The organism is Paenibacillus kribbensis (assembly GCF_001705305.1).
GTDB classification, from domain to species: domain Bacteria; phylum Bacillota; class Bacilli; order Paenibacillales; family Paenibacillaceae; genus Paenibacillus; species Paenibacillus kribbensis_B.
Genome location: NZ_MCBP01000015.1, coordinates 115,343 through 173,013 on the forward strand (window position 1 = coordinate 115,343; position 57,671 = coordinate 173,013).

49 protein-coding genes and 3 pseudogenes (2 of these 52 running past the window's edge) are annotated in these 57,671 nt (G+C 44.6%); 10 read left to right on the plus strand and 42 right to left on the minus strand.

From position 1 onward, the window contains the following. From BAZ21_RS22590 to xerS, 6 genes are all read left to right on the plus strand, one after another. Nucleotides 1–772, plus strand: the 3' portion of a protein-coding gene (locus BAZ21_RS22590) for an SAVED domain-containing protein (RefSeq protein WP_068505172.1). The gene continues 743 nt to the left of window position 1, outside the view; the window shows 772 of its 1,515 coding nt (coding positions 744–1,515); its start codon lies off the left edge, out of view; its stop codon occupies nt 770–772. An 18-nt stretch (nt 773–790) separates the two neighbouring features. Then, complete coding sequence (locus BAZ21_RS22595) at nt 791–1,915, plus strand: SMODS domain-containing nucleotidyltransferase (RefSeq protein ID WP_068505173.1); 1,125 nt, start codon at nt 791–793, stop codon at nt 1,913–1,915. Then, nucleotides 1,912–3,729, plus strand: a complete 1,818-nt coding sequence (locus BAZ21_RS22600) for a ThiF family adenylyltransferase (RefSeq protein WP_068505174.1) — start codon at nt 1,912–1,914, stop codon at nt 3,727–3,729. Before BAZ21_RS22595 ends, BAZ21_RS22600 begins: the two co-directional genes overlap by 4 nt. Beyond that, nucleotides 3,729–4,226 carry a hypothetical protein gene (locus BAZ21_RS22605; protein WP_068505175.1) on the plus strand — a complete coding sequence of 166 codons (498 nt, stop codon included), beginning with the start codon at nt 3,729–3,731 and terminating at the stop codon, nt 4,224–4,226. Before BAZ21_RS22600 ends, BAZ21_RS22605 begins: the two co-directional genes overlap by 1 nt. A 13-nt stretch (nt 4,227–4,239) precedes the next feature. Then, nucleotides 4,240–4,383 (plus strand): hypothetical protein, encoded by a 144-nt coding sequence (locus tag BAZ21_RS29430; protein WP_218061436.1) that lies wholly within the window; start codon nt 4,240–4,242, stop codon nt 4,381–4,383. A 141-nt stretch (nt 4,384–4,524) separates the two neighbouring features. After that, the gene (gene xerS, locus BAZ21_RS22610; RefSeq protein WP_068505176.1) at nt 4,525–5,595 is read left to right on the plus strand and encodes a tyrosine recombinase XerS; all 1,071 of its coding nucleotides are present in this window, start codon (nt 4,525–4,527) and stop codon (nt 5,593–5,595) included. Between the two features lie 1,094 nt (nt 5,596–6,689). Here the strand turns inward: xerS and BAZ21_RS22615 are convergent. Beyond that, complete coding sequence (locus tag BAZ21_RS22615) at nt 6,690–6,914, minus strand: hypothetical protein (RefSeq protein WP_068505177.1); 225 nt, start codon at nt 6,912–6,914, stop codon at nt 6,690–6,692. A gap of 677 nt (nt 6,915–7,591) precedes the next feature. Next, nucleotides 7,592–8,485 carry an alpha/beta hydrolase gene (locus tag BAZ21_RS22620; RefSeq protein WP_068505178.1) on the minus strand — a complete coding sequence of 298 codons (894 nt, stop codon included), beginning with the start codon at nt 8,483–8,485 and terminating at the stop codon, nt 7,592–7,594. 697 nt (nt 8,486–9,182) lie between these two features. On the opposite strand from BAZ21_RS22620, the gene BAZ21_RS22625 reads away from it, so the two are divergent. Further along, the gene (locus BAZ21_RS22625; protein WP_141695019.1) at nt 9,183–9,443 is read left to right on the plus strand and encodes an amidohydrolase family protein; all 261 of its coding nucleotides are present in this window, start codon (nt 9,183–9,185) and stop codon (nt 9,441–9,443) included. Between the two features lie 19 nt (nt 9,444–9,462). Beyond that, complete coding sequence (locus BAZ21_RS22630; RefSeq protein WP_068505180.1) at nt 9,463–10,089, plus strand: hypothetical protein; 627 nt, start codon at nt 9,463–9,465, stop codon at nt 10,087–10,089. A 532-nt stretch (nt 10,090–10,621) separates the two neighbouring features. On the opposite strand, the pseudogene BAZ21_RS30405 reads toward BAZ21_RS22630, so the two are convergent. Continuing rightward, nucleotides 10,622–11,415: pseudogene (locus BAZ21_RS30405) on the minus strand (IS30 family transposase); the annotation flags it as partial. A 241-nt stretch (nt 11,416–11,656) separates the two neighbouring features. Between BAZ21_RS30405 and BAZ21_RS29435 the strand changes: the two are divergent. Then, nucleotides 11,657–11,815, plus strand: coding sequence for a hypothetical protein (locus BAZ21_RS29435; RefSeq protein WP_218061437.1), 159 nt, complete (start codon nt 11,657–11,659; stop codon nt 11,813–11,815). A 409-nt stretch (nt 11,816–12,224) separates the two neighbouring features. Here the strand turns inward: BAZ21_RS29435 and BAZ21_RS22640 are convergent, their stop codons facing one another. The 17 genes and pseudogenes from BAZ21_RS22640 to BAZ21_RS22720 form a co-directional block, all read right to left on the minus strand. After that, nucleotides 12,225–13,304 (minus strand): HAMP domain-containing sensor histidine kinase, encoded by a 1,080-nt coding sequence (locus BAZ21_RS22640; RefSeq protein WP_068505181.1) that lies wholly within the window; start codon nt 13,302–13,304, stop codon nt 12,225–12,227. Further along, nucleotides 13,301–13,972 carry a response regulator transcription factor gene (locus BAZ21_RS22645; RefSeq protein ID WP_068505182.1) on the minus strand — a complete coding sequence of 224 codons (672 nt, stop codon included), beginning with the start codon at nt 13,970–13,972 and terminating at the stop codon, nt 13,301–13,303. Before BAZ21_RS22645 ends, BAZ21_RS22640 begins: the two co-directional genes overlap by 4 nt. Nucleotides 13,973–14,291: 319 nt before the next feature. Beyond that, nucleotides 14,292–14,705, minus strand: a pseudogene (locus tag BAZ21_RS29915) (cyclodeaminase/cyclohydrolase family protein). A gap of 131 nt (nt 14,706–14,836) precedes the next feature. Next, a pseudogene (locus BAZ21_RS29920) lies at nt 14,837–15,052 on the minus strand (bifunctional 5,10-methylene-tetrahydrofolate dehydrogenase/5,10-methylene-tetrahydrofolate cyclohydrolase); the annotation flags it as partial. A 385-nt stretch (nt 15,053–15,437) separates the two neighbouring features. Beyond that, a complete protein-coding gene (locus BAZ21_RS22665; RefSeq protein WP_141695020.1) occupies nt 15,438–15,713 on the minus strand; it encodes a hypothetical protein in 276 nt (91 codons plus the stop codon). Nucleotides 15,714–15,880: 167 nt separating this feature from the next. Continuing rightward, nucleotides 15,881–16,864, minus strand: coding sequence for an amidohydrolase family protein (locus BAZ21_RS22670; RefSeq protein WP_176718198.1), 984 nt, complete (start codon nt 16,862–16,864; stop codon nt 15,881–15,883). A gap of 1,119 nt (nt 16,865–17,983) precedes the next feature. Then, on the minus strand, nt 17,984–18,124 hold the full coding sequence (locus BAZ21_RS29150) for a hypothetical protein (RefSeq protein ID WP_176718199.1): 141 nt from the start codon (nt 18,122–18,124) through the stop codon (nt 17,984–17,986). A 141-nt stretch (nt 18,125–18,265) separates the two neighbouring features. Next, the gene (gene map, locus BAZ21_RS22675) at nt 18,266–19,012 is read right to left on the minus strand and encodes a type I methionyl aminopeptidase (protein ID WP_068505188.1); all 747 of its coding nucleotides are present in this window, start codon (nt 19,010–19,012) and stop codon (nt 18,266–18,268) included. 362 nt (nt 19,013–19,374) lie between these two features. After that, the gene (locus BAZ21_RS22680) at nt 19,375–20,997 is read right to left on the minus strand and encodes an ABC transporter substrate-binding protein (protein ID WP_256022345.1); all 1,623 of its coding nucleotides are present in this window, start codon (nt 20,995–20,997) and stop codon (nt 19,375–19,377) included. 23 nt (nt 20,998–21,020) lie between these two features. Next, complete coding sequence (locus BAZ21_RS28690) at nt 21,021–21,893, minus strand: carbohydrate ABC transporter permease (protein ID WP_068505190.1); 873 nt, start codon at nt 21,891–21,893, stop codon at nt 21,021–21,023. A 15-nt stretch (nt 21,894–21,908) separates the two neighbouring features. Then, on the minus strand, nt 21,909–22,820 hold the full coding sequence (locus BAZ21_RS28695; RefSeq protein ID WP_068505191.1) for an ABC transporter permease: 912 nt from the start codon (nt 22,818–22,820) through the stop codon (nt 21,909–21,911). A gap of 321 nt (nt 22,821–23,141) precedes the next feature. Beyond that, nucleotides 23,142–25,265, minus strand: a complete 2,124-nt coding sequence (locus BAZ21_RS22695; RefSeq protein ID WP_068505192.1) for a glycoside hydrolase family 3 N-terminal domain-containing protein — start codon at nt 25,263–25,265, stop codon at nt 23,142–23,144. A 10-nt stretch (nt 25,266–25,275) separates the two neighbouring features. Next, complete coding sequence (locus BAZ21_RS22700; RefSeq protein ID WP_068505193.1) at nt 25,276–26,661, minus strand: family 4 glycosyl hydrolase; 1,386 nt, start codon at nt 26,659–26,661, stop codon at nt 25,276–25,278. Between the two features lie 5 nt (nt 26,662–26,666). Further along, nucleotides 26,667–27,578, minus strand: a complete 912-nt coding sequence (locus BAZ21_RS22705; protein ID WP_068505194.1) for an ROK family protein — start codon at nt 27,576–27,578, stop codon at nt 26,667–26,669. Between the two features lie 19 nt (nt 27,579–27,597). Next, nucleotides 27,598–28,314, minus strand: coding sequence for a 6-phosphogluconolactonase (locus BAZ21_RS22710; protein ID WP_068505195.1), 717 nt, complete (start codon nt 28,312–28,314; stop codon nt 27,598–27,600). Nucleotides 28,315–28,326: 12 nt separating this feature from the next. Beyond that, nucleotides 28,327–29,457, minus strand: a complete 1,131-nt coding sequence (locus BAZ21_RS22715) for an ROK family protein (RefSeq protein ID WP_068505196.1) — start codon at nt 29,455–29,457, stop codon at nt 28,327–28,329. A 212-nt stretch (nt 29,458–29,669) separates the two neighbouring features. Then, nucleotides 29,670–30,245 (minus strand): NAD(P)H oxidoreductase, encoded by a 576-nt coding sequence (locus BAZ21_RS22720; protein WP_068505197.1) that lies wholly within the window; start codon nt 30,243–30,245, stop codon nt 29,670–29,672. A gap of 234 nt (nt 30,246–30,479) precedes the next feature. Here BAZ21_RS22720 and BAZ21_RS22725 point away from each other — a divergent pair, with 234 nt between their 5' ends. Continuing rightward, nucleotides 30,480–30,869 (plus strand): winged helix-turn-helix transcriptional regulator, encoded by a 390-nt coding sequence (locus tag BAZ21_RS22725; protein ID WP_068505198.1) that lies wholly within the window; start codon nt 30,480–30,482, stop codon nt 30,867–30,869. A 157-nt stretch (nt 30,870–31,026) separates the two neighbouring features. On the opposite strand, the gene BAZ21_RS22730 is transcribed toward BAZ21_RS22725, so the two are convergent. From BAZ21_RS22730 to BAZ21_RS22830, 22 genes are all read right to left on the minus strand, one after another. Continuing rightward, the gene (locus BAZ21_RS22730) at nt 31,027–32,196 is read right to left on the minus strand and encodes an MFS transporter (RefSeq protein ID WP_068505199.1); all 1,170 of its coding nucleotides are present in this window, start codon (nt 32,194–32,196) and stop codon (nt 31,027–31,029) included. Between the two features lie 20 nt (nt 32,197–32,216). Then, entirely contained in the window at nt 32,217–33,299 is a 1,083-nt protein-coding gene (locus tag BAZ21_RS22735) for an NAD(P)H-dependent amine dehydrogenase family protein (RefSeq protein ID WP_068505200.1), read from the minus strand. 97 nt (nt 33,300–33,396) lie between these two features. After that, nucleotides 33,397–34,242: a MerR family transcriptional regulator gene (locus BAZ21_RS22740; protein WP_068505201.1), complete on the minus strand. Its 846-nt coding sequence runs from the start codon at nt 34,240–34,242 to the stop codon at nt 33,397–33,399. Nucleotides 34,243–34,581: 339 nt separating this feature from the next. Next, on the minus strand, nt 34,582–34,752 hold the full coding sequence (locus tag BAZ21_RS29155; protein WP_176718200.1) for a hypothetical protein: 171 nt from the start codon (nt 34,750–34,752) through the stop codon (nt 34,582–34,584). A gap of 212 nt (nt 34,753–34,964) precedes the next feature. Continuing rightward, entirely contained in the window at nt 34,965–36,647 is a 1,683-nt protein-coding gene (locus BAZ21_RS22745; RefSeq protein WP_068505202.1) for a glycoside hydrolase family 13 protein, read from the minus strand. Nucleotides 36,648–36,707: 60 nt separating this feature from the next. Then, nucleotides 36,708–37,382: a beta-phosphoglucomutase gene (pgmB, locus tag BAZ21_RS22750; RefSeq protein WP_068505231.1), complete on the minus strand. Its 675-nt coding sequence runs from the start codon at nt 37,380–37,382 to the stop codon at nt 36,708–36,710. A gap of 212 nt (nt 37,383–37,594) precedes the next feature. Further along, complete coding sequence (locus BAZ21_RS22755; RefSeq protein ID WP_068505203.1) at nt 37,595–39,802, minus strand: alpha-L-rhamnosidase-related protein; 2,208 nt, start codon at nt 39,800–39,802, stop codon at nt 37,595–37,597. A 54-nt stretch (nt 39,803–39,856) separates the two neighbouring features. Continuing rightward, a complete protein-coding gene (locus BAZ21_RS22760) occupies nt 39,857–40,699 on the minus strand; it encodes a carbohydrate ABC transporter permease (protein ID WP_068505204.1) in 843 nt (280 codons plus the stop codon). 14 nt (nt 40,700–40,713) lie between these two features. Beyond that, a complete protein-coding gene (locus BAZ21_RS22765; protein ID WP_068505205.1) occupies nt 40,714–41,610 on the minus strand; it encodes a carbohydrate ABC transporter permease in 897 nt (298 codons plus the stop codon). A 56-nt stretch (nt 41,611–41,666) separates the two neighbouring features. Continuing rightward, entirely contained in the window at nt 41,667–42,953 is a 1,287-nt protein-coding gene (locus BAZ21_RS22770; protein WP_068505206.1) for an ABC transporter substrate-binding protein, read from the minus strand. 26 nt (nt 42,954–42,979) lie between these two features. Beyond that, nucleotides 42,980–45,310 carry a glycoside hydrolase family 65 protein gene (locus tag BAZ21_RS22775; protein WP_068505207.1) on the minus strand — a complete coding sequence of 777 codons (2,331 nt, stop codon included), beginning with the start codon at nt 45,308–45,310 and terminating at the stop codon, nt 42,980–42,982. 108 nt (nt 45,311–45,418) lie between these two features. Further along, nucleotides 45,419–46,444 carry a LacI family DNA-binding transcriptional regulator gene (locus tag BAZ21_RS22780; RefSeq protein ID WP_068505208.1) on the minus strand — a complete coding sequence of 342 codons (1,026 nt, stop codon included), beginning with the start codon at nt 46,442–46,444 and terminating at the stop codon, nt 45,419–45,421. Nucleotides 46,445–46,716: 272 nt separating this feature from the next. Continuing rightward, on the minus strand, nt 46,717–47,574 hold the full coding sequence (gene phnE, locus BAZ21_RS22785; RefSeq protein WP_305953039.1) for a phosphonate ABC transporter, permease protein PhnE: 858 nt from the start codon (nt 47,572–47,574) through the stop codon (nt 46,717–46,719). Further along, nucleotides 47,528–48,313 (minus strand): phosphonate ABC transporter ATP-binding protein, encoded by a 786-nt coding sequence (gene phnC / locus BAZ21_RS22790; protein WP_068505209.1) that lies wholly within the window; start codon nt 48,311–48,313, stop codon nt 47,528–47,530. The genes phnE and phnC overlap by 47 nt, the downstream gene beginning before the upstream one ends. Nucleotides 48,314–48,336: 23 nt before the next feature. After that, entirely contained in the window at nt 48,337–49,263 is a 927-nt protein-coding gene (phnD, locus tag BAZ21_RS22795) for a phosphonate ABC transporter substrate-binding protein (protein WP_068505210.1), read from the minus strand. A gap of 40 nt (nt 49,264–49,303) precedes the next feature. Continuing rightward, nucleotides 49,304–50,050, minus strand: coding sequence for an HpcH/HpaI aldolase family protein (locus BAZ21_RS22800; RefSeq protein ID WP_068505211.1), 747 nt, complete (start codon nt 50,048–50,050; stop codon nt 49,304–49,306). A 104-nt stretch (nt 50,051–50,154) separates the two neighbouring features. Further along, a complete protein-coding gene (locus BAZ21_RS22805) occupies nt 50,155–51,294 on the minus strand; it encodes a M20 family metallopeptidase (RefSeq protein WP_068505212.1) in 1,140 nt (379 codons plus the stop codon). A 44-nt stretch (nt 51,295–51,338) separates the two neighbouring features. Beyond that, the gene (locus tag BAZ21_RS22810; RefSeq protein ID WP_068505213.1) at nt 51,339–52,556 is read right to left on the minus strand and encodes a pyridoxal phosphate-dependent aminotransferase; all 1,218 of its coding nucleotides are present in this window, start codon (nt 52,554–52,556) and stop codon (nt 51,339–51,341) included. Nucleotides 52,557–52,740: 184 nt separating this feature from the next. After that, nucleotides 52,741–53,529, minus strand: coding sequence for a DeoR/GlpR family DNA-binding transcription regulator (locus BAZ21_RS22815; RefSeq protein ID WP_068505214.1), 789 nt, complete (start codon nt 53,527–53,529; stop codon nt 52,741–52,743). Between the two features lie 519 nt (nt 53,530–54,048). Further along, complete coding sequence (locus tag BAZ21_RS22820) at nt 54,049–55,188, minus strand: M20 family metallopeptidase (protein WP_068505215.1); 1,140 nt, start codon at nt 55,186–55,188, stop codon at nt 54,049–54,051. Nucleotides 55,189–55,194: 6 nt separating this feature from the next. Next, on the minus strand, nt 55,195–56,703 hold the full coding sequence (locus BAZ21_RS22825; RefSeq protein ID WP_068505216.1) for an alkaline phosphatase family protein: 1,509 nt from the start codon (nt 56,701–56,703) through the stop codon (nt 55,195–55,197). Between the two features lie 49 nt (nt 56,704–56,752). Next, nucleotides 56,753–57,671, minus strand: partial view of an ABC transporter substrate-binding protein gene (locus tag BAZ21_RS22830; protein WP_256022354.1) — the 3' portion only. It continues 368 nt past the right edge of the window; only the last 919 of its 1,287 coding nucleotides appear in the window; its start codon lies off the right edge, out of view; it ends in the stop codon at nt 56,753–56,755.

The window sequence follows — 57,671 nt, forward strand, 5'->3', positions numbered from 1 at the left end:
AGAGGGACTATATACAGGTCTACAATTAATCATAGACGAGATTCCTGTTGGCATTCGCAGTTTCCTTTCTCATGCAGAAAAGTTGGAGGAAGAAACTAGTCACTTACTATGTCTTTGTGACCACTTCGATGGACGGCTAATTAAACTTGGAAAAACCTGGAACGACGATATTGCACAGAAGTTAAGAAAATTTACACAGGGAGTATTTTCACCAGGTAATGCCTACTTACTTCAACTCAACACACACCTTTCCATAACATTTGCTTTAGGGTTAACCTTAAATCCCAAATCAGGAGTTAGAGCATTTCCAGTTCAGCGCGGAGACGGCTTAATTGCATGGATCCCAGATGTACATTGCCAGGACCAAGGCTATTCAGCTTTCATCGAAGAGGTTTTAGATAGTACTTCAACTGAAGGAGATACGGTTGTTGCCATTAGTGTAACTCGTGATGTAAAGCCTCATGTTGAGTGGCACATTGAGAATAATCAACTCCCTGTGAAGACCTTTTATCATTTCCGTATGCCATCAGAAGGATTTAAAGCTGTCAAGGATGGTACGCATGCCTGGAAACTAGCTGAGCAAGTAATCAAAGCTTTAGACAAACGCAATCCAAATCAAAGAAAGGGTAAAGTTCACTTTTTTATTTCAGCGCCTAATGGTTTTGTTTTCTTCCTTGCTCAACAAGCTGCAAATATTCCGGAGATTGTTCTATATGAACATAACTTTTCTGGCGATGGATCATATACCCCTTCTTTTTTGCTCCCTTACTAATAAATTGGAGGTCTTAAAATGAATATTCCAACTTATTTTGCGAGATTTCTTAAAGAAATTCGGCTAACAGGTAATCAAGTGAATGATCTGATTACAGGTCACACCACTTTAAGGAATAGATTAGAAGAAGACGAGGAAATGTCGAAGATAATTGTAAGTACGTTTCTTCAGGGAAGTTATCGAAGATCAACCGCTGTTCGACCAAAAGGAGAAAGCCGCTCCGATGTAGATGTCATTGTAGTAACAAAATTGAGTATGGAGGAATACAGCAATCCAGAAGATGCTCTTCAAGTTTTTGTGCCGTTTATGGAGAAGCACTATGCTGGCAAATATAAAATTCAAGGTCGTTCAATAGGAATCTCTTTAAGTTATGTTGACCTAGATGTCGTCATTACGGCAGCACCTTCTGAAAGTGAAGAAGGAATTCTGGAGTCAAATAGTGTCACCGATGCTCGTGCACTGGAAGAGATTGAAACATGGACCTTAAAGAAGTCATGGGCAGTCCTTGGTGAAACGTTGGATTCGAGCTCTGTATGGAAGACCTATTCCAACGCAAATGAACCTGAATGGAAATCGGTTCCTCTTTGGATACCTGATCGAGAGGCTAAAGAATGGAAACAAACCGACCCTTTAGCTCAAATTAAATGGACACAAGAAAAAAATAAATCTTGCAATCGTCATTATGTTAATGTAGTCAAGACATTAAAGTGGTGGAGAAGATTGAATCATTTGCCGAAATATCCAAAGGGTTATCCTTTTGAACATTTGATAGGCTTATGTTGCCCTGATGATATCGGCAGTGTCGGACAAGGAGTAACTGAAGTCTTAGAGGCCATTGTTAACGATCACCCAACAAAGCCTTTTATGGCAGACCATGGTGTACCTTCCCATGACGTCATGGGAAGGGTTACTGATGAAGAATATGATGAGTTCTATAAGCTTATCCAAGAAGCTGCTGTAATTGCTAGGAAGGCTACAGATGCGACCACAGTAAAAGAAAGTGCAGAAGAATGGAATAAACTTTTTGGCTCTAAATTCCCTACATCAGAGGCAACAACCGACATGGACAACAGGGTAAGTGTTGGATTTTCAAAAAGAGATAATCCGACAACTCCTAATATTGTAGGTGGACGTTTCGGATGATTAATTCTGTCCCTGAACGTATAAATACTGGATGTATTCAACTTGAAATTATGGATGGGTACCAGCAGCTTGAAGAGGTATATTGGTTTGCAAGGCTTAAGAGTTGGGTTCTTCATTTTAGCTTAAAGGTATCTGGGCTAGATATAAATTCATCAATCCCCCAAACAACGCAGTGGTATATGCTTATCGATCCCCTTTATCCGAGGGGATCGATAAGCATATTTCCTGATAAAGTAAATAGTATAACCCTTACCTATAAACATATGAACGAAAACATTGAAAAGGATTACCTTCCTTGGAGGTTAGGAAAGATCTGCACTGATTGGGATACCGGTCAACTGGAATTACTGTCTGATAGTGACGAGCTCATGGATGAAGAGCAGCGCATTAATTGGCATGTCCAGCGTCTGAAAGAGTGGCTGCTTGCTGCTTCAATTGATTCATTAGCCATCCCAGGAGACTATTTCGAATTGCCTCATTCTCATTTCGAACCGAATTTTTCAGTGGTTTTTGCAGAAGAACAAAAGCATATTCAAGTATGGAACGAAACAAAAATTAGATCTGGTCATGTATCTCTTAAAGAGATACATGAATATCGTAACATCTTATTTGTGTCGGTTTTCTTTGGTGAAAAGTCAGAGGTGATCCATGCATATGATTGGGGGAAACTTATCAGAGCTGATTCAAATAAGCTATTCCACGGTGTATGGGTACTGCTTCCGTTTCAACCAATAATACAGCCTTGGTCTTATCCAAGAACCTTCAGAGAGCTGGAAACAATCTGCAAAGAACACCATTTTGATCTCTGGAACGAAATTTATGAACGTATGAATATTTTCAGATTAGAGGACCGGAATTTTTTATTAATTGGATTTCAAATCCCTAAACTTGTTGGGGGAGAAAACTCGATCGTCCACTGGATCAGTTTTGAAATCGGCAGGTTAACTAAAAATGTGAAAAAAATTAAAGGATTTAGAAAAGCAAAAGATTACTATTTTCTTCGTGATCGCTTGAATCAGTTAAAGCCTGAACGAAAATTAAAATATGTCCGTACAGAGAACTGGAGTAAGGAAGCAATTCTGAGCAGGGGGAGTTTAGATGAAAAAGTCCAGAGGGATGGAGCCGTTTTAATCGGTGCTGGTGCACTCGGTTCAGCTATTGGGGAATTACTATCCCGAACCGGTATATCAAGAATCCTGGTCTGTGATGAAGATATTCTAAAACCCGGTAACCTTTCTCGGCATACACTTGGCATAAATCATTTATATTTGAATAAGGCGGAGGCTTTATCTAACCGGATAAATCATAACAATATGCACGTCTGGTCCTCGGCTATAAATGAACCCTTTCCGAATTTGTCTGAGGATGAAGTGGATGTAATAGAGGGATATGACGTAATTATCGATACGACAGGTAGCGATGCAGTTATTGATCACCTGTACTTTTTCGACTGGACTCTACCGAAAAGATTCGTTTCTGTATCCCTTGGGTTTGGAGCAAAGAGGATGTTTATTTTCCTATCGAATAAACATCCTTTTCCTCGCAAAACTTTTTATGATCTTATCAAACTATGGATTGAGTTAGAACAAAACGAAAACAAGGATATAATCTTACCTAGAGATGGAATCGGATGTTATCATCCTTTGTTCCCAGCTCGTTCAGATGATATTTGGGTTATGGCTGGATTAGCAATAAAAGAGATGGAACCATGGTGGCTCAATCCATTCGGTCCCAACATATTCGCTGTCTATGAACAACAACAATTAAATGGCATGCCAGCAGGTGTTATATTGAAGCATCGCGAGGTGTTTTAATGCTCGTTCATAGATACAAAGATATTGAGAGTGGCCTTGAAGTTGAGTTCTGTGAGGAAATCTTAGCGTTTATATTGGCTCAGTGCAGTTCAAGTGGGTATCTAGAAACTGGAGGCATTCTGGCTGGATATTATGATGATACATTGAAAAAAGCCGTTATTGTAAAGAGCAGCGCTGCACCCAGAGACTCCAAATACACAAGAACTCGATTTTACAGAGGTGTTGAAGGTTTAAAAGAGTGGCTCGATTCGTTATGGAAAGTTGAGAAGGCATTTTACCTGGGGGAGTGGCACTTTCATCCTTTTTCCTCTAGCAAGATGAGTACCATTGATTCCAAACAAATGATCTCTATATCTTCCAATAGGTCGATGAATTGCCCTGAACCTATTTTGCTAATTATTGGGGGAGATCCTACAAGTTACTCAGTGTCCATAAGTGTTTTTATTAGAGGTAAGCCGCCAATCGATCTAAGAGATTATTCATCTGTAACCCTGTAACTATACTGAATAAATGGTTATTGAGAACAATGAGCTCGAATTGATTGAAACCCTGAATAAAGCGTCTGGCAGCGGAATAGAGGGGATTGTAGTGGCTAACATTACTGGCTTGGTGTCGAGGTACAAGAACATGATCACATTAAAAGTCGCTATTTAGCGACTTTTTGGCTTTATTGATGCAAGTTCTTATCCCGGGCCAAGGAGAAGATTATTAACGATTCGTTATATAATTACGTAAAATATTGTTTTGACGAATATTTATAGCTGAAGTATAATAATTTACGGAGGTTATACATATATGGATAAACAAATGAAAATGCATTACATGAATCGAATCGATGAAAAATTGTCTGATCTTCCGTGGTTTGTTACGGAATTTATTGATAGCAGGAAACGTAAACTTTCTCCCACAACGCTTCTGAACTATTGTCATGACTATATTATATTTTTTGATTGGTTAGTTGCAGAAAACTTTACTGCAGATAGTCGTAAAAACATTAATTTGGCCATTTTAGAGAAACTAACCATTCGTGAAGTAGAAAATTTCTTATCTTTTTTGGAGTATCAACTTGGCAATACCAAGCTAACCATCAACCGTAAATTGTCCTCGCTAAAATCCTTATTTGATTACTTACAGAACAAAGCTGAAACAAGTGACTTAAAGCCATATATCCAGCGCAACGTTATGGCCAAAATGGATTTAAACGTGGTTAAAGAAAGCCAAGAAACCATTGCCAATCGTATTGATGGGAAAATTCTTAGAGAAGACGATTTTGAGTCATTTAGGCAGTTTATAGCTCATGATTTCGGAGAAATGAATAAAAAGAATAAACGTATTTACAATTTCCATCAATTTAACCGTGAACGAGATACAGCTATTGTTTCCCTCATTTTAGGTTCTGGTCTTAGGCTCTCTGAGGTAGCAGGTATTAACATTGAAGATTTGGATATGAATAAAGCTTTGGTGCGTGTTATACGAAAAGGTAATAAAGAGCAATATGTATATTTCAGCAAGCAAGCGTTACTGGATTTAGATAATTATCTCCAGATCAGAGAATCCAGATATAAACCAGAGAAAACTGAAAGCTTTTTGTTTATTGCTGCTCTTATAGGCCGTAAAGGAAAAAGCCGTCGGCTAACACAGAGATCAATTGAGAAACTGATTGAAAAATACGCTTTAGCTTTTGGAAAGCCGGCTTTAACTGTACATTCTTTACGGCATTCATTCGCGACGAGATACCATCTGGAGAATAATGATGTACCCAGATTAAAAAATCAGTTAGGACATTCCTCAATACAAACAACTATGATCTATACACATTTAACAGATGAAGAAATGCGAAATGCGGTTAATAATATGGATAAGTGATGTAAACTTGATAGAGAACAAAAGTAATTTATAGCTACTTGTAATAATAATTTTTTTGAAAATGTGACAACAAGTTTATACCTTCCGAGGAGAATGACAACAAGTTTATGCTTTTCGAAGAGAATGACAACAAGTTTACCCCTAACGAGGAAAGTGACAACAAGTTTATACCTTTAAAGAAGGATGATACCAGAAATATGGAGCTCAAAAATATTTTTTGGCTTGTTCCAACAAAAGTCATATAGGAAAAGGGATAAACTTGTTGTCATAATCTCTAATACGGCAAACTTGTTGTCAATAAAGGAGTAAACTTGTTGTCACTGGACAACAGGACAGGACATCGATAAAGCCGCATTGCTATGCGGTTTTTTTAGACATGTTCACAAAACTCGTATTTTGACTAAATGTATAACAAAAAACATAATTCATAGTAGTCAGTATCTGTCGGATGACAAGAATATTATCTCATAATTGACAAGAACATTATCTCATTCCCCACATTTAACTATAATCGATGAATATTATTCAGTCAAAAATAAAAAATCGCCTACTAAAGGCGATTTTAAAATGCTTGTTTTTTATATCTTTAACTTTGCTACATATTAATCAACGTAAGATTGAATCCTTTTATTTTCATCACTTGGATTTTCGTAAATTTTCATTGCCACGCTTATTGGTTTAAAACTTTTCATCTTAAATAACGATTTCTTCATAGTTTTAGTACTTAGCGGACATTTAAATTCATTTAAATTAATCGTTCTCGTTACATTTGGAGCGATGATTTCAATATTTTGTTTGTGCCTTAGTATATCTGCGGTGTTTCTACATACCGCTCAGAGGAGGCTTACTGTCCCCTACCTGAGCTTCAGTACCGAATTGAAGTAAATAAGAAAGAAGACTGCGATTTGCTGTCTCATAACAACTATTTGATATGGAATTCATTTCGTTGGATGTCATATTTCTTATCCTTATAAATTATTGGAGTAACTATTGTTGTATTTTTATTGCTGGATAATCCTTTAGCATCAAAAGTGATACGGACAAAGTTTTCTCCTTCTTTTATATATTTTCTGTAATCTAATTTATAACGATAGTTATAAATTGTATTCCCCTTTTGAATAGGCAGCATCTGGGTCAGATGCTACTTTAGCAATATTGTACCCTAAACCTGTCCATGTGTTTACATAATCATCTGCCATTTGGAGAATATCTATATTAGGGAAATTCCGGACCCTCTCTGCCATGGCCTCTGCACTCTCATGAGCAGAGTTTTTGATTTCATTGAACACAATCCGCTCAGTCTCATCCAGGTCTTTCATAAAAGGACTAACATTAATAATTATTTCCTTCCCATATTTATTTCTGGAATTGCCTTCTTTTTTTGAAAATAAAAAAGGCCTATGTATGCCAAAGCATACATAGGCCTAAATTCCAGTTTAAACCAGCGTTTTCAACACCGGCTGACTATGAACACAATTAAGTGTTAAACTGCCCCCGTCCTATGAGGTTTGTTATGTGGTTAATTCATTTATACAATAGCAACAAATTAAAGTCAATTTTATTTAACAGTCACGCTATTAACAAACTGCAATTTCTTTAAGCTCATAATCGGAGCCCTAATCTTAGAATTTTCTCTTGGGGCTGGTGACACCACATACTTTTCAACTTAATGATCCAACAATCGTGTTGTACATATCCGTTACGAAGCAGTTATAACTACTTTCTAAACTCCTGTCCCACGACAGATGATGACTATTGAGTGTACAATTACCGCCAATGTGTACTCATGTTTAGATGATCAAATCGGTAATCGGAACATGTTCTTGTCCTTCTACAACATTTTTGTCCGTAGATGTACATTGATATAAAGTTCCTTACTTCGAAGGAAATATACTTAATCGCTTTTTTAAGAGGATCTTTTATTACATGTGCATATTGAACCGATCTTAGAACTGATGAAATTTGTTTAACGTCTGCTTCTTTTACTCAATATGTCCTATCCTTGTTCTGCGCTTGCGAAGGCTTCCTTCAGCTTGTCGCTCATGAGATGCCAAGCTTCTTCTGCGATGGCTAAATCTCCTTGATGGGTAAACCCGTGCGGCACTCCCTCAAATTGTTTGTGTTGCACCTTCACACCTTGCCGTTGAAGCTTTTCTGCATAGTCTCTGGCTTCTGCAGCGAGCGAATCTTTACCTGCAGTGATGATTAAGGCTTCTGGTAGCCCCTCAAGAAATTCAGCAAAGATAGGTGAAGCCAGAGGATTTTTTCCAACGTCTGGGGACTCCAGATACATGGCGTTAAACATCTTAGACACCTCTGTCGGGAGTACTTCGTCAAAGCTCGGTTTTTCCGCAGGGTCTGTGACCAAGTCAAGTGGCGGATAGTCCAATATTTGTAATACAAAGGGTAATTCATTTCCACGCTGCTGATTTAACAAGCACACAGCAGCCGCCAGATTCCCCCCTGCACTGTGTCCTCCAATCGCCATAATTGCTGCCTTGATTCCGAAGGCTTCTGGATGCTCATGAATCCATGTTGCCACGTCATAACATTCATAGACAGCCGTTGGAAACCGGTGCTCGGGAGCAAGCCGGTAATCGATATTGATGACAACACAATTTGAGCGATATGCAATCAGTTTACACCAAGGATCATCCATCCCTGCATTTCCCATTATAAAGCCACCGCCATGCATATTAATAAATACAGGTAGAGAGCCATCTGTGTTGGATTCTGGAGTATACATCAACACTCGAGTATCACCAACGGAGGTAGGAATGATCATTTCTTGACGTTGTACTGGGACACTTGAGCTTGGTTGAAGTGCTGGGCCGGTACCGACCATATTTTCGCGTATTCTATTAATCATTTCAAGTTGTTGATTATTCATTGTGGAACACTCCGTTCGATACTCATATTGTTGTTTACTTCATGTTGTTCTCGATCAGTGCTTCAGACGGTTACTAGATGTTGCCGATCGAGTTATAGATGTTATTGATATTCTGTTCATGTTTGGTAGATAATACACCCGCTGTTTTAGAAGAATCCTTTTTGGAAATACTTAATTTACGGATTTAGATCGGATTCTCTATTTAATTCGAGAATTGAATACTTGTTTTATAACATTTCTTCAACAATTTTTTATCAACTTAAAAACATTTTGTTAGTAGAATTCAATTATCAGCGATGAAGATAATAGAGCCAAGTGTTCACTTCAGGGGATGCTGCAATCAAGACAGGTTAAGCATCAATAGCCCGCGAGCAGGTTATCCACTAGAAATGAATAAATCAACTCTCGTATTTAAAATTGTGAACAAGGAGGGTGTATGAAAATCACCGGAAAATGTAAGAGTAAAAAACCAAGCAACGCTTTGACGCTTCATCTAGCATTGCATTGCATCCCGAGCTCATTGCTTCAGCTGCCAAGAAGTTTCCCAACCTGCGTATTATTGTTGATCTTATTGGGCTGTACAGTAATGACATGCGTATGATGTACGGAGGAGCAGTACCGGCACGTTCTTTACAAGAACAAAAAGCTTTATTCGATCAAGTTCTGGCTCTGTCCCAATTCCCCAACCAAAGTTGCCTTGAAATGGTCGCAAGCTTCTGAAATGTTTGACACGTCGGTCTATCCAGGCACCGAATTACAGCCGCTGCTCCGCAAGGCAATTTCCAGGTTTGGTGCAGATCGAATCATGTGGGCCAGTGATTTTTCGGTGAATCAACGTGGAGAAAACTGGTCAGAAATTCTCTATGGCATGAAAGGAAACTTCAGCCTGACTGACCAGAAACGTTCAGATTTGCTGGGCGGCACTGCACGCAAATGGTTAAATAGGTCCGTTCAATAACCTTCTAAGGAGAAAAAAAATGACTAAAACATTCAAAAAAATCGGTTTATTATTAACGACAACAACTCTTGTTTTTGGCTTAGTAGCATGTAGTTCAAATGCATCAAGCAAGGATACAAATGAGTCAACAAGAACTGAAGTTCTTTCACAATCCCACAAGGTAATTTACGAAATGAATGAAGTAACCAAGGACAATAGCAAGGAGTTGCGCCTGAATTCCCAAAAAGAAGCAGAAAAATTATACGGAGATTCAAAGGAACTTTCTGATCAAATCAAATTAACTTTATTTAATTGGTGGGGAAATTGGCAACCAGACTATGAGTCTTGGTTAAAGATTGCAGATGGCTTATATGCTGAGAACGCTGATATTACAGCTATTGGTGGCGAAAAGCAGAAGTACAGCGATTACAGAGTTGCGATGAAATCTCAACGTGACAAAGTCGATATGGAAATGGGACCAATTATGAATATTACTGTGGATGGAAATACAGCGACACTGGTTTATTATATGTACCTAACACCAAAGGATTCACCTGATAAAACATTTAGTATGATTGTAACAGAATATAATACCTTTGGAGAGGTAGATGGTAAATTAATGGTAACCGACCTGCATCTCTATACCGATGGTGGTGGTATGTACTAATTGATTTTATTGATTAGTTTTAAAATCAACTCTGAAAATAGATAAGACGATAAAACAGACTATACATTAATAATTTAATGAAAAAAGCTGAATAGAAATCACCGAATCGGCAGAGAGACTCCCTCACTGCCGATTTTGTTATTATTGTAAATAAGTCCTGATATGATTGAATCCACCAGCATATTTTTATTTCAACTATAGAAAAGAAATATCGACAATACTTGTCATTATTTTTGGGGAATAACTAATTGGAATCCAAATTAAAATGGAAGCCCACGTCAAAAAGCTTGGTATGTACACGCTAATTTGTCATAGCGAGTGGCCAAGCGCCGGTACTTCTATACTTTATGAAAGAAACACTCGACCAAGTGCCGCTCTTGATAGACATATCGGTTCCAAACCTGTACCGGTTTCTCCTAGATTCAATTCCAGCTTTCTTAATATCTCTGTAATACTCATATCTTTATTTAGAATTGACGGATTGTCAAGCCAAGTGCGACAGTTTCTCTGAAAAGGAGTCGTGAGCGGTTTTTTAACCCAAACATTTTCGCAGTCTATAATTGATGAGATCGAGTGCTTTCTTTAGGGCCTCATCCGTAACTTGAGCGAAATCCGTACCTTTGGGGAAGAACTCTCGCAGTAAGCCATTGGCGTTTTCATTGGAGCCTCGTTGCCAGGAGGAATACGGATCAGCGAAATAAACCTGTACGCCATGGGTGGCTTCCAGGCTTGCATAGCAGGCAAACTCTTTGCCACGGTCAGCTGTGGCTGTTTGGAAGACTCCAGCAGAGTACTGGGAAGCAGCTACGCCAAAGGCAATCTCCATAGATAGCGCTGTGCGATTAGGCATCTGAATTGCGGTATATAGACGCGTCTTACGTTCCACGAATGTGGCCACACAGCCTTTGCTTTTCCCACGCCCTGAGACCACGGTGTCCAATTCCCCATGTCCAAACGTCTCCCGAGAACGAACTTCTTTTGGCGCTGGGAGATGGTTTTGCCTACAGAGAACTTTCCGCGTTTTTCTGCAGGCTACTGCCGTTGCCTTTGTGTCGAAGCACCTTCAGACTCCCTCTCATAAGGTAGCCGGTATAGAGCCAGCGATAGATGGTTTTAAAAACACACCACACGTTGTCCTTCTTGCTGGAGCCGCTCTACGATTTGCTCAGGAGACTAACTGGCCTGAAGCTTTGCTTCGATGACCGCTGCTTGTTCCGTTGTCCATTTGCCTTTAGACACACAAGCTTTCCGGCGCTCTTCGTAAGCGTGCTGGGCCTGCTGCGCCTGGTACAACACCGAAGCCTGCCTACGGATTTCACGGCAAATGATGTGTGTAGCTCATGGTGGATTCTCCTTGTGTGAATGGTTGTTGTGGTGACTTCATTCTACACGAATCCGGCCATGAGCCCTTTTTTATTTATTTCCAGCAGGTGTCGCACTTCATATTAAAATCCGTAAATTAAAAAGTCTATATTGTATTATCTATCTTTTACTCTGGCGGGAAGGCCCAATTCAGTAGGAATTTTTATAGCCAAGCTATATATAAAACCTGACACACCAGACCGCAATGATATCACAGTTCGGTGGGGGCGATCTGTTTCGCCAGGTCATGAATACTGCCGTCGGCGCAGGCATCAGCCTGATCGTATTCAGTATGGCTATTTTTATGGTGGTTCGCGCCAATCGAGCGTTGAAAAAACTTCAAATTAATAAATCTAAAAAATAGAACGTCATGAATTTAAGAACTGCTTTGGCTACGATCATGCTGTAGAGAAGCCGCAGACGAGCGTCTGAAGCTATGATTAAGGGGTATAATCGCTTCTACAATAATAACCGTTTCCAGAAAAACTAGGCGACTGATCGTCTTAACAATACACGTGATCAGTCGCCTCATAAACGTGCTCTTTTTTATTGTCTACTTGACGGGCTATGACCAAAGATAGTTGCAATTTGTTCAATTTCATATAAAAAATCATCCTAACCAAAGCCCGCCAACCGTGCTGATCCCTTGATTGCCATAAATATTAAACAGCTAAAAACATATCTTCAAAACCTAAGCATCATCTCAAACAACTATAGTCAACCTTTATCCGCAAGAAAAGCGAACATCGTCGCACAAACAGAGTAACATATCCCTAGACAACTCCATTCACATCCCTCCGCATTTTTATTATGAAGGTGCTCCCCTTGCCCGGTTCGCTCTCAACAGAGATTTCGCAGCCCACAATATCTACTACTCGCTTCACTAAAGCAAGACCAAGACCGTTACCCTGGGTGGCATGAGACGGATCACCTTGATAGAATTTCTCAAAAATATGTCGCTTCACTTCCGGGCTGATACCACAGCCAGTATCCGAAACCTTCACTACAGCAAATCCTTCTTCTATTTTCATACTAACAGTCACCTTACCGTTTGGCTCGCTAAACTTTATGGCATTAGAAAAGAGATTGTTCCACACCAAAGTCAAAAGCTCCGCATCCGCTTTAACTGTTACATCCTCATCAATATCAATATCAATCTCCAGATCTTTCTTTTCCCATACATCTTCAAAAATCAGCAGGCATTCACAGAGCTGTTCTCCGAGATTGTATTTTTTTGTTTCTGGGAAAATCTGTTGATTCTCCAATTTATTTAATTTCAGAATGTTTGTAATCAAATCGGACAGCCTCCGGGATGCCTCTGTGACCGTTTTCGCGTATTCCATCCGTTTTTCTTTTTGTAGATCTGGGTTTTGCAGCATCATCGCATAGTTTTGAATCACAGCCAGGGGAGTTTTAAGTTCGTGGGAGACATTGGATATAAAATCGGTGCGCAACGTTTCAATACTGGATAGTTCTTCCGCCATTTTATTGAAATTCTTAATAATTACATCAAATTCATTTTCGCTTTTTAAGGCGTGAAGGGGCTTTATACGAGTCTTAAAATCTCCCTTCGTAATTTGAAACGTCGCTTCCAGAATTCGCTTTAAGGGGCGTTCCAACGTAATTTTCCGGCGATAACCATCTAGCAGAAAAAAAAGCAGACTTAAAAAAACTACATTAGCAAAGGTATTGGGAGCATTAGCTTGGATAAGCTCGACTGGAATATCCAATCCACCGAAAAAAAGCAGTACACTACAGCTTACTACAAAAGAAATCAACAAAAAAAACCTTAGATAGGCTCGAATCGAAAAAAGGCTGCGGTTTATTTGATAATCTTGTATTTCTTTTTTCATTTCACGACCGCCTTATAGCCAAGGCCATATACCGTAACAATTTCAAAGTCATCACAGTCAGAGAATTTTTCCCTCAGTTTTGTCATGTATACATCTACAGTCCGAGGACTGGAGGATGATTCCAAATCCCAAAATTCATCCATGAGCTGAGAACGGGTAAAGGTCTTTTTGGGATAAGAAAGCAGTTTATAAAGCAAATTAAATTCCCGTACTGTCACTGGAATCTCTTCTTCATTCAAATAAGCTGTATGTTCTTCCGCATCTAAAGTTAAACTTCCAATACTCAGCTTTTTGGAAGAGGCAATCTTAGCACGTCGTAGCAGAGCCCCGATACGCAGAATCAGCTCATCCAGATCGATAGGCTTAACCATGTAATCATCAATACCAACCCGGAAGCCCTGCTGTTTGGAAGCTAAATCGTCCCGTGCTGTCATAAAAAGAATTGGAATTTCTTGATTGACTCCCCGCACTGTCTTAGCAAATTCCATGCCGTCGACTTCTGGCATCATAATATCAGAAATGATCAGATCGAACAGTTTATTGTACATAGCGATATACGCTTCATTTGCGTTCAAACATCCAACCGCCTCAAAGCCGTTCTGATGTAGGTAAGATCGGACCGCATGATTCAGTTCCTTGTCATCCTCTACAACCAATATTTTAAACATCACTCATATCTCCTAATATCATTTTTTTATTGAAGGATTGTAAAAATGAAGCTCCACAGATAGATTGAATACAAAAAGCGGCCCATAGTTAGATTCGTGTAAAATCAAGTTACCATACCACCTACAAGAACGCTTATCACAAGCGCCGATAAATTTCTAAACCAAATAGAGAAATGGTCCTTCGCTATAGAGGCAATAGAGCCTGAAATACATACTTTTCTAAATTATTTCTCTTATTCTCTTTAAAACATCTATTTTGATACGTTGAGCCTGATTGATCAACGCTGTTCCCACATCTTGGTAGGATCTTTTCAAGCCCTCATCTTTTAAAACTCTTTAAACTTATTTCCACAGTAATCCACGCTGATTGAAGGGAAGCTTCTAACATAATAATTACAATTGCCAAGTCGGAAATTGCATTTCTGTTGACCTTATCTGTGATTTTCTCCAAAGCAACCATGCTTTCACAGTAACGGTTCATTAAATTAAACGGAACATCAGCAGACCGTTTGGCGGTTTCCTATATTGCTTTTGAACGAACAGTCTGCTCATCAACTGTAACTTTAGGCATCCCAAGTGCGGTCATGTATTCTTCAAACGATTCCTTATCTTGCATTAAGATACATTCAAACTCGTTAATTGCAACTTTCATCTTCTCAACAACAGACACCATCTCATCATGTAGGTGTTCATATTTAGTACCTGTAGTAAGACTTCCCACCATCGACCCCATTCATGCTCCAAAGGCGGCGGAGACTGCTGCTATACTTCCGCCGCCTGGCGGCGGAGAGCTTGAACTTGCTCCTCCAAAAATGAACGAAAAGTTTGATCAAAAGCCTTCATCCTATCCCCTCCTAAATTAATTTGTAATTCCATCGCTTTGATTAAATTTTCAAACAAAATAACCGTAGTTAATGTGCCAACTCCACCTGGAACTGGTCTGATTGCCTTTACCATATTTGATACCTCTGGGGCTACATCACCAGTTATTCCATTTGAGGTTTCGTTAATACCAGCATCTATGATCACTAAATCAGAGTGTACCATTTCAGGAGTTATTAATCCTATACAACCAACTGCTTATGTAGTGATTTTTATTTTATCATAAATATTTCTCAATAATGTATCGCTATTCAAATTTCGCTTTAGTCGGTCTATAGAGATAACTACGGCCCTTGATAATGAATTTTAAAAAGATGAGCTGGTGCGTTATAGAAAATCCACACCAGCTCATTCTTATTTGTGGGAGTAGTCTTTATCGGGGACTTAATCCCTCCGCATAAAAGTTACATTTACTTAAAACCGTCTGTATACAATTCCAGCTTTGTGACCATTGGTTGGTCGTGTCCAGGGATTTTTTCGAAAGTATTATACTCTGTGACCAGGAATTCATGAGGCTTCGCATTAGGCTGACCTTTTGGTTTCAAATGCATGTGATAGATGATCGCTGCCACGTTATTTTCGACTACAATGTTCTCAATCGGTCCCATATCCATGTCAAACGCGTCATGCTGGCCTGATAATCCTTGAATTTCTGTGGCTTATCGCCGATTGCCGAAATGCTCGCATCAGGTGTATAAAGTTCGTTTGACCATTTAACCCAATCATCGTATCCTAGCTTCCATTTATCCCACGCCGTCATGAGACGATCCTTGATCTTAGCCTCCAGCGCACTAACGGAAGAAGTGATGATTAGAAGTGCTGGTGGTAGGAGCGCTGGCGTTAGCGTTATTTGAAGCATCAGAGCAAGCGGACAGAGAAACAACGGCTACTAGTCCCAATAGAATGGCTGCCGTCCCTTTCTTTCCTTTTTATTTTTCTTAATATCCATAGTAAACATCTCTCTTGTTTTTAATCTTTTTTAAATTGGTATTCACAATGAAATAGTACTACTTAGCTCTTCTAAAGTTATTGGACTGGCCAATTCAGCCACTTGCGTGCAGTCCCGCCAAGTATAGCCGCACGCTCCTGATCGGACAGTTTAAAATTCCCCTTTACGCCATACAGAATCTCTGACCAGTTCTCCCCTCTCTGATTGACCGAAAAGTCACTGGCCCACATGATTCGATCCGCACCAAAGCTTGAAATTGCCTTGCGCAAAAGAGGCTGCAAATCCTCGCCCGGATAGACCGGGGTTTCGAACATTTCGGAAGTATGAGACCATTTCAGCGCAATATTAGGAAATTTAGAAAGTGCGAGCACTTTATCAAATAAGGCCATCTGTTCTTTCGAAGAACGCGCCGGGACAGCGCCGCCGAACATCGTACGCATGTCATTGCTGTAAAGTCCGATATGGTCAACAATGATGCGCAGATTAGGGAATTTCTTTGCGGCAGCAGCGATGAGCTCAGGATGGTCGGGTAGGTAGAGAAACAGCGGAAGACCGGCCTTTTCACTAGCAGCAAGGATATGATCATACTCACCGTTAGCAAAGGCTTGGGTATCTTTGAGCGTCATGCCGGGAATGATTCTTATCCCGCGTCCGGATGGCGCATCGCGGACCATTCGAATGATGGCTGCGTATTCTGGATCTGTTCTCTCTACCCTGAGAACCCACGAGAAGCGTTCGGGATGGAGTTGGGCGGCTAGCTCTGCCGTTGGGTTGACGGGGCGGATACCACCACTGGATAAATCATGGTGTGGTTGATAATCCAAACTTGGCAACCAAAATTCGTCAATCAGCACAGATTGAATCCCCAATGCATCCATCGCAGCCAGCATTTCCTCAATCCCGCCGGGCCCTATGTGGATTTGCGTGTCAACAACACCCGAAGCAGGTATTTTACGCTGCTCATTTGACTTTTTTCCGTACTCCTTAGTTTCAGCCAAAGTATCCGTAGTTTGAGCAGCGGAATTGGAAACACTGCTCCAAGTACTGAACGAAAAGACCATCGTTAGTAACAAAAGGAGAGTTACCGTCCATCTCTTTTTTGTCCCTTTTTCGCTTTTTTTTGTAAACGCCATAAAAACCTCCTTATTTTAGAATTTTGAGTTCTCGTCTACGCCAAAGGTGACCAATTTCCCCCGCAGGCTTCAGCAATCAGTTCCAGATTTGTTACCATTGGATTGTCATGGTTGGGGGGCGCCAATGACAATGATGATGGCTTCAGGGGTATAAATGCTAGCCGACCACTTGATCAACCTTCATATCTGGCTATCACTTATCCCCCGCACTCTGTACAAGAAATCTTTTCTGTAAATTCTCCTTCCATTGTTCTCCCTTTCATAACTTGTCTATATGAAATGGCAAGAACAATGGACATTAGTGCCTACAGTTTCATTTTCTTGTTTCTTTTTCAGGAGATGATTCTGCTGTTTTCAGTCTCTAATCTTCTCATCCGATGTATGTATCTTATCGGGAAAATGTTTTTAAGTTGATAAGAAATTGTTAAAGAAATGTTATAAAGAAGTTCTTGAAATTTCCAACAGGAAACCACCTCTTAGATTATTGTTTATAGCTTTTACGGATAATTGTGCAGATTACGTCAGGCGACTGAAAGGCCTCTTTACAACAGCCGATTTCGTCAGCAGATCAGGGGCAGTCGTCCCCCCACTGATGAAATTTAAAGTCTTACTCTGAAATTTCTGAGGTAAGCATAACGACATTTGCTATTTTACAACTATACAGATAAATGTCTAATCGTTAATTGGATCATGTTTGTGTTCATTACGGCAATCGGGACAAGAACTTGTACCGATAAAACAAAAAAAGTCGCTAAGATAGCGACTTTCGATGGGACCATGTTCTTGTCTCCCGATTTATAGATTGGCGACAGAAGACAACAGGCATGTTTCTTATTGTAAAAATGTATAAAGTCTTCAATACGTCTATGCGCTTCTCAATACTTCCGATGATGATCCTAAGATTATAGATCTTCCACTCTCGGCTGTGAACGATCAAGCCCGTAATTTAAGGGTTGCTCCTATCGTGAAATGGTTCAATAACCCGAATTGGTTCGTTGGGAATGGGATAATATTCTTGTCAAAATCGGTAATGAGATAATGTTTTTATCATCCGACATCTTCCTTGAGGTTTCCGCCTGGTTCCACCACGATAACATCAATTCCGAACGGTTGGTTTCTGCTTCTGTCAGCAGAAAATAAAGTATTAGACTGGATGACTTCATTCCATGCGGCTTTTCGAATTGTCATACCGTCAGACTCCATAAAATAAGTTTTAGACTGAGCCTAGAAATTGAAATAGCGACAGCCAAGGACGAGAAAATAAAGTCCTAGACTGTCGCTGTTTTATTGAACTTACGTGCTCCGTTAGCACGGATTCATTCTGATGCTCTATACTGCAGTTACGATTATTGGCTGATTCTTTGTAACTATTATGGTATGCTCATGTTGTGCCACAAAGCTATTGTCGGGTACACATAAAGTCCATCCATCCGTTTGCTCAACGACATACCCTGCACCTGTAGATAAAAAGGGCTCAATTGTAATGACCAAGCCCTCTTTCAATACCCGTTTATCGTGCTTGTTATAAACGGGTAGAATATCTTGTGGGGTCTCGTGCAGAGATTTTCCAATACCGTGGCTACACAGATTCTTAATGACATTATAGCCGCCTTTTTTAGCCTCGATTTCAATAATCCTTCCGATTTCGTTCAATTTTACTCCATGCTTAAGTGAAGAGATTACTTTCATCATTGTATTGTGTGTGTATTGACACAGACGCATTAATGATGGCTCGTATGGAGGTATCGGAAAAGAATGTCCCGCATCCGCATAATAGCCCCCCAATTCTGCAGAAACATCGATGTTTATTAAATCGCCCGGTTGAATGATTCGATTTCCCGGTATTCCGTGGGCAACGTCGTGGTTAATACTAATACATGTGTTGCCAGGGAAATTGTAAGTTGTCTTAGGTGCCGGCACAGCCCCATGCCTTTTCAAAAACTGCCCTCCAATATCATCCAGTTCCTTTGTCGTAATTCCTACACGTGCGTGACGTTTCATTTCACTAATCGTCAATGCAACGATTTTGCCAATTTCCTTCAGACCATCAATATCGTTTTGTGATCCTATTGTCATAAAAGTCCCTCCATTTTCCAGATTTATTTATTATAACACAATATTGAATATTCCATTATTCTGCCCGTCTAGCTTAATGAAGCATCGTCAGTCTAACACTTTATTTTTCAGTCTAGAACTTTATTTTCTTCTGACAGCTTCTGCTCTTTCCGCCCGGCAAACGGCCTCACGCCTAAGAAATGGCATACCGCCAGCGCACAGATTGTCCTTTCCATCGATTGTTCAGCAGATTTAAATCGGTTGGATAAACGATATCCGTCGTCATCTTTCCTGCTTTTTTTCATGCGTTTAGCAAACCCTAACTCATTTTATATAGCAAAGAGGACTCTCGGATAGGAGAGTCCTCAGTTTGTATTTTAAGCTTAATCCAGCTTCTTCACATTAACCGCGATTTGATTATTTCTCTCTTCCACCAATTTTTCATAGCCATTGGCCTGGCGGTATTGAATAAATTCATCCATCGCCTGATCGGCTTCGCTATCCGATTTGGCATCCAAAATCTTGGCGATCGTCTGCGACCAGTTCTGCTCGATCTTCTCTGCGTTTCTGGAAGATGCTTTAGATAAATATACGTCCAGGCCCGCTAATTCGAATTGCGGCACCACATAAGCTTCAGTCCATTGCTTGGCCTGCTGCAAAGCCTTCGGGAACTGCGAAAGGCCCATTTGCCGGGAGAGCGGAGCGCTATCCTGCAGCCACAGATGAGTGGTCAAGCCAATCTTCTTCTCGAAGCCCGCAGGATCGGTCTGCTTGAATTCCAGCAAATCCGAATTCAAGACAGGCTTTCCTTCAACGATAGAGTAAGTTTCGCCCTCGCGGCCAAAGTTCATTACGGTGTTGCCGTGCTCGCTGACCAGATAAGTCAGCAATTCCATCGCCTTTTGCGGATCCTTGCAATTCTTGGTAATAAAGGTCTGTGTCCAGCCTTCAATGGAATTGCCCGGCAATGCGGTTTTATTTCCTGTCGTAGAAGATGGCCCGTTAACGGCAATGTACTCTTTGTATGGGTGCTCTTTCGCCCACACGGACAACGGATCCGTCTCACCGGTCAGGTCCGAAGCGAAATAGACGAAGTAGCTGCCATTCGTTAGCCGCGCATCCTTGTCGTCTTTGGTCATCGTAATCATGTCCCGGTCTGTCAGCCCTTTCTGCCGGGCATCGACGAACACTTTAAGCCATTTCTGAAAATCTGCATCCGTATAACGGTCGTAGTATTTGCCGTCTTCCGTCAACACCGGGACTCCGATAAAATCGGCCAGCGTTCTATTGAATATCCCATTCTTCTCAGGGCTATCTCCCGTAAAAGGAGTCACCCCGATTGGAATGACTGTTTTTCCCAGTTCATCCTTCACAGCCAGCTTCTGCGCGGCTTCCAATGCCGAAATAAATCCTTCCGGCGTGGTCATATCAGGCTTGCCGAGCTGTTCATAAATATCCTTCCGCACCAGAAATCCCTGATTGGCATAGATGCCGCCTTTCTCATAATCCGATTTCGTGTTTGAGAAGTTAGGATATCCATAAATATGGCCGTCGTCCCTTGTGAAGAACTTGAGCGTTTCCGGCTTTGCTGCTTTTTCCAAAAAATAGGGATCATACTTCTTGGCCAAAACATCCAGCGGAATTGCGAATTTATCGGCATCCTTAACAAAAGGGTTGCTTCCATCCATAGTAATGATATCCGGAAGATCTCCGGAGGCCATCATCGTGTTCAGCTTGTCGTCGCTGCCGCCCAAGTAAGTGATGTTTACTCCGGTATCCTCCGTAATATACTTGGAAGACACATCATTGCCCCAGGTCTGGGCGAACCAATCGAAATTAATATACCAGTCAAGGTCAGCCGTTGCCTTGTCGTTCTTCCAGCTCGGTGTAGCTTTATCCACTTCAATCTTCGAGTCCGGCAATTTTTCACTTGTCTTCTTGCCGCCACAGGCAGTCAACGACACTGCTAATGCAACCAAAGTCAGAAGGATGATCGATTTCTTCATAATGTTCTCCCTCGCTTTTATCATTATTCTTTGACTCCTCCGACCAGCATGCCGCTAATAAAGTATTTCTGAAGGAAAGGGTAAATTAGCATAATAGGTAAGGTTGTAACGATCATTGTAGCCTGCTGCAAAGATTGTGTCGTAAACGCCTTGGATATATATACCCCCGCTTTGGCAGAGTTAGCAGCGCCTGCACTCGTTAACAGCTGATACAAATAATATTGAATCGGGTACAGTGCTTTATCCGTCACATACAGCTTTGCCACGAAGAAATCATTCCACTGGTACACTCCATGAAATAAGGCGATCGTCGCCAGTACCGGGAAAGATAGCGGGACTATAATTTTGAAGAACACCTGAAATACATTGGCCCCGTCAATCTTGGCTGATTCTTCAATAGATTCCGGCAAGCTCCTGAAGAAATTCATTAATATGACCATGTCGTAGAAGCTGAATAGCACGGGGATAATGTACACCCAGAAGTTGTTCGCCAAACCGAGCGACTTGACCACCAGAAATGATGGAATCATCCCGCCGTAGAAGAACATTGTGATGATGCCCATACGGATGAATATCTTTCTTCCCAGTAAATAAGACTTGCTCAGAGCATAGGCTGCGGCTCCTGTAATAACCAAGTGTCCGATGACACCGATTACTGTTTTGGCTGCTGTCACTCCAAATGCCCTGTAAATGGTCGTATCCTTCAATATGGTTTCATAGTTTACCAGCGTAAATTTTCTCGGGAATAGATAAATGCCCCCTTTCATCGCGTCATACCCGTTATTAAACGAGAGGGCGACGATATTGATCAAGGGAAATACGATGATGGCAATAAAAAACAGCATGAACAGCACGTTAAAAAAGTTAAATATTTTCTCTCCTCTATCCAGCTCCATATAGCTCCCTCCCTTCTAAAAAATTGAACTATCACTAAGCTTCTTGGTTAAGAAATTGGCTACCAGCAAGAGTGTGACCGATACGACGGACGAGAAGATTCCGACCGCAGTCGCGAATGAGAAGTCCCCTTGCGCCAGACCTAAATGATAAACATAAGAATCAATGACTTCACTGCGCAGCATGTTCGAAGAATTTTGCAGGACGAGAGTCTGATCCAGATTCGCTCCCAGGATCGAGCCTACACGCAGCAAAAACATCAGCACGATAATATTTTTGATGCCGGGAAGCGTGATATACCAGATTCTCTTCAAGATTTTCGCCCCGTCGACCTTCGCCGCCTCATATAACGATGGATCAATTCCCGTTATGGCAGCGAGATAAAGAATCGTTCCCCAGCCAACCTCTTTCCAAATATCCGACAGCGTCGCTATCCACCAATAAGCATTCGCATTTGACAGGAAGGAGAGCGGTTCAGATATGAGATGAGTCGACAGCAGGAAGCTGTTCACCAGTCCCGTTGAGCCGAGCCAGGATGTAATCATGCCGCCAAGAATAACCCATGACAGGAAGTGCGGTAAATAAGATACCGTTTGCGTAAATTTCTTGAATAATCCTAATCTGATTTGATTGATTAATATGGCCAGGACAATCTCAAGCGGAAAACCGATCAACAGCTTCATCAGGCTGATGCCAAGAGTGTTCGTCAGCACATTGTAGAAATCTTTGTCCCCTAAAAAGGCTTTGAAATTATCCAAACCTACAAATTCCGAGCCCGCAAAACCGGATAACGGAGAATAATCCTGAAAAGCGATGATCAATCCGAACATCGGGACAAACGAGAAAACAATCATCAATATAATGCTCGGCCAGACCATGACTTGAAGCTCCCACTGGGATAGAAACTTATGTTTAAATGTGGATTTCATCCGTATACCCCCTCTCTATTCAGGTACAGCATTGTCAGTTCATTCCGAATCATGTAAGCGCTATCCAAAATCTGCTGGCTGATTCGAAAATTTCGAACTTGTGTATAGTTCAGCCCTTTGCATAAACTTGATGCCTTATTTAGGCAAGGATTTTCGAGAACAAAACAGACATTCACCCCGACTTGGAGAAGTCAACCGGAACCCCCAAGAGAGGGAAGTCACTTTGGCATTCTCCAAGAAGGTCTATTTTTTTGAGGAAATGCAAAACTCGAATCAAAAGAACGTGATCATTTCGGATAAATGCTTCTAATTCATGACATTTTATCGATATTCTATGGTAAACATGGGATGGTCAAGATCATTGATATATATATTGAATTTTCCCGTTTCAACCGTTTGCTGCAGGCTGGTATCCAAATATTGAAGATCATCCAAGGCCAGAGTCATCTGTACGCTAACTGTCTGATGCGCTGGTACACCTACGACTTGATACTTCTTCATCTCGCGCACAGGACGTACCGCCTTTGAGACAAGATCTTCAATGTATAGGATAGTGATTTCAGAATAGTCATACCTGCTTGGATTGCTCACCTGAAAAGAGATCGTCAATTCCTGACCGGTTGTCAGATGATGACGCGAAATTTTAAAATCAGAATACTGCGCACCGGTATAAGTCAGCCCGTGCCCGAATGGGAACAGCGGCCCGATTTCACAATCCTGATACCTGCTGCTGTAGCTTGATTCATTTGCCGGACGGCCCGTGCTGTACTCATTGTAATAGATCGGCGCTTGCGCCGAATGACGCGGAAACGACATCGTTAGTTTCCCCGACGGGGTGTCTTGACCTGTAATCAGCTCAGCAATCGCACTGCCGGCCTGTGTACCCGGATACCAGCACCACAAGAGAGCGGGGATATCATCGATAATGTTCTGAAGCGCGAGTGGCCGGCCTGAGAAGCAGATGCATGCATACGGTTTGTTCGTCTGCTTGACTTCACGGATAAGCTGCTGCTGGCTGGCCTCCAGATCGATATTCACGCTGCTATGCCCTTCACCGCTTAACTCCCAGTGCTCCCCAACCGCCACGACAATATAATCGCATTGCTCTAGTTGGGCTTGAGGACAGTCCTTCAGGGATTCATAGGCTTGCAGATCGAATGAATCATCTATCCGCTTCATCCCTTCCGCTAAGGTAACTACGTCGTCAAAGCTTCCTTTGCACCGCCAATTGCCTAGCAACTGATTGCTACCGGCAAACGGGCCGACAATGATGATCTTTTTGTATTCCTTGCTTATAGGCAGCATTTGTTCATTTTTCAGCAGCACGCAGGTTTTCTTGGCGATGTCCTTTGCATGCTCCAGAAAGCGCGGATTCATTAAGACTTCATTCTCACGAGCTTCGTTTACAAAGGGATTTTCAAATAAGCCCAGTTGATTTTTAAGCTGCAAAATTTTCAGAACGGCTGCATCTATATCCTGGATCAGCGCCGGGTTCTCTTCTAGAATCTGTTCATAATGCTCAAGATACAAGGTCGAGACCATTTCGATATCAATGCCCGCTTTTAAAGCCATTTCAGCGGCTTCCTTGCCATTGCCGGCAACGCGGTGGTTTTGCAGTTCAGCGACTGCCCCCCAATCTGATATTACGATGTTGTCAAATTGATAGGTGCCTCTTAGGATTTCCTTCATCATCTGCTCACTTGCGCTTACAGGAACCCCGTTGAAAGTGTTGAATGAGCTCATAACAAATTTTGGCTTCTCTTGAAGGGCTATTTCATAGGGCTTTCCATAATAGGCATAGAATTCTCTCCAGGACATATCGACAGCGTTGTAGTCCTTTCCTCCAATGCCGGCTCCATACGCGGCAAAATGCTTCAAACAGGCCGCTACTCCCGATTCGGCAAACTCTCCGTCCTCGCCTTTCTGATAGCCTCTGATCATCGCCCGGCCAAGATTGCCGGACAGCAGATGGTCCTCGCCGAAAGATTCCATCACTCTTCCCCATCTGGAGTCGCGCACAAGGTCGACCATCGGCGAGAAATTCACATGTATGCCCGCAGCGCGCAATTCCGAAGCGGTATCCGCCGCTGCCTGCTGCACGATTCCCTCATCCCAAGTACAGGAGAGCCCCAATGGTATCGGAAAAATCGTCCTGTATCCGTGTATCGCATCGTGCATGAACAGCAGAGGAATCTTAAGCCGTGACTTCTGCAAATATTTACTTTGAATCAGGTTCGTGATCCCGGCGCTCGACACGCCGATAATACTTCCCATCGTATACAGCGTATCTCCCTCAAGCATATGATCCGGGAAGTCAGGGCCGGTCTCAACCATTTCGCTATCAATTTTGCCGACGTAATGTTCCCCGGTCGTCTGAGAGAGCTGTCCGATCTTCTCAGCGAGCGTCATCTTCTGAAGCAGTTCGATGATTTTCTTGTTGTCCATATAGCCCCCTTTATTTCCATTCCAGCTCAGGTAAAATATCTTGTTGCAATTCGCACATCTCGTCGATCATTGCACAGGCCTGATAATAAGTCGGAGCCTGAGGATCTAATAGGATCGCCTGCAGCAGCTTCGTCTTGGATTGCTCCACAAAAGCCTCGAGCAACAATTTGTGGATCGTGCCCTGAATATGAATCGTTCCGATAATCGCAGTCGGCAGTTCTACCGTCATCGGCTTCAGCGTAATACCTCTTCCGCCTACGATCGCCTGAGTCTCCACAACCATATCGTCAGGAAGTCCCTTGATCGCACCGTGGTTCGGCAAGTTGACCGCGTTCAGTTCAATTTCATCATCGAAGAAAATCGCTTCAATGATCGGAATCGCATATTCATTGCTGCAGCTAACCTTCTCCTTATCAAAAATATAGGCCTCTTCCACCCAAAGCTCCTGCGTCTGAATCTTCGAGAACAAGCCTTGATCCAGATTGTTACCGCTTGCACAGTATACGAAATCAGGGGTTCTCGAATCCTTCTCCCACAGCTTCTCGCGGATTGGATCATAGCGGTATTGCAAGGACAAGCCGGCATAGAAATCCTCCGCATAAGATACATATTCACCACAATGGTTGGTGCCTGGATAAGGGTAATATCCATAAGTGCGGTACATCGTTCTGGATAACGCAACATGATCGAATTGCGCCAGACGGTTGGCCTTCTTCTCCTTCTCATCAAATAACGGATAAAGATCCTCACCCGTTTTCTTGTTCCAGATCTTGGTAAAGAAGCCGAAGTGATTCAAGCCCCCGCCTTCCATCCCGATATCGGCGATATCCATCTCCAGAAATTGGGACAGCTGCTCGATCCCCATATCCAGTCCATGGCATAGACCGACGACTTTGATCGAGGTAAGCTTCGAGATAGCCTCAACCAATTTCGCTTCAGGATTCGTATAGTTAATGAACCAGGCATCTGGGCAGACACGTTCCATCGTGCGGGCGATTTCGAGCATCGGGCCCAGATTTCGCAGTGTATGGAACATCGAACCAGGGCCGCCGTTCTCACCGTAAATTTGCTTGCTGCCGAAGCGGCGAGGAATATGGAAGTCCTGCGACCAATAGAAGTAGCGATTCACCTCGATCGCCACGATGACGAAATCAGCCGCCTGCAGAGCTGCTTCCAAGTTGGTCGTCTGCCAAATGTTCGCTGGATGTGAGAAGGCGGTAAACATATCTGTTGCATATTTATAGGTTCTCGCCACATTCTCTTGTTCAATGTCCATCAGAGCGATCTCCAGTTCTACCTGAGTCTTCAAGCGCTCGGACAACACCATATCCTGAAGTGCGCCCAAAGCAAAGGACACGCTGCCAGCTCCGATTAACGCAACTTTCATTTTCTTCATGTTGTTCATGCTCCTTTATTGTTTTTTAACGCCATGTACCCCGCCCCAATCACTCCTGCATCAGGGCCGAATTTAGGCAAGACTACCTTGACTTTGTCGCTTAAATGCTCAAATACTTTGGTTTTAGCGCTTTCAATAATTTTATCTATCAACCATTGGTTGTTGTGAATGACCGCTCCACCAATGACAAATATATCCGGATCGATCGTCTGCATTAATGAAGCAATCGCGTTGGAGAAGTACTCAACCCAGGCATTCACGACACCTGCCGCCTTCTCGTCATGCTGCCTGTATTTCTCGAACAATAAATGCGCCGTAGCCTCGCTGCCGTACAGATTTTTGCTCTCTTTCTCCAGGGCTCTGCCGCTGCACAGAGCTTCGAGCGTGCCGGGATGCAATGTCGAATGGCTCTTGCCGTTATCAGATATAACCATGCTGCCAATCTCTCCGGCATAACCATGCGCACCGTGGAGCACCTCGTTGTTCAGAACGATTCCGCTGCCGATCCCCGTACTGACCGTAATATAGATCGATTGATCATACGCCTGGGACGCGCCATGCTCTGATTCAAGCAGAGTCACGACATTTACATCATTCTCGAAATGAACTTCATAACCGGGAAAAAAGCGCTTTATAAATTCGGTATGAACCCCTTCCAGGCAGGGAACGTTGGTCGCATCGCATATAATCTCGGTTCGCTCCTTCCAAGGAACAGGCAAGGCAATCCCTATCTTGTCAGCCGTCTTGTGATGATCCACTTTCTCGATCACTTGCTTGACATAGTTGAAAACTTCATGAGCACTTAGGAACTCGCTAGTTAATGCCGTCTCTTTTCGAACCAATTCCAACTGCTCATTCACTAACCCGACTCGTATATTCGTTCCTCCAATATCCACTCCAATGACGCTGTTACTCATAATTTGTACTCCTCAGTTTTTATCGCTGCTTTATATATTTCGCTGCCTCCGAATCCAGGAAGAAATCAATATGTTCATAACCGAGCAGCTCCTGAGCAGGCAGCTTCGCTTCTGAATTTGTAAATATTTCTTTGACGATCCCGGCTTTGCGTTCACCGGTCACCGCTACAATCACTCTCTTGCTGCCCGCCACCTGACTTAGACCCAAGGTGATTCCTCTGTCCAATGTCGCAGGCTGCCGGAAATATTTCTGAGCCACGGTCTTGGTCGTCTCCGACAAATCTACGACACTGCTATGATCCAGCATCGGACAGCCTGGCTCATTCAAGCCGATATGGCCATTCATTCCAACCCCCATTAAACTGAAAGTTATGGGATGCCGATCGATAAAGCGGTCGATTCTCAGACATTCCTGCTCCAAATCCGGCACCGTCCCATCAAAGAATTCGATCTGCCGGGGGTCCAAATGGACAAGCGAGAATAAATCCTGATTCAGCATTTGATAGCAGCTGCCCTCAGACTCTCTGCTTATTCCGGCCCACTCGTCCAGGCTGACAATTTTAAGCTGCTGAATCCTAGCATGAATCTCGGCGTCTCCGGCAAATTTCAAGTAGCTCTTCTGCGGTGTGCTGCCTGACGCCAAGCAGAACACTGGATGCTCATGCGATAGAAGCTCTTTCATCTCTCTGGCAATGGCATCTGCGACTTCCTCTTCGGTTGCAAAAATCTTAATCATCACGTTCACTTCCTATCCGGAAATTACTTTTATCATCTCATCCTGAAGCGAGAGTACGGCAGCTCCGACAGCCGTCGAATGATGCGAATCACTGTAAGTTATCGTTGGAGTCCACTCCACATACTGCCCGACATAATATCTTGTTCTCTCAAGAATCCGTTCGGGGAACAGCGCTACCGTCTTGCCACTGATAATAATCTGGTCGATGTCGAGCACGCTGATGATATTAATCATCGCCAGGGCAAGATGTTTGCCTACATAATCTGCGCACGCTTCAATGTCTGATTCAGAGCTAAGATCATAGCTACTCAACAAATGCTGAATCCCCAGCTTGCTCTCCAACCAGCCGACGGAGGACGGTGATCTTCTGTACTCCGGGTCAAAGCACATATACTCCAGCTCACCCGCGCTTGCATTGAATCCTCTATGCAGCTCTTTATTGATAATCAAGCCGCCCCCGATTCCGTCTCCTACTGCGATATGGACCAGATCAGCCAGCGCTTTCCCGGAGTTCTCCAGATTGCGGAATTCAGCCACTGTAGAAGCGTTTACATCGTTCTCAAGGAAAATAGGCAAATCAACCCGGTTAATCAGATTCTCGATGATAGGCTCATAATTGTAATCCTGCTCCTTATTGTCCTGAATCCTCATTCTGATCGTTTTCTTCCTTGTGTTTATCGCCCCATCGACCCCGATACCGATACCCAAGACTACGCTGTTCGTTTTCTTTGCTACATTCTTCATACGCAAAATGATGTCTTCAAAAATCGAGATAAACTGCTCACTATAAAACGGAATATCCGTCTCAATGGAGTATGAATCGATAATTTTGCTGTATAGATTGATAAGCAAAGCAGTAATTCTGTTGCCTATGATTTGAATTCCGACGGTTACATAGCTGTTCTCATTAAATCGGTATACCGTTCTTTTTCTTCCCAACCCGCCAGAGCCTTCCCGGCTTTCTCCAGTAGCAGTCAACAGTCCGATCTCTTCAAAGAAATTGACGATCTTACTTACGGTTACAAAGCTCATCGCCGTCTTCTCCGCGATTTCGACCTTCGCCAATTCCGGATTCTGCATCACAATATCAAAAATGATCTTTCTATTCTCATCCTTAATGTCATTCGGCAAAAACGACTTCATTCTGCCACTCCTTTCGATTTATTCAATACAATTAATTAATGTTCTTAAATAATTAAGGAAAAATATAAAGGTCATAACTGACCTTTACACAACATTATATACATACTGTTCTCTGTGTCAATAGTAGTTCTACTAGTTCCACTATTCGATTACCCCTTGCATGAGTCTGTCCAGGGCTAACACCGCTCGTTCAAACTCAAACTACTTAAAGCTTAATCCTTGGCATAATTCAAACCTAGGCGATAAGCTTGGTTCAGCAGCATTTCGAAATGACCGGGATTTGAATCCAGGGTCTCATATAAGAATTCAACCTTGGAATTGGAAACACCGCAATAATCTGCAATTCCCACATTCAGCAAATGAGTAATCATTTCATCATAGTTGCGCTTTTTCATCTGTTCTTTCGAAGCGCCGGCCAAACCAATCCACAAGACATGCTGATGATGCAGGTAATTCGAACCGTACGCAAACCCATTGTTCCATACACGGTCAATATAGCCCTTCAGCATTGCCGGCAAATGCCACCACCAAAGTGGAAAAATAAATGCCAACGCATCATGCTCCTTCATCCGCCTTATTTCCATTTCTACTTCAGGGGAAAAGGACTGTTCCGCAACTGACAAATGGGGTTCATCTACTCCTTTTAAAACAGGATCAAAACCAATCCCGTGCAAATCCAATATCTCATAATCGTGGCCAGCCTCGGCAAGACCTTGTACGAAACGACCGGCTACCTCAAAGGTCAAGGAATCTTTTCTCGGGTGTGAAACAACGATTAATACTTTCATGCTTCTTCACTACCTTTCTCAACAGTTAACTTCTAGGCATGATCAATGGTTGATGCTATTATAAACAATAGGAAAATGATCTGGAAGTACGCACTTTTAAGTTCTATAGGATGATACAGGTGCCATAGGAACATGGAAGTACCCTAGGTAAATTCCCTAGAAACTGACCTGAATAACGAATTGAAGTGATGGGTTGTTCTAAGCAAACGTAGCCTTCTAAAGGAGGATTAAGAGATGACTGAACAGATAAAAAATAGGGTTCAAAAGAAGTATCAAGTTGGAGTGGAAGCGGCTTTAGAAGTAATGGGAGGAAAATGGAAGCCTTTAATTATCTACCATCTGATGACAGGACGGAAACGAACGTCTGAGCTTCGTCGGTTAATGCCCGGCATTACTCAAAAAATGCTGACTACTCAGCTCAGAGGCCTGGAAAAGGATGAGATCGTTACACGAAAGGTTTATAATGAGATCCCTCCTAAAGTGGAGTATGAGTTAACGCACTACGGCTGGGGATTAAAACCCGCGCTAGACCATTTATGCTATTGGGGAGAGGATCACCTGGAAAAGATCCATGGAGACAAATCCAAGGTTTTGGAAGAATTCCAGGGCTTCTGTATAGAGTAAATTTAAGTTGTTAATTAGCTCCAAGTTCATGAAAAAAGAGTTACCATTCCCTTTTTGAAACGGATAAACTTGTTGTCACTGTATAACTGCCCGTCGTCAATTGACGACCGAGCAGTTTTTTTTATTTAATATCTCTTATTTAGAAAATGATTTGAAGTTACACACTTATGAGTTTGTATGATCTATTAACCATTTCTGAAGCTGCAAACATGATACCAAACAGCAGAAGCAAAATAATAGGCACCATAAACATGCCAAATTGACTAGCAATCAATCCCATTAATAATGGAATCAGCGTAGAACCCGCATAGGCACTTGCCATTTCCAGCCCAATTACACTGGAAGAAGCCTTTTCCCCGAATCGTACCGGTGTTGCGTGCACAATGCTAGGATAGATTGGCGCTCCACCTAACCCCACAATAAACAGGGCGCCTGCGGCTACCCAATATGATACAGGTAAAACAAGGATGAAAAGCCCCAAACACCCCATTAATCCCCCATATCGAATTAGATTTTTACTGGATACTTGTGTAGAAAGAAACCCTGAAAAAACACGCCCAATTATAATCCCTATAAAAAAGCAGGATGTGAAGGCTGCTGCTGTTCCAGCAGATACTCCCTTGCTTTCTATGAAAAAGGATGCCATCCATAAGCCCGCTGCTGTTTCGGACCCATTATAACAGAGCATTGCGAGCATGGACATTTTGACACCTCTGATGCCCAAAGCTTCTCTGTTGCTCACTAATTTCTTTTCGTCACCTACATCTGATCTGCCATTTTCAAAAATTCTCCATAGCGGAAGAGAAAACAACAATACTACAACGATTACAGCAAGTATCGCCCCTACTGTAAGATAACCTGCACGCCAGTTATTCCCTTCATTCAGCCAAAATGATATTAATATAGGGCCCGTCATTGCTCCAATTCCCCAAAAACAATGCAGCCAATTCATATGCTTTGCTTTAAAATGAAGGGCCATATAGTTGCTTAATGCAGCATCTACAGAGCCTGCTCCGAATCCTAACGGAATCGCCAAAAGTATTAGAAAAGCGAAATGGTTGGAGAACGAAAATCCAAGCAATGCAAGTGTTGTCGATAATATACTGAATAAAGTTACCTTACCCGTCCCAAATTTGTGTAATAGTCTGCTTGCAAAAAGACTGGATATCACCGTACATAGCGAGACCGTTAATGCGATATAACCGGCCATTTCTGTTGTTGCACCAATATCAGATTTCATAACCGACCATGCACTGCCAAGCAGAGCATCAGGCAGTCCAAGACCTATGAATGCGATATAAATAATTATCAGCAGCAGTGTGACCAAGTTCCTATCTCCCCATTTTATTAAAAATTAATATACTCATTCAACGGTTTTACGAGATATGCATTATTCGGCAATTTATCTGTGGTCACGTATCCTGGCTCACTATTAATCAGCGCTGGAATACGATTCACAAGGTTTGCACAGGTTAACTGTACTGTTGCCGGACGATCTACGTTAATTGTTACTTCGGGCTCACCATAAAAAGACCATTCGTTCTTGTCAAACTCTTCAGGTGCGTAAACTTTGCCTATACACTGGGTTTCAATAACAATCCCCTCTGCGGTTTCGGTTGTAACCACAGCCGCCATGCCAGTTGCGTTGCCAGCTTTAACCGTCATGCCAAGCGTGGAGGATTCAAGATCCCTATCATGTGTCATAGGGATACACTTTTGGGTTTGCGATATAGGAGTAAGCCCCATTCTACTGCACAACCAGCCGTTTTGGTACCACATATAGCTTGGCGTAACTTCGCCATTTTCGATTTTTTCCCTTATTTCATTAGAGTTCAAGTCGTTGAATTTACCAATTTGCTCAGCGAATTCAGTAGGAGTAAGACCAGCTCCATGCCCTTCGGCCAAAGCTATACCGTAGTCCTCAACATTATAACTGCTGATTCCTTTGATTTTTGTGATTTTATGCAAGGAGCCTGCAAGGGTATCCACCAACACTCCCCAATACATATCGGGATAACCACTGCCTGAAAGCGTACAATTATTATTTTTTGCTAATTCATCAAGCTCCTCTGTGACTGCAGGCGAAGAAATCCAGGGATAAAGTGATTCCTCAGCAGTTGAAATCGCGTTTACGCCATTTTTAGCACAAACCGTAAGTGCCGTCTTGATATCTGCCATTGTGCTTAATGTCGCAATAACACACACATCCGGTTTGAGTTCCGAGAGTGCCTGATCCGCATCCTTTATATCTGAAACATTAACTCCAAGTGTTCTGCCGTAACCGATGACTTCACCGATGTCCTTTCCGATGACTGCGGGATTCACATCAAACGCCGCCACGATATCCGCACCTTTTTCAAGCAAGTATCTCATCAGGTACACGCTCATCTTGCCGCAACCGTACTGCGCTGCTCTTACTTTACGTTCCATAAATTCTTCCTCCTTAGTAAAAAATACAAATTTGTTTAGGCTATACCCCAAATATAAACCTTACTGTTACAATAAGGTCAAATGATATTTTTATATGCTATCCTTCCTTTGTTGTCACTGGGATCTGTATTTTATAAAGCATACTGCGCGAGAGGTTATCAAACATCGGGAACTCGGCGATCACTTCACAAATGTAATCCCCTGCAATGATGAAACCAGCATCCGTAATGTAATTTAGTAATTGCTCGGCATACTCGGACTCCTTGAAAATGGTCTCTGAGCAAATGTTTACATACATCCCGCCAGGAAGAATCTCAACTTTAGCAGGGATTCCAAAGTCATCCTCCACAAACACGAAAACTTCATTTGAATAAAGCATACGCTCTTCAATGTATGGTCTGCGTATTATTGTTCCTATATTACACAAATAGCTTGCAGGTAGTTTTTTCTCTACTAAGCTTGTTTTTAATTCCGAAAGCATAATTTCATAACCTGAATCCTCCTGGTCAAAGAAGTTCACACTTGATGTGTGTACATATATTTTTCTGGGTGGAAGATGCTCATGGAATATTGTGGGACCTTGTGGGAGTGACTTATATCTTGCATAATTATTTAAGGTTCTTGAAATCATGTACCTGCTCTGATTAAGACGACGAACAGATTCGTCAATAAAATCCAGTTGCGTCTTTAGAGAACTTTGGATATCCTCTATATTTGCTGTCTCAAACTGCTGTTTTATCTGTTTGAGCGACATCCCGCAAATTTTTAAACGATGAATCATATCCAGCCTTGCACTTTGGTTGATATGATAGTATCGATATCCGCTATCCGGGTCTGTATAATATGGAGTAAGTAAACCTTCAGCCTCATAATGCCGTAATGTTTGCCGTGTAATATGATTGAGCTCCGCCATTTGTCCAATGGTAAGCTTTTGTATATTCATCTCTTCACCCTCATCTTATTGTAAATTATCGTTTGACTTATCTATACCGTATTTATTTATATCAAAACATCATTCTTTATTAGTACAAACATAAGTATATACATTTTAAATATCTGAGAGAGTCGGTCTTATCGTAATTTCGTTTACCAATTAGGCTGCTCGTGTTAGATTAACTTTTTGATGCAGTTGCTGCAACGTCACAACGAGAAAAGACGCATGGTATGTATATACCTGCGCCTTACTCGCATGTAGCATTATCAAGAATCTCTGATAATAATTAGTGGGGGGGTATTCTGATATAAAACAGTTTACAATCAGCTAAGAAGCGATAAAAAAGATTCAAAAAAATTTTTTTAACCCAAGCTGGGCAGAGCTTTTAGCTCTCGTTAACGGAATGTTGGCTCGTTCCAAAGCCGTACTTATTAAAGACTTGGCAGAATCCTTGTCTGCAAACACATTGTTCATGCGTGCGACCATGTTGTATTCCATCTCCATATGCCGTGCCAACAAGGTTTCGAATAAATAATAAATTTTATCACCCTAAAATCATTTCTAATTCCTCATCAGTCTGATTGAATAGATATTTAAGCACCTTTCCTCTTCATCTTGCATCACTTTATCGGGATACAGTTAAAATGCAAATAAGGATCAGCCATGAAACGTTGACTGATCCTTATAGACATCATTGAAATCTGTAAGGGTATACCCGTTCTATTACGAAATCAATCAATAATCGAATAAATAACCGCTTCGTGGGGGCGTAATCGCAAACAAATCCCTCCAGCCTCCACCCTGTCCTTCGCCGGAGGTTCATCATAATTGTCCAATAAGACCTGAGCATGTTCAAATCTTTCTTTCCATGGGGCAGGAAGTTCATAAAGCTGTTGCACGTCGGAATGGTTCAGGACAATAAGCCAGGTTTCCTCTTCGAGACTGCGCGTATAAGCATATACGTGAGCTTCTCCAATGGACTGATCGGTATAATCTCCGTACACCATGACTTTATACATTTTACGCAGGCTGATTAATCGCTGATAATACGCGTAGATAGAGTCTGGCGCTGCCAGATCGCGCTCCATGTTGATCTCTGCATAATTGGGATTGGCCTGAATCCAGGGCTGTCCCGTAGTAAATCCGGCATGCTGTTCCCCATTCCACTGCATAGGAGTCCGGGAGTTGTCCCGGCTGAGCGGCTGCAGATCCCTCAGCACCCGCACAGGCTCCTCTCCCTTATCTACCGCTTCCCTGTATTTGTTGTGCATCGCGATGTCGCGGTAATCGTTGATCGAAGGGAAATGGACCCCTGTCATTCCAATCTCCTCACCCTGGAATACATAAGGTGTCCCGGGAAGCGTATGAATCATCGTTGCCAGCAGCTTCGCTGATTGCACGCGATATGCCCCGTCATTTCCATAACGGGTCACCTGCCTCGTATGATCGTGGTTGTTCAGGAATTGCGAATTCCAGCCCTCGTGCCGGAAGGCTTCATGCCAAGTGGCCTGAATATGGCGGAATCGGGCCAAATTCCATACAGGCATGTCGTCCGCTACCTGGAAATGGAACAACGTATGCAGCTCCTGTCGGCTCTCCGCTACATACAGCAGGCCATCCTCGGGAGTAACGAACGGAATTTCCCCTACCGTCATGATGTCGTAATGCCGAAGCACCTCCCTGTTCATTTCCTGCAAATAATCATGAATGCCCGGATTATTCCCCAGGTAGTCGATATGTTCGGGCCGTTCCGCATCGGGGAATCCCTGTACCTTCGCCAGCAGATTGACCACATCCATTCGAAAGCCGTCAATGCCCTGATCAAGCCAGAAACGCATCATGCGGTATATCTCTCGCCGCAGCTCTGCATTCTCCCAATTTAGGTCAGGTTGTTCCTTGGCAAACGAATGGAAGTAGTATTCCCCTGTTCGTTCATCTTGCGTCCAGGTAGACGGCTCGAAATACGAACGCCAGTTGTTCGGCGGTCCTCCCGCATTTCCCGGCTTCCATATGTACCAGTCACGCTTCGAATTGTCCAGCGATGAACGCGATTCCTCGAACCATGGATGCTCGGAGGAAGTATGATTGACTACCAAATCCATGATGAGCTTCATGTCCAGCTCGTGTACCTTGGCCAGCAGTTTCCTGAAATCCTCCATCGTGCCTGCTTTGGGCATGATCCGATAATAATCGGAGATATCGTATCCGTTGTCTTTGTCAGGCGACTCATAAATCGGGTTAAGCCAGATCACGTCAATGCCCAGTCCCTTGATGTAATCGAGCTTCTGCATTAATCCCTGCAGATCACCGTATCCGTCACCGTTCGCATCCATGAAGCTGCGCCAGTAGACCTGGTAAACAACGGCCTCTTTCCACCATACACGGTTGACTGTACGACTGTCGTTATAACACATGTATTGCCCTCCCATATATTCTGCATAAAGCGGCAAAGTGACTGTCAGAGAAGCACATGGCTATCTGCATCCATAAGCATGCAGCGTTTCTTCAAGAAACGACAGGTTCAGCCCCCTGGTATCCTTCACAACGACATCCGCTCCTGCGGGTTTAAGTACGGTCTCTACCCCTATTCCGATCGCAATCATGCCCGCAGCCTTGATAGCCTGAATGCCTGCTTGGGCATCCTCAATGCCGATACAGCGGGAGGCTTCTGCTCCCACCTCAACGGCTCCGCGCAGGAACAGGTCGGGGGCAGGCTTGCCATGTGCGACGGAATCCGGGTGAACGACATATTGAAACAATGATTCAAGACCGAGCGCTCGCAGAATTTGCGGCGCATTCTTGCTCGCTGAAGCGATCACAGCAGGGATGCCGGCTGACCGTAATTCAAGCAGCAACTCTCGGATACCCGGATAAGTATGTTCCGGTGTCAAGGAATCGAGCAACGAGACATAATGTTCGTTTTTGCGACGGGCAAAGTCAGCTTTTTCCGCCTGAGAATAGCTTTGATCTTGGCCTCCGAGCTGAAGGATGCGCTCCAGGGATTGCATGCGACTGATTCCTTTCAGCTGCTCGTTAAATTCCTTGTCGAACGGAATACCGAGTTCTTGCCCAAGCTGCTTCCAAGCAATGTAATGATATTCCGCCGTATCCGTTATCACTCCATCCAAATCAAAAATAACGGCTTCGATTGGGCACTCCCTGGCCAATGGACCCTCGCGAGCGGCCTGTCCCGTCCGCAAATCCGCATCAGTCGGGATGCCCGATTCATTTGAAACGCCTGCCGCACCTGCGTTCCATTCGCCGTTATGCGCCACTTCTGTATTCCCTTTCATCTATCTTCCTCCCCACATCTACTTCTAAATCGATTACATCCTTCCGAAATAACCCTTTATTTTCAAGGTCATTTTTTGCCATCCAGTTCCCACACAATTCGTTCTTCGCAGCTTTCGAAGCTGCATCCTTTCCAATCCAAAATAACGGTCCACTTTGAAGGGTTGGATATTTCTGCGATCCGCAAGCCTTCGCGCATTTCGAAGCTTATATCAAATTCGGCATCCCCCACACGCAGACGCTCAAGCCTGCACGTTTTGTCGGCCCAGGCCTGTGGAAAATCGGGAACAAAGCTTACCTTCTGCAAATATGCTTCTGGTCTGACGCCAAAGAAATGCCGGACGACGGGGACCGCGAGAGCGTAGATTGTCCATGCCTGAACCACGCACCCGTAATCCGGGGACATTTCGGAAAAGGACCCCGGCTGTACCCGGGAAAAGCTTTTGCCCATCCTCCGAAGTAACCCTAAAGCTTCATCAGGATTACCATAGGTGGCTTCGGCTATCGCATGCGCTCCGGTCGAGATTGTCATGATACCCTGCTGGTAGATGGCTGCCAGATAGGTGCCGTACTCCCCGACAAAATCGCTGCTTCGCATCGTCTCCAGTGCACGCTGCGCCTTGTCCGGATCAGCGATCCCGGCCTCCATCGGCGTGACTATAACCCAGTTCTTGTTCAGCAGCCATCCCCGATCTCCCTGATCCTCTCCGGCTTCCGCCAGCAGCCCTTCAACATATTCGCGGTACCCCTGAATGCCTTGCTTCTCTGCCAAGGAGGCCATGTAGGTGACCTTCGGGGCAATATCACCTGCAGGAGCAACCGCATCAGCATATAAACCGTCATTGTCAGACCAAAACACCTGATTGATTGCTTGTACGGCCCGTTCGGACATCTCCTGATAATGCTCGCCGCTGTTCTGTTCGCCCAGATAACTGCTCATCCATGCCAGCGCCTGAAGAGCCTTAGCTGTATATACGGCACTGTCGATCAGCTCCATGTTCAGGCCGGCAATCTCGATGATACCGTAGCCCAAGGGAAAAAGGTCTCCGTCCGGGTCCATCGTATGCAGCAGCCAGTCCATCCCCTGCACGCAGTAGCCGTAGTGTTCTCGCAGAAGCGCTTCATCTCCGGTCCACAGGAACATCTCCCAGACAAAAGCGATATAGTGCGCGGTCTCCTGGGTATTTCCCGGATTGGAGACGGCCCCCATGGTGGTCACTTCGTGAACGAATCGACCGTTGCCGTTCACCTCTCTCGACTTCTCCAGCAGCAGATTCAATGTGTCTTTCACCAACGAGTGGTCGCCAGTGGCAAGAACGCCCTGAAGGGCATATGTGCTGTCGCAGCCGAACCACCAAGGATAAGTTGGACCCCCTGCCGTCAGTCCACGGCCGATGCCGTCAACACGCTGTACCAGCCACTGATTGTTGCGCTTGGCCCAGGCGAAATGCGTATTTAGCTCCTCTTCCCCCTCGATGGTAAGCAAGGAGCGTTGATCCAACCGATCATATAAGGCTTTCTTTTGCCCCAGTAGCTTGTCATGTCCCTGCTCAAGGGCAGCATACGTTTCCTCGCATGCCTCACGAGAGCTTTCCGACCCGGTAACGAACAGGCGAAAACGTAACACTTGCTTTTCCTTCAACGTACATTCCGCTACAAAAGATATTCCCGTCCCTTTGCCAGCAGTCAGCTCTGGTCCGTAGATGGCCGGACTGACGGAGATTTCGCTGCCTGGAAGGTCGCTTCCAACCAGCACGTACCAGTCGTGACTGTTGTCCTTGACCATCACCTTGCGGGGCGACAGGCATTCGGCCGTCTCGGCCGTTCCGGGCAAGATGCCGATCTCGTCCGAATACCATACAGGCCGAAGATCGGTCCGTGACAGCAGTTCAAGCCTGAGGTGCGTTTCCCCCTCGCCATAGGAAGTAATTTCATACTCTGCCACCATACCCTTTTCGTAGTCCGGGGCGAACTGGGAACGGACAATCGACACCGGAATATGGCTCAGGCCGTGGTCATATTCGAAGCGGCCTCCTCCCCATGACTCGCTGCTATAGCTGTCTGCTCTTGCCCATACCGAAATTTGACGATCAGTATCCGTAACTTTCAGCCAAAATCCGTCCAGCAGCTTGATAGGGTGCAGCCATACGCCTCCCATCTCATTGGCCATATGGTGTCCAAAATCAGGAAAATAACCGTCCTGCGTTCCGCAAATTTTGACGTATTCTCCTGCGTTGTAATACAAATTGATCGGGTGCCTGCTAGTGATACGGGCCATCGTTGTCCTCCTCTGCAATGGCTTTTCCCTGATCTCACCGATGCCGCCATACGTCTATCCCTTGATGGCGGATGAGATGGAAATGCCTTCAATAAAGTATTTTTGCGCTACAAAAAAGACCAGAAGCGGTGGAATCATAATGAGCATAGTAGCCGCCATCAGCATGTTCCACTCCACGTTGTACAAGCCCTTGAACATGGACAAACCAAGTGCCAACGTATACTTGTCGCTGGAGTTCAGATAGATCAGCGGACCCTGAAAGTCATTCCACACTCCCATGAATGTAAAGATCGACACGGCAATCAGCGGCGGCAAAGAGAGAGGCAACATGATGTGGGTAAATATCTGGAACTGGTTTGCCCCATCCACAAATGCGGATTCATCGAGATCGCGCGGAATGCCACGCATGAACTGACGAATCAGGAAAATATTAAAGGCGCCGCCACCGAAAAATGCAGGAACGATCAGTGGAAGGAACGTATCGACCCAGCCGATTTCCTTGAACATGATGAACATGGGGATCATCGTAACCTGGGATGGCAGCATCATGGTGGCCAATAGCACCAGAAACAGCATCCGTTTCCCTCGGAAGTTGAAGCGGGCGAAGCCGTAGGCACATAACGCAGCAGAGAATACCGTTCCAATCATGACTGGAATGAGTATAATCAGCGTATTTTTCAGAAAGGTAAAAAAGGGAATGGCCGTCACTGCATTGGCATAGTTAGACCACATCCATGCTGCCGGGAAAAAGCTGTCTGTGAATACCTCAGCGGGGGTCTTCAATGATGTAGCCAGCGTCCATAACAGCGGTACAAGAACGATGACCGCTCCCGCGATCAGCAGCACCATCGAGAATATGCGCGAAACGATCCGGCTCCGCGTGGAACTATAATTCATGATATATCCTCCTTTCAATCCTTCTCGTTATCACCCTGATAATAGACCCACATAGATGAACTGCGGATGACCAGGAGTGTGAACGCCAGAATGATGATGAACAGTACCCACGACAATGCAGAGGCGTATCCCATATCAAAATCCTTGAAAGCCTTGTTGTAAAGGTACAGGTTATAAAATAACGTGGAATTGAGCGGTCCCCCATTGGTCATGACGAACGCCTGGGTGAAATATTGAAATCCTCCGATAATGCCCATGACCAGATTAAAAAATACGGTCGGTGAAATCATCGGCAGGGTAATGTTCCAGAAGCGCTGAAGCGGTCCGGCTCCGTCCAGGTTGGCCGCCTCATACAGCTCCTCAGGAACCCCCTGCAAACCGGACAAATAAATGATGATGGTATTGCCGATTCCCCAGAGCCCCATGACGATTAGCGCCCCAAGAGCATAGCCGGGATCCTGTAGCCAGGCCGGCCCCTGAATGCCGAACAAAGAAAGCGCACGGTTAAGGACCCCATACTCGGGATTGAATATCATGATCCACATCATCGATGCCGCCACTGCCGGGATGACCGAAGGCATGAAATAGATCAGGCGAAAAAATTTCATGCCCCGATTTCGCATGTTTAGCAACAAAGCAATGAGTAAAGAAGCAATCTGGTACAAGGGAACCGAAACCAAAGCAAAAATAAAAGTTACCTTCAAAGACTGATAGAACAAATCATCGCGAAACATGGTCCGGAAATTATCCAGTCCCACCCATCCAATCGACTTGACTCCGGTGATGATGTCCCATTTGCTGAAGGCCAGAAGCATGGAGAACAGCATGGGCCCGATCGTAAAGAGCAGCAGCCCCAGTATCCACGGCAGAATGAACCAATACCCGGCACGCTCGGATTTTGAATTACGCATGGCAACCTCCTTGATGAAGAAAGTGAACCGGCATGTCGGCCGGCTCACCTCCATGGTTATTTCTTGATCTTGCTGTCAACGTTCTTCGCTGCTTCATCCAGAGCCGTTCTAACGTCCTGTTCACCAAGCAGCATCTTCTCAAGCGCCTTCGTGAATTCCTCTACGAAAATCGGACCGTTCGCAGAACGTAGCGTAATCGGCTTTTTGGCGAAATTCATCATCTCGATGACCGGTTTGTCCGCCACTTCCTTGGCCTTAACCTTTTCCAGTTCCTTGACCGTAGCCGGAAGTACCTTGCCGTTATTGGAACGCAGCTTCTGGGCATCTACCCCCGAAAGCCACTTCACCATTTCGTACGCTTCCTGTTTGTGCTTGCTTGATGCATTGATGGCCCATCCTGAGCTTGCAATGATACTTGACCGTGTACCGTCCGCATTTTTCGGGATCATAGCGGAACCATATTTTACATTGGATTTGTCCAAATCAGTCTTGACCCAGCGCCCCGTGACCATCATGGCAAGCTTGTCTGTCATAAACATGGAAGAGTCTCCGCCAAGCGTCTGGGAATCCAGAGGAGTCGGAGATACCCTATTCTCTCCTTGAGAGAGGGCGACATATTTCTCCATGGCCGCCACGGTTTTGTCGCTGTTCATGTACCCTTCGGCCGCAGTACCATCCTCATTGGCGATGTCCGTTCCGTAATCCCACAGATAGGTGTAGATCGGATATTCCCATTTCCCGGCGTTAAAGCCGAATTGGGTATATTTGTTGCCTTCCTTTTTAGTCAGTTTTTGGGCAACGACGATCATGTCATCCCACGTCCATTCATCTGTCGGGTAAGGAATTTGTGCCTCGTCAAACATGCGTTTGTTGTACCACAGGGCCAGCGGATTGAAGTCCTTGGGCAGATAATATTGCTTGCCTTCAATCTTCATGTTGTTGATCAGGTCTGGCTGAAAAATATTCAGCTTGAATGACGAGTCTGCAGCGAGATAGCTATCGAGCGGTTCAACTACGCCTTTATCTACGTATTTATAATAATCGCCTTCGCCAACAAGGAATACGTCTGGTGCCTGGCCAGCCGCAAGCGAGGTCGTCAGCTTCGTTCCGTACCCCTCGCTCGGGATGGGTTCGAATTTAACCTCAATATTGGGGTGAGCCGCATTAAACTGCTCGGCCAGCTTCACTTCATCCGCGCCGCTGTTAACATCGCCCCATACGGTAAAGGTCAGCTTCACTTTATCACCGGAGCTACCTGTGCCCGCACTGCTTCCCGAGGAGCAGGCTGACAGCAGCATGGAAAGCACCAGTATCATGATCAGACCTATGGACCCTTTTTTCATGTAAATGACCTCCCTGAAATGTATGTTTAAATTTTGATTTGAAGCCGTTGATGGACATGCACCTTTTGCCCTGAAACATACAAGCTGATGCTTTCCTCCGCATCGGTCTCGATCAGAACATCCTCCGGTGAAAGAGTGATAAGCAGCCGGTGGTTATGCCAATATAGAGGAAACTTTAGCTTTTGCCAGGATTCGGGCAATTTCGGATTCAGATGCAGTTGACCGTCCAGCATGCGCATACCGGCGAATCCCATGACCACGCACTTCCAGACGCCTCCCAAGGAGGCCGAGTGAATGCCCGCATCCGAGGAATGCATGTTTGGTCCCAAATCAATCTCGGTCGCCCGCAGGAACAGATCGTAGGCAAGCTTGCGATCGCCGAAATCGCTGGCCAGGATGCTGTGCGTAGACAGGGACAGTGAGGAATCGTGCAGTGTCTTTGGCTCATAGTAGTCATAGTTCGCCCGCTTGACTGCAGGTTTGAATTTATTTTCCAGCAGGAAAAACAGCATCATGATGTCTGCCTGCTTCGAAATCTGCATTTCACCAACCTGATCCAGATTGTAGTCATTGAAGATGCTTGCGACCTTTGTCTGGTTCTTGTAAGGCGTAAGATCAATGATTTTTTTACCGAGATACGTATCGTCCTGCGGAATAATTCCCTGATCGTTGGGTTCCGGGAGGTACAACTGATGTAGCTTGTTCCATTGTTCCCTTGCGGCTGCAAGATTTAGCTTATTCTCCAGGCGCTGAAGCAAATCGGGACGTTCCTGCTGAAGCTGCTCATAGTACTGAATGGCCAACTGCATATTGAAGTGCGCCATATGATTGGTGAAAGCATTGTTGTCCACATGCTCCTTGTATTCATCCGGGCCCACTACCTGATTAATGTGGTAGCGGCCAGCGTCTTCATCCCATTCGAAGCGGCTCGCCCAGAACGTCGCTGTATCAAAAATCATTTCATAACCATACTGCTCCATGAATTCCAGATCGCCTGTAGACTGAACGTAGTGCCATACCGCGTACGCAATGTCCGCAGTAATATGCTGCTCAATGAATCCCGACCAGATCTTGGTCTGTTCGCCCGTAACGATATCGACGTCTCCCCAGACTGGCGTAACTTCCCCATCCTCGATCCAGCCTGCTTCCCAAGGATACATGGCGCCCTCAAATCCATTCTCCCGGGCCTTTCTTCTCGCTCCTTCCAACCCCTGATAACGGTACTCCAGTAAGGAGCGGGCCACCGCCGGATTGCTGTAGATAAAGAACGGGAGGATAAAAATCTCCGTATCCCAGAAGGAATGACCCTTGTATCCTTCTCCGCTCAATCCTTTGGCCCCGATGCCCATTCGGTTGTCATGCGCAGGCGTCATTATGACGAGATGGTATATGGCGAAACGGATCGCAAGCTGATCATACTCGCAGACGCTATTGATCTCGATGTTATAAGCGGACCACGTATCCTCCCACACGTTAACGCTTTCATAAAACAACTGGTCGTATCCCTTGCTTGCCTCCTGCTTAAACTCCGACAGGGCCGCATTTCGCATATAATCAAGGGAATAATCCCTCTTCCCGTATATCAGATCACGACTGGTGTGTACGCTTGAGATTTTTTCCATCTCCAGGCATGATCCCATGGGAATGTTAACCTTGGCTTCAATGCCTACCCTGCGTCGTCCCATCGTCTGGCGTAACTCCGGCTCAAGCCTGCTTCCATCCAGATTCCATCGGTGAACGGTATGTGTCACAAAATCAATGCCGGACTCCGTTGTGGTGGAGGTCATTTGAATGTAGGTTTTATCAAAAATCCGTTTTTCTCCCTCGGTAAAGTGTTGTGCTCCGGAATTCGTCCATTGACCGTTGATGCCTGATACAACCTGTACAATAGCTTCACAATCGATCGGCTTGATGCTGACCTTGGAACCGACAATATGCAGATTGCTCAGGGACACGAACCGCTTAAACTGAAGCTGGAATGTTCCTCCCTTCGGACTTTCCCATATAATATCACGTGTCAACTCTCCAGTTTTCAGATTAAGCTCACGGCTGTACTGCCGCGTTTTCCCCTTTTCAAGGCTGAACGTTTCACCATTGATTAGAATTTGCAGTTCGGTCACATCTGCGACATTGGGCAGTTCGGTAACCTCGTGTTCATGAAACTTGTTGAAGGTTCCAGCCACGAACCAGTTGCGAACCTGACCGATGTAGCGCTCATCTGTAGCTGAACGTAATCCGATATACCCGTTGCCCAAGGAAAAGATGGCTTCAGCCTTGCCCTGGTGGTTGGGATCAAAACAGGTTTCCCTTACCAGCCAGTTAGTCCATTCTCTTTGCCCAGCATCGTATTTCAACAAATCGTACTCCCCCTAAGAATTTCATATTAAATAATCCGAAACGTTTTGGATTTTTGCGAAAATAAAACCGAAACGTTTTGGAAAATAAAAAAACATTTCGGTAATTGCTTAAATACTGCGATGATGTGGCTTGCCCGTGGATGAACGCAAAATCAGCTCATTTCTAAGCACATTAGACTTGGGACTGTCTTCGGACTTGAGCATGCGCATCAGCAAATTGGCTGCTTCGTACCCAAGCTGGTACATGTTTTGCCCAATTGTAGTCAGCGGCGGCTGAAAATAAGCAGCGGTCGGAATGTCATCAAAGCCTACGATGGACAGCTGCCCCGGTATGGATAATCCCAATTGATTGGCAGCCTTGATCACTCCCAGGGCCATCATGTCGCTGGCACAGAAAAAGGCGGTTATTTCCGGATATACTCTTAGCAGCTCCACGGCCTGATGCTGAGCCTCTTCTTCCGTAAAGTCGCCGTTTACCACCCATTCCCGCTTCCAGTTCAGCCCGGCTTGGTCCATTGCTGTGACGAAACCTTCAAAACGTTCCTTGGATACAAAAGCTTCCGGATAACCGTTGATCATGGCAATCTTCTGATGCCCCAGCCTGATCAAATGCTCTACGGCAGCCTGAGCGCTTTCCTTATGATTCGTCGATACATAACCCACATTTTCGCTCTGGATCGGAATGTCAATCAACACACAAGGAATATCGCTGTCCAGAACTTCCTGCAAATACGGATCGTCAGTCTTGACGCCCTGCAGGATCACCCCATCCACTTTGCGTTCCCGACATAGCTGTGTATACGTTCTCATTTTCTGCTTAGCGGTGTTTGTACTGAACAAAATGAGGTCATAGTCTGAATTGGCAGCGCTATCATTAATGCCGCATAACACTTCGAACACAAAGTTGTTGTCGATGTTCTTGTATGTCATTCCCGACACAAGCAGTCCCAGTGTCTTCGTTTCTTTCATGACCAATCCTCTAGCCAAGCCGTTCGGACTGTAGCTTAACGACTCAGCAGCTTCCTTAATCAGCTTGCGGGTGCTTTCGCTGACGTCAGAATAGCCGTTTAGCGCTCTTGAAACGGTCGTAATTGAAAAGCCCGTTAGTTGTGATATATCCTTAATTGTAGCCAATTTTCGTCCTCCAAAACGTTTCGGATCATTTTCTAATCTTAAGTATAGTCATTATACTAAAATAATCAAGCCCTATTCAGCAAAATTTGTAAGTTGAATACTCTACAAATTACGTAACCCAATTACTCAAAGAAGCTAAGAAAAGCATTGGATACATTTAGAAGAAAGAACCAGCGGCCCTTAGGGCCACCGGCTTCTTTATTTGCTATTGCGGTAAACGGCATATCCGGAATTGACCGGTCAGCCGCCGGAGGAAGTACCGATGACTTCTCCTATAAAATATGCTGTCGAATTTTTGTGCACATCTTATCCAGAATCATGACTGTAGCCAAGATCAAGATAACAATGGTAAGTGATTCCTGATAACGGAAAAGACGGAGGGTACTAGTCAGTTCAAATCCTACTCCCCCGGCTCCGACCAATCCCAGTACGGTTGCTGACCTTACATTGATTTCCCAGCGATAAAGATTTACTGTTATAAACTCGGGTAAAATTTGCGGCCAGATGGCATAGCGGATAACCTGCCAACGATTGGCACCTGATGCTTCCAGAGCTTCGATCTGGCCTTTATCCGTATTTTCGATAGCTTCAGCATAAAATTTACCAAGCATTCCTGCCGAATGGATGGCAAGCGCCAGTACACCGGGAAACGGCCCCAGGCCAACTGCGGTTACAAAAATTAACGCCACGATCATTTCCGAGATCGATCTGAGCGTGTTGAGGACAGTCCGGCAAATACTGTAAATCACAGGATGCGGACTGATATTTTTGGCCGCACCTATTCCGAGCGGAATGGCAATGATGACGGCAAGCACAGTACCAACAAGAGCCATTTGAACGGTCTGGAGAACGGATAGTGAATATTTACCCAAATGTGTAAAATCAGGAGGAAACGATCTGGAGATAAAATCCCATATATTAGGAAGCCCTTGGATCAGATCGGAAATGCTAAAATTAACTTGCTGAGCACTCCAGCCCAATATCACAAGAAAAGCTATTGTTGATAACCATATTGGGAAATTCCTTTTTGAGTTGAAAGACGGGCGGCTCACCTTCTTTCCGTCAGTAACCCTATTTTTCTGATCATCTATCATGTCTTTGCTCCTCATATTTATAAACTCTATCTTCATCTGTTTCCTGACCGTTCTCGTAAAGCTGGTACAAATCAGGAGCTTTGACCTGATCGGAACGATAATCCGCTACGATATTCCCGGAGTTCAGACCAAGAATTCTTTTGCTGTATTTTGGAGCCAGGTCAATCTGATGCAGAGTAATAATCATGGTTAATTTCTCTTCCTCATAGACTTCCATCAAAAGGTCCATGATGGCATGGGAAGTTTTGGGGTCCAGACTGGCAACCGGCTCATCAGCAAGCAGCAATGTCGGCCGCTGCACCAAGGCTCTGGCAATGGCCACCCTTTGCATTTGCCCGCCGCTCAAGCTGTCGGCTCTTTGATTCCGTTTATCAACCAATCCTACCTTCTCCAGGTAATGAAGTGCCAGTTCATAGTCTTCCTTTTTATATACCTTGAAAAAAGACGGCAGGGTCGAATTATAGGACAAGCGCCCACAAAGCACGTTATCCAGTACTGTGAGCCGCTTGACAAGGTTAAAATTCTGAAAGATCATTCCGATATTTTTTCTTAACAGCCGTATTTCCTTTTTGTCGGTCGGCAGTTTCTTCCCATCGATATAAATACTTCCTGAAGTTGCCTCAATCAACCCGTTTAGGCACCTCAGCAAAGTTGATTTGCCGGCCCCGCTGGGGCCGAGCAAAACAACTGCGTCATTGCTTTCAAAGGAGCAATTAATATTATTTAAAATAGTTTCTTGACCATAAGATTTGACCAGGTCTTCCACTTTAATCATCTTTTTCCTCCGTTTTAATTAGTCTATTTCAACTCAGTAAGGTCAAGGTTTAATATTTTGGCGATTTCCCGTAAATTGTCATAAGCCGAATCCGTTATTTCACCATATTTATCCAATCCCAAGGCTTTCAAAGATTCAGGGGATTCTTTATCCATGTCAAGATATGCCTGCTTAATTTTTTCTTTCAATCCGCTATCCAGGTCTTTTCGTACTGCTACCGGAGAGGTTGGAATAGGGGCTGATTCATGAAGAATGCTTACATCCGGGAGCAGGTTTTTCGCTACCATTGCTTTATATACAGTATCGGAAGTAGCCCCGGCATCCACTTTTTTATTCTGCACTGCCAGAGCTGAAGCATCCCCCCCACCCGCATAGAGCGAAGTGGAAAAGTCTTTGTCAGGATCGACCCCGTTTTTCAGCAGCTCATTTCTGGGCACTAGATTTCCTGAAGTGGATGCCGGATCGATAAATGCAAATGTCTTGCCTTTAAGGTCAGAAATCGTCTTTATTCCCGAGTCCTTGCGTGTAAGGATAACGCTCTTATACGTTGGTAATCCAGTGTCTGCGTCAACCTTCGACACTATAGCCTCGGCATTGGCCTTCTCGGTAGCTAGCAGGTAGGAAAAAGGTCCTAAATGGGCAACGTCGATTTGCTTGCTTCTCATTGCTTCCACTACAGCTGTATAATCATTAGCCACAAAAATATCAACTTCCATGCCAAGTTTCTTGGATAGATATTTTTTTAAAGGCTCCATTTTTGATTCAACGTTTTCACTGTCTTCGCTGGGAATAACTCCGATTTTCAACTTGTCGGGCGTATAGGATGAAGTTTCCTGTTGGCTGCTTTCAGCAGCTCCAGTGTTTTGAGTGCCTTGTCCGGCGCATCCTGCTGTTGCGAAGATGACCAGAATACTTAATAAGGGAAAAAGCGCTTTTCTAATGATGGACATGATGTTGCTCCCTTCAAATCAATGATTGTTTCTATGGGGTTCACTCCTTGGCATTTCCCAAGAATACGGAAGATGAATATGCCAGCAGCGTTGTTAAATGCGTATAGTAATATTTCACGCCTTGCTCCAAACGTCTTGGCGTTATTTCAAGATTGCCTGCCGTACCAGCCAGCTTTCCGGACTCTATAATTTTGCAAAAAGCATCATCCATAACCTTTTTTACCACAGGATGCCCGGCATTTCCGGGATGTCCAAGCGATTGAGAAAGGTCGGACGGGCCAAGAAATAACACGTCAATTCCTTCAACTTTCGCGATAGAATCAAGGTTATCCACAGCATCCTTGTCCTCAATTTGGACACAGACCAACAGATCTTGATTAGCCTGTTGGGCATAATCAGTTAAACTGATCCCAAATCCGTAATTGGCAGAGCGTGTTCCCACGGCCAAACTTCTATTGCCGACCGGATAGTATTTTACTGCGTTGACGACTTCCTGAGCCTCTGCCGCAGAACTGACATGTGGCGCTTGGATTCCCATCACACCACGATCCATGTATTGCCCGATCAGCTCCGGATCGTTTTTTTGCGGTCTAATGATGGGTGTAATGTTGCTCGCTTCCGCTGCCATTACCATGTATTCAACGGTTTCCAAGGAGATGGAACCATGCTCGCAATCAATCAGCACCCAATCGTATCCTAATTTTCCGGCCATTTCTACAAGCTGAACCGAAGGGATCATAATTGAAACCCCTAAAGCCGTTTTACCTGCTAAAAGTTTTTGCTTCATTCTATTTCGCAATGGAGTATCTCCTTTAAAATATTGGAATTTTTATTCAACCCCAACATTGACATATATCCCCAATGTCGGATCATTTAATCTGTATAAATGGTTTATTCACGACTTAATCGTTTAATCACGTTAGCCAAGAGCCTTGTTCTCGGCACCAAGCTTTCGATATCCATAAATTCCTCCGCAGTATGCGCGTTTCCGCCACGTGGACCTAGCGCATCAATCGTCGCTATCCCTACCGTCGAAGTCAGGTTGCCGTCCGATCCTGAACCGATTTTCATATCCGTTAACGATTCTCCCAGCTGCATCGCTTCTTCTTGAACGATTTTCAATAAATGCTCAGTGTTCGCATTTTTGATCATCGGCGGTCTTGTAATACCGCCTTGCAAGACTAACGTTGTTCCTTCAATCGTTGGCGCCCCGCAAATGTGTTTGATTTTGCGCTCCAACTCCACCACCTGTTCCGGTGTCTCCATTCGTACATCAATAGAAGCCTTGGCATGGGCAGCGATCGTGTTGCTGGTCGTTCCGCCGCTAATCACCCCGACATTGACATGGACGCCCGCATTCGGATCGGTCAAAGCATGAAGTTGAACAATTTTATGCGCGAGTTCACCAATGGCGCTTCGTCCCTTTTCCGGTTCTTCCCCGGAATGCGCCGCCTTTCCGGTTACAAGCAATTCGAATTTACCGCCGCCGCGCCGACCGGTTATAAGTCTCCCCGTCATATCGCTCGGTTCAACGATCAAAGCATACTTCACGCTTGCTGCTTCCCGCTCAATCAATTCCCTGGAATAAATCGAACCGTGCTCTTCATCTGAATTCAGAATGATTTTGATCCGCTTGAAGCTCTCGTCTCCTTCTTCAATCAATGATTTTATTGCAAACAGCATCATAACCAGGCTGGCCTTCATATCGTATACGCCGGGTCCGTAAGCAAAAGATTCATCACGTGAAAATGGTCGGCTTTGCGGTGTACCCACAGGAAATACCGTGCCCATATGCCCAATCATCAAAATGTCCGGGTGCTGCTCCTCAGGATGAACGATGACCAAATGATCCCCCCGCTCGGATTGCCGATCGACCGCAACCTGAAATCCAAGAGCCTGATAAGCAGAGGCCAGCACATTCCCCACCTGATCCACACCCGCTTTATAAAACGTCCCGCTATCGATATTGACAAGCTTCTCAATCAGGTCGAGCATGTCCGCTTCCTTGTTTTCCCAAAATTTTGTCGGCATCGTAGCTCATCCTTTCTTTGCGGCTTTCAAAAACGCAGATGGATTCATTTCAGATTTTCCTCTCTCATTTTCAATAGAGACAATGCCGCCCTGATCAAGGCAACAGCCTCCTGCAATTGTGCCAGGGATGTAGCATAGGAAAGCCGAATAAATCGGGGAGCCTGAAACATGTCCCCCGGCGTTACGACGACACCCACTTGATCCAGCAAATATTCGGCAAAGTCCTTGCTATCGGCAATCGCCCCCTCCTCATAAACTGAACCAAAGTAACGAGACACATCCACCATCAAGTAAAAAGCGCCTCTCGCATTGGGGCATGACAATCCCCGAATCGATTGAATTTCACGAATCAGATATTGCCTTCGTTCATCAAAAGATTTTGTCATTTCCTTTACCGAATCCCCCTCATCCTTGAGCGCCGCAATCGCCGCGTATTGACCGATCGAGCTTGGATTGGAGGTAGTGTAGCTTTGAATGACTGTCATGGCGCGAATCACGGGCAATGGACCGCATGCGTACCCGATTCGCCAGCCCGTCATGGCATACGCCTTGGATAACCCATTTATCGTAATCGTCCGCGATTTAATTTCCTCGCTTAAAGCCGCGATCGAAGGAACTTTTTCGCCATAGACCAAATGTTCATAAATTTCATCCGCAATAATGTAAAGATCATGACGAACAGCGATCATACCGATGGCATATAACGTTTCTCGATCGAGTACCGCTCCGGTCGGATTGTTGGGATTTGTCAGCAAAATAGCCCGCGTCTTGGAAGTTACTTTACTACCAAGTCGCTCCACGTTGAGCCCAAAGTCTTGTTCCGGATCGGTTTCAACAAACACAGGCCGTGCCCCTGTATGGGCGATCATTTCCGGGTAACTCCCCCAGCAGGGAATCGGTAAAAGCACTTCGTCGCCCTCATTGCAAATCGAAAGCAACGCATTCGCCACGGCTTGTTTGGCTCCAGTGGTGATGATCACCTCCTCCGGACCATAACTCAGACTGTTGTCTCTCTTCAGTTTGTAACAAACAGCCTGCCGAACATCATGTGTACCCTGCACGGGGGTATATTTCGTTACGCCTTTAATAATCGCTTCTATACCTGCATGAGCGATATGGACTGGTGTGGGAAAATCCGGTTCCCCCACGTTAAGTGCGATAAGCTTGCGGCCCGATCGGCGAAGCGTTTCGACTTTATCTCTTAATTCCGCTCCGATATAAGGATTAAGCGCATGGACACGATCACTCAGTTGATAATTCAATGGTTGGCTTCCCCTTTCGTTTTATGTGGTTTCTACAACAAAATCATAATATATAAATGTAATGTAAGTGTAAAAACAACATGTTAATATTGTAAAATTTATAAATACAAATATAAAACCAAATAAAAACAACACTCCGTTTGTTTCCAAACGACGTGTTGTTTTTTTCGCATTTCTCTTAAATTTAAATAGAAACCCATTGCAATGAGGACAATTCGGTGTGTGATTTCCATTCTTCCGGCAAGTCCGTATTCGTAATAATCATGTCCACTTCAAGCAGGGAAGTTACTTTATACAGATGCTTGACGCCCATTTTTGAAGCATCCGCAACCAGCACTTTCTTTTGGCTTTGAGCCAGCAGGCTTTTCGTCATTAGCGCACTCTCGCTTTGAAACGTACTGATATTTTCAGGCGTAAAGCCTCCACAGGAAAAAAAAGCCTTGTTTATGGTAATGTCTCTTAACATGTCTTGAGCGAGTACGCCCGACATCCCCATCGAAGAAACTTGAAGCTCTCCGCCAATCTGAATCACCCGCCCGTCAAATTCCCCATTTCGCTTATATTGAGCGAATTCAAAAATGATCGGAACAGAATTGCTGACCACCGTAAGCTCTTTTTTTTCTCTTAAGAATGGCGGCATTTGGGCAACGGTGCTTCCTGCCTGGAGGAAAATAATATCGTTGTCCTCCACCCAATTGGCGGCCTCGGCAGCCAGTTTTCTTTTGACCTCCAGATTGATCGACTCTCGATCGTTATATATCCATTCCAGCTTTTGATGGCTCGTTTTGATCGCTCCGCCAAATATTTTTTTTAATTTGTTCAGACTCTCCAACTTGTCCAGGTCTCGCCGAATGGTCTCGGTTGTCACGCCGAATTTTTCGGCAAGCTCTTTTACATAGACTTTGTCGCGCTCGTCTAATTCCTGCAATATCTCGTTCCTTCTTTTCTCCACTTCACTATAGGAAGAATGCATCCTTACCCTCCACACTCTTTGTGTATTCCATTACATTTATCTTAGCTGAATCACACCAAAGAATCCATGGGAAAGCGACATATTCAACTTTGCTTTTCGATCATTTACAATTCAGAAACAACGTAATTTACGCGAATAACTCCCTTATTTGCAAAGCCTCTTTTTCTCATGTAACGCTTTTACGCTTTCGATGCCGACACTTTGCGAACCAAGCGGGCTCGGCTTTTCTTCGGATGCTCCAGCACCGGGACACCGCATTGTTTTCTCTCTTTTTCTTGCTTATTCTTACGATTTCGTCTTTATCTCCGAAGCTCCTATAAAATTACCCGGAATATCGACGAAGTGGCCTTTTCATGATCCTACCGACATAATAAATGCCACCCGGTTGTCGTGCTCAACCGGGTGGCATCATAGTCTCTTACATTGGGGGTATCCTCTGCCTTGGGTGCGGTCCATCAGCACCGGCAGCGAGAATCGTTCGATCTTACTCCTCCCCATTTGGCTTAGGAAAGAAATAATTTATTCACGACTTAATCGTTTAATCACGTTAGCCAAGAGCCTTGTTCTCGGCACCAAGCTTTCGATATCCAAAAACTCCTCCGCAGTATGCGCGTTACCGCCACGCGGACCTAACGCATCAATCGTAGCTACGCCTACTGCCGCAGTCAGGTTACCGTCCGATCCTGAACCGATTTTCATATCCGTTAACGACTCTCCCAGCTGCATCGCTTCTTCTTGAACGATATTTAATAAATGCTCAGATTTCGCAGTTTTGATCATCGGAGGTCTTGTAATACCGCCTTGCAAGACTAACGTTGTTCCTTCAATCGTTGCCGCCCCGCAAATATGTTTGATTTTGCGCTCCAACTCCACCGCCTGTTCCGGTGTCTCCATTCGTACATCAATAGAGGCCTTGGCATGGGCAGCAATCGTGTTGGGAGTCGTTCCGCCGCTAATCACCCCGACATTGACATGGACGCCTGCACTTGGATCAGTCAGCGCATGAAGTTGAATAATTTTATGCGCAAGTTCGCCAATGGCGCTTCGTCCCTTTTCCGGTTCTTCCCCGGAATGCGCCGCCTTACCGGTTACATGCAATTCGAATTTACCGCCGCCGCGTCGGCCGGTTATAAGCCTCCCCGTCATATCGCTCGGTTCAACAATTAAAGCATACTTAACGCTCGCCGCTTCCCGCTCAATCAATTCCCTGGAAAAAATCGAACCGTGCTCTTCATCCGAATTCAGAATGATTTTGACCCGCTTGAAACTCTCGTCGCCTTGTTCAATCAATGATTTTATCGCAAACAGCGTCATGACCAAGCTGGCCTTCATATCATATATGCCGGGTCCGTAAGCATAGGATTCATCGCGTGAAAATGGCCGGCTTTGTGCGGTGCCCACAGGAAATACCGTGTCCATATGTCCAATAATCAAGATGTCCGGGTGCTGTTTCTCAGGATGAACAATGACCAAATGATCCCCCCGCTCAGACTGCTGATCGACCGCAACCTGAAATCCAAGAGCCTGATAAGCAGAGGCCAGCACATTCCCCACCTGATCCACACCCGCTTTATAAAACGTACCGCTATCGATATTGACAAGCTTCTCAATCAGGTCGAGTATTTCGGCTTCCTTGTTATCCCAAAATTTTGTCGGCATCGTATCTCATCCTTTCTTTGCGGCTTTCGAAAGAGCGTTACTTGTATTTTCACAAAAACAATCGGTGAGATATGTCGATCCATTCACATCAGCGATCCGAATTCCTTTTGCTCGTTCGGAATCCGCATATAATTCTTCATACTTAACAGCGTCGTGCTGAACCGCCTGCTCTTCGCAACCTTTCAGACCTTCAAATAAAACCCTTCCTGTAAAGCCGCTTTCACCCGTAACTCCAACCAAGTGCAAAGCCGTTGGCGCAATGTCAATAATACCTGCCGGAATGTCCGTCACATGACCTTTTTTAAAGCTTGGGCCGAATCCCATGCAAAACGGCCGCATATCCCCGTTCCGGATAGAGCCATGGTAGGCTTTATTCTCCGTTTTGGTGTTTAAATAATGAACAACTCCTTGAATGCCATCCTGATTTAATTCATCGGTCCACGCTGGAACAACGGCCAACAGAGGGGCTCTCTCGTGAGTAATGCTTCCGATCACCGCACTCAAAGGCAGAGCATTTTTCAGTTGCTGATGAAGCGGTTCTCTCGCCAATAGCATACCGCACCAGGGTTGAGCGGATAGCCAGTCAGCGAGCGCCTGCAATTCCTCGACTTGATTTTCGTTCCCATAAATGAAAGCGTCCACCGCGGTCAAATTCAATTCTCTTTTCAATTCTTTCCGGGCTTGATCCAAATAATCCTCCAGACTACCGACCATGTTAGCTGTCGAATGTCCGTGATCGCTGATGAGCATGATATCTAATTCATCCTCGAGGCCAAGTCGCGAGACAGCCTCCAAAATCTCGGACAAACATTGATCCACTAGCCTTTGGGCTTGTTTAGCCTCTTGCGAACCGATGCCGCAAAAATGTTGCGTTTCGTCCGGTTCGGGAAGCCACAGCACCATAACGGTATTCTGCTCATCGGGCAATTGCTGTTCAATGAGCGTCCGAACGGCCCATAAAGTGCGCTCCTTCTTTCGGATCGAGACATCGGTTTCGTCAGCGGCCGGGCCTCGCGCAGCATGCAATTCACTAAGCTCCGGGAAACCATAGTCGGTAGACGGATTCATGACATGATGCGGATGGTTAAAATTCCAGATCAATGAAGCTCCTGGTGAACTTCCGGCCGAAACCGTCAAACGCAAGTTCGCTTGGGCCAATCGGTCCCCGAGCGTCGGACGCAAGAGCAGCTCTTCCCCCGTTCGCTGCTGGAATTGCAATATTTCCCGATGGTCACCTGTCTGGAGCAGTCCGTCTTCCGAAAAACGAGGCGAGTACATGAGATTGCCCATCACACCATGCTGCCCCGGATAGGATCCAGTGGTTAATGAGGCCATGCACACCCGTGTCAGCGATGGATAAGCAGAATAAAAAGATTTGAACACCGTGCCGCTTTCCATTAACCGGCAATAAGTAGGCATCGTGTCGGCATTAACCTGATCGGGCCTTAATCCGTCCGTTCCGATAATGAGTACCCGCCGTCCCGAAGGACTTTTCTTCTCAGTCGTTTTCCCCATGGTTCTCAGTCCTTTTCTATTAAATAGTCATTCGTTTTTTAGCTGCACTCTATTCCTTCAACAGCTCACGTATCTTGTCGGCAGCTTCCTTCATCGATTCCTGGGCCGGAACATTTTCGGCATAGGTTTTTCCGAGCGCATTTTGGATTTCAGTCTCAATCTTTTCGAAGTTAGGCACGACCGGGATTCCCTTACCGTAGGGAAGTTGGTCGACAGTGATTTTGAAGAACGGATTTTCTGTATAAAACTTCACCATTTCAGGCGCTTTAACGGCAGATTTTCGAATCGGCATATATCCGGTATGCTGGGCAAAATAAATGGTTTGCTGCTTATCGGTAAGAAACTTCATGAACTTCCAGGCCGCATCTTGCTTTTCCTTCGGGGCCTTCGCCACAATCGCGAGATTTCCCCCGGAAGTCGAAGGAACGGCATATTCTTTAAACTTTGGCACAAAATCGACGCCAAGCTTAAACTTGACATTGTTTTGGATCTGGTTCAGGTCCCCTGTCGAGGCCAGCAGGAAAGCTACCTTGCCATTTTGAAAATTGATCATTTCCTGATCGCCGTCTCTATTCCCGCCGAGAGGCTGCATCATGGTTTTATCGTCATATATCATTTTCCGATACATTTCCAGACCTTGAATCGCCGGCGCTTGGTCGATCACAACATCCTTTTGATCCGGGCTAAGAATATCTCCACCATTGGACCACATCAACGAGTAGTAGTAAAGGGGCGGCAGCAATGACGCATAGCCGAATCGTTCTGTCTTCCCATCCTTGATGACGGTCGCTTTCTTCGCGGCGGCCATCATTTCGTCCCAAGTGGATACCGGGTGCTCCGGATCAAGCCCGATCTCCTTCACGATATCTTTATTGTAATACAAGATCGGTGTACTCCGGTTGAAGGGAAGGGTGTATGTCTTTCCTTCGATTAACGTGTTATCTACAAAGCTGTCTACAAAATCGCTG

Bases quoted from the DNA above. Each gene is read 5' to 3' on its own strand.
- BAZ21_RS22595 (WP_068505173.1), top strand. From the start codon at position 791: ATGAATATTCCAACTTATTTTGCGAGATTTCTTAAAGAAATTCGGCTA.
- BAZ21_RS22600 (WP_068505174.1), top strand. From the start codon at position 1,912: ATGATTAATTCTGTCCCTGAACGTATAAATACTGGATGTATTCAACTT.
- BAZ21_RS22605 (WP_068505175.1), top strand. From the start codon at position 3,729: ATGCTCGTTCATAGATACAAAGATATTGAGAGTGGCCTTGAAGTTGAG.
- BAZ21_RS29430 (WP_218061436.1), top strand. From the start codon at position 4,240: ATGGTTATTGAGAACAATGAGCTCGAATTGATTGAAACCCTGAATAAA.
- xerS (WP_068505176.1), top strand. From the start codon at position 4,525: ATGGATAAACAAATGAAAATGCATTACATGAATCGAATCGATGAAAAA.
- BAZ21_RS22615 (WP_068505177.1), bottom strand. From the start codon at position 6,914: ATGAAAGACCTGGATGAGACTGAGCGGATTGTGTTCAATGAAATCAAA.
- BAZ21_RS22620 (WP_068505178.1), bottom strand. From the start codon at position 8,485: ATGAATAATCAACAACTTGAAATGATTAATAGAATACGCGAAAATATG.
- BAZ21_RS22630 (WP_068505180.1), top strand. From the start codon at position 9,463: ATGACTAAAACATTCAAAAAAATCGGTTTATTATTAACGACAACAACT.
- BAZ21_RS29435 (WP_218061437.1), top strand. From the start codon at position 11,657: ATGATATCACAGTTCGGTGGGGGCGATCTGTTTCGCCAGGTCATGAAT.
- BAZ21_RS22640 (WP_068505181.1), bottom strand. From the start codon at position 13,304: ATGAAAAAAGAAATACAAGATTATCAAATAAACCGCAGCCTTTTTTCG.
- BAZ21_RS22645 (WP_068505182.1), bottom strand. From the start codon at position 13,972: ATGTTTAAAATATTGGTTGTAGAGGATGACAAGGAACTGAATCATGCG.
- BAZ21_RS22665 (WP_141695020.1), bottom strand. From the start codon at position 15,713: ATGCTTCAAATAACGCTAACGCCAGCGCTCCTACCACCAGCACTTCTA.
- BAZ21_RS22670 (WP_176718198.1), bottom strand. From the start codon at position 16,864: ATGGTCTTTTCGTTCAGTACTTGGAGCAGTGTTTCCAATTCCGCTGCT.
- BAZ21_RS29150 (WP_176718199.1), bottom strand. From the start codon at position 18,124: ATGACAATTCGAAAAGCCGCATGGAATGAAGTCATCCAGTCTAATACT.
- map (WP_068505188.1), bottom strand. From the start codon at position 19,012: ATGACAATAGGATCACAAAACGATATTGATGGTCTGAAGGAAATTGGC.
- BAZ21_RS22680 (WP_256022345.1), bottom strand. From the start codon at position 20,997: ATGAAGAAATCGATCATCCTTCTGACTTTGGTTGCATTAGCAGTGTCG.
- BAZ21_RS28690 (WP_068505190.1), bottom strand. From the start codon at position 21,893: ATGGAGCTGGATAGAGGAGAGAAAATATTTAACTTTTTTAACGTGCTG.
- BAZ21_RS28695 (WP_068505191.1), bottom strand. From the start codon at position 22,820: ATGAAATCCACATTTAAACATAAGTTTCTATCCCAGTGGGAGCTTCAA.
- BAZ21_RS22695 (WP_068505192.1), bottom strand. From the start codon at position 25,265: ATGGACAACAAGAAAATCATCGAACTGCTTCAGAAGATGACGCTCGCT.
- BAZ21_RS22700 (WP_068505193.1), bottom strand. From the start codon at position 26,661: ATGAAGAAAATGAAAGTTGCGTTAATCGGAGCTGGCAGCGTGTCCTTT.
- BAZ21_RS22705 (WP_068505194.1), bottom strand. From the start codon at position 27,578: ATGAGTAACAGCGTCATTGGAGTGGATATTGGAGGAACGAATATACGA.
- BAZ21_RS22710 (WP_068505195.1), bottom strand. From the start codon at position 28,314: ATGATTAAGATTTTTGCAACCGAAGAGGAAGTCGCAGATGCCATTGCC.
- BAZ21_RS22715 (WP_068505196.1), bottom strand. From the start codon at position 29,457: ATGAAGTCGTTTTTGCCGAATGACATTAAGGATGAGAATAGAAAGATC.
- BAZ21_RS22720 (WP_068505197.1), bottom strand. From the start codon at position 30,245: ATGAAAGTATTAATCGTTGTTTCACACCCGAGAAAAGATTCCTTGACC.
- BAZ21_RS22725 (WP_068505198.1), top strand. From the start codon at position 30,480: ATGACTGAACAGATAAAAAATAGGGTTCAAAAGAAGTATCAAGTTGGA.
- BAZ21_RS22735 (WP_068505200.1), bottom strand. From the start codon at position 33,299: ATGGAACGTAAAGTAAGAGCAGCGCAGTACGGTTGCGGCAAGATGAGC.
- BAZ21_RS22740 (WP_068505201.1), bottom strand. From the start codon at position 34,242: ATGAATATACAAAAGCTTACCATTGGACAAATGGCGGAGCTCAATCAT.
- BAZ21_RS22745 (WP_068505202.1), bottom strand. From the start codon at position 36,647: ATGTGTTATAACGACAGTCGTACAGTCAACCGTGTATGGTGGAAAGAG.
- BAZ21_RS22755 (WP_068505203.1), bottom strand. From the start codon at position 39,802: ATGGCCCGTATCACTAGCAGGCACCCGATCAATTTGTATTACAACGCA.
- BAZ21_RS22760 (WP_068505204.1), bottom strand. From the start codon at position 40,699: ATGAATTATAGTTCCACGCGGAGCCGGATCGTTTCGCGCATATTCTCG.
- BAZ21_RS22765 (WP_068505205.1), bottom strand. From the start codon at position 41,610: ATGCGTAATTCAAAATCCGAGCGTGCCGGGTATTGGTTCATTCTGCCG.
- BAZ21_RS22770 (WP_068505206.1), bottom strand. From the start codon at position 42,953: ATGAAAAAAGGGTCCATAGGTCTGATCATGATACTGGTGCTTTCCATG.
- phnE (WP_305953039.1), bottom strand. From the start codon at position 47,574: ATGAAGATAGAGTTTATAAATATGAGGAGCAAAGACATGATAGATGAT.
- phnC (WP_068505209.1), bottom strand. From the start codon at position 48,313: ATGATTAAAGTGGAAGACCTGGTCAAATCTTATGGTCAAGAAACTATT.
- phnD (WP_068505210.1), bottom strand. From the start codon at position 49,263: ATGTCCATCATTAGAAAAGCGCTTTTTCCCTTATTAAGTATTCTGGTC.
- BAZ21_RS22800 (WP_068505211.1), bottom strand. From the start codon at position 50,050: ATGAAGCAAAAACTTTTAGCAGGTAAAACGGCTTTAGGGGTTTCAATT.
- BAZ21_RS22805 (WP_068505212.1), bottom strand. From the start codon at position 51,294: ATGCCGACAAAATTTTGGGAAAACAAGGAAGCGGACATGCTCGACCTG.
- BAZ21_RS22815 (WP_068505214.1), bottom strand. From the start codon at position 53,529: ATGCATTCTTCCTATAGTGAAGTGGAGAAAAGAAGGAACGAGATATTG.
- BAZ21_RS22820 (WP_068505215.1), bottom strand. From the start codon at position 55,188: ATGCCGACAAAATTTTGGGATAACAAGGAAGCCGAAATACTCGACCTG.
- BAZ21_RS22825 (WP_068505216.1), bottom strand. From the start codon at position 56,703: ATGGGGAAAACGACTGAGAAGAAAAGTCCTTCGGGACGGCGGGTACTC.